This is a genomic window from Bacillus sp. LK2, from assembly GCF_001043575.1.
Taxonomy (GTDB): Bacteria; Bacillota; Bacilli; order Bacillales; family Bacillaceae_G; genus Bacillus_A; species Bacillus_A paramycoides.
The window spans coordinates 1-57671 of the sequence record NZ_LDUK01000004.1 but is presented as its reverse complement, the minus strand read 5'-3'; the positions used below and the strand labels follow the sequence as shown (position 1 = coordinate 57671).

General features: G+C 35.0%; 49 protein-coding genes, 16 tRNA genes, 1 rRNA gene and 2 pseudogenes (1 of these 68 running past the window's edge). 9 read left to right on the top strand and 59 right to left on the bottom strand.

Annotation, left to right across the window (positions count from 1 at the left end; all coding sequences use genetic code 11):
- Positions 1 to 2526 carry the 5' portion of a formate dehydrogenase subunit alpha gene (gene fdhF / locus VK90_RS04275; RefSeq protein WP_048370669.1) on the bottom strand. It extends 417 nt beyond the left edge of the window, so 2526 of the gene's 2943 nt are visible here — the first part of the coding sequence; its start codon is at positions 2524 to 2526; the stop codon falls past the left edge of the window.
- Positions 2527 to 2820: 294 nt separating this feature from the next.
- Here fdhF and fdhD point away from each other — a divergent pair, with 294 nt between their 5' ends.
- Entirely contained in the window at positions 2821 to 3627 is an 807-nt protein-coding gene (fdhD, locus tag VK90_RS04270) for a formate dehydrogenase accessory sulfurtransferase FdhD (RefSeq protein WP_002174809.1), read from the top strand.
- Between the two features lie 256 nt (positions 3628 to 3883).
- Positions 3884 to 4390 carry a GNAT family N-acetyltransferase gene (locus VK90_RS04265; protein ID WP_002174808.1) on the top strand — a complete coding sequence of 169 codons (507 nt, stop codon included), beginning with the start codon at positions 3884 to 3886 and terminating at the stop codon, positions 4388 to 4390.
- Between the two features lie 312 nt (positions 4391 to 4702).
- On the opposite strand, the gene VK90_RS31040 is transcribed toward VK90_RS04265, so the two are convergent.
- Positions 4703 to 4825: a hypothetical protein gene (locus VK90_RS31040; RefSeq protein ID WP_002029704.1), complete on the bottom strand. Its 123-nt coding sequence runs from the start codon at positions 4823 to 4825 to the stop codon at positions 4703 to 4705.
- A gap of 334 nt (positions 4826 to 5159) precedes the next feature.
- On the opposite strand from VK90_RS31040, the gene VK90_RS04260 reads away from it, so the two are divergent.
- The 3 genes from VK90_RS04260 to VK90_RS04250 all read left to right on the top strand — a co-directional run bounded on the left by VK90_RS04260 (position 5160) and on the right by VK90_RS04250 (position 8013).
- On the top strand, positions 5160 to 5831 hold the full coding sequence (locus VK90_RS04260) for a response regulator transcription factor (RefSeq protein WP_048370667.1): 672 nt from the start codon (positions 5160 to 5162) through the stop codon (positions 5829 to 5831).
- A gap of 68 nt (positions 5832 to 5899) precedes the next feature.
- On the top strand, positions 5900 to 7354 hold the full coding sequence (locus tag VK90_RS04255) for a HAMP domain-containing sensor histidine kinase (RefSeq protein WP_048370665.1): 1455 nt from the start codon (positions 5900 to 5902) through the stop codon (positions 7352 to 7354).
- A 146-nt stretch (positions 7355 to 7500) separates the two neighbouring features.
- Positions 7501 to 8013 (top strand): GNAT family N-acetyltransferase, encoded by a 513-nt coding sequence (locus tag VK90_RS04250; RefSeq protein ID WP_000351212.1) that lies wholly within the window; start codon positions 7501 to 7503, stop codon positions 8011 to 8013.
- A gap of 34 nt (positions 8014 to 8047) precedes the next feature.
- On the opposite strand, the gene pdxR is transcribed toward VK90_RS04250, so the two are convergent.
- A complete protein-coding gene (gene pdxR / locus VK90_RS04245) occupies positions 8048 to 9448 on the bottom strand; it encodes a MocR-like pyridoxine biosynthesis transcription factor PdxR (protein WP_048370662.1) in 1401 nt (466 codons plus the stop codon).
- Positions 9449 to 9568: 120 nt separating this feature from the next.
- Here pdxR and VK90_RS04240 point away from each other — a divergent pair, with 120 nt between their 5' ends.
- Together VK90_RS04240 and VK90_RS04235 are read left to right on the top strand one after the other, a co-directional pair.
- Positions 9569 to 10495, top strand: a complete 927-nt coding sequence (locus tag VK90_RS04240) for a DMT family transporter (protein ID WP_002174802.1) — start codon at positions 9569 to 9571, stop codon at positions 10493 to 10495.
- 115 nt (positions 10496 to 10610) lie between these two features.
- Positions 10611 to 11135, top strand: a complete 525-nt coding sequence (locus VK90_RS04235; protein ID WP_048370660.1) for a DUF4871 domain-containing protein — start codon at positions 10611 to 10613, stop codon at positions 11133 to 11135.
- Positions 11136 to 11430: 295 nt separating this feature from the next.
- Here the strand turns inward: VK90_RS04235 and VK90_RS04230 are convergent, their stop codons facing one another.
- From VK90_RS04230 to VK90_RS04135, 21 genes are all read right to left on the bottom strand, one after another.
- The gene (locus VK90_RS04230) at positions 11431 to 12630 is read right to left on the bottom strand and encodes an NAD(P)-dependent malic enzyme (protein ID WP_048370658.1); all 1200 of its coding nucleotides are present in this window, start codon (positions 12628 to 12630) and stop codon (positions 11431 to 11433) included.
- Between the two features lie 59 nt (positions 12631 to 12689).
- Positions 12690 to 14036, bottom strand: coding sequence for a 2-hydroxycarboxylate transporter family protein (locus VK90_RS04225; RefSeq protein WP_048370656.1), 1347 nt, complete (start codon positions 14034 to 14036; stop codon positions 12690 to 12692).
- A 122-nt stretch (positions 14037 to 14158) separates the two neighbouring features.
- A complete protein-coding gene (locus VK90_RS04220; RefSeq protein WP_048370654.1) occupies positions 14159 to 14866 on the bottom strand; it encodes a response regulator in 708 nt (235 codons plus the stop codon).
- Position 14867: 1 nt separating this feature from the next.
- Positions 14868 to 16466, bottom strand: coding sequence for a sensor histidine kinase (locus VK90_RS04215; RefSeq protein WP_048370652.1), 1599 nt, complete (start codon positions 16464 to 16466; stop codon positions 14868 to 14870).
- A gap of 162 nt (positions 16467 to 16628) precedes the next feature.
- Complete coding sequence (locus tag VK90_RS31035; RefSeq protein WP_269431810.1) at positions 16629 to 16760, bottom strand: hypothetical protein; 132 nt, start codon at positions 16758 to 16760, stop codon at positions 16629 to 16631.
- 104 nt (positions 16761 to 16864) lie between these two features.
- Positions 16865 to 17392 (bottom strand): GrpB family protein, encoded by a 528-nt coding sequence (locus VK90_RS04210; protein ID WP_048370651.1) that lies wholly within the window; start codon positions 17390 to 17392, stop codon positions 16865 to 16867.
- Between the two features lie 18 nt (positions 17393 to 17410).
- Positions 17411 to 18175: a C39 family peptidase gene (locus VK90_RS04205; protein ID WP_082147779.1), complete on the bottom strand. Its 765-nt coding sequence runs from the start codon at positions 18173 to 18175 to the stop codon at positions 17411 to 17413.
- Positions 18176 to 18196: 21 nt separating this feature from the next.
- Positions 18197 to 19018, bottom strand: a complete 822-nt coding sequence (locus tag VK90_RS04200) for a hypothetical protein (RefSeq protein ID WP_048370647.1) — start codon at positions 19016 to 19018, stop codon at positions 18197 to 18199.
- Positions 19019 to 19255: 237 nt separating this feature from the next.
- Positions 19256 to 20506, bottom strand: coding sequence for a sensor histidine kinase (locus VK90_RS04195; protein ID WP_053081331.1), 1251 nt, complete (start codon positions 20504 to 20506; stop codon positions 19256 to 19258).
- A complete protein-coding gene (locus VK90_RS04190; RefSeq protein ID WP_048370643.1) occupies positions 20503 to 21174 on the bottom strand; it encodes a response regulator transcription factor in 672 nt (223 codons plus the stop codon). Before VK90_RS04190 ends, VK90_RS04195 begins: the two co-directional genes overlap by 4 nt.
- Before the next feature lie 219 nt (positions 21175 to 21393).
- Positions 21394 to 22098: a metallophosphoesterase family protein gene (locus VK90_RS04185; RefSeq protein WP_048370641.1), complete on the bottom strand. Its 705-nt coding sequence runs from the start codon at positions 22096 to 22098 to the stop codon at positions 21394 to 21396.
- Positions 22099 to 22518: 420 nt separating this feature from the next.
- A complete protein-coding gene (locus VK90_RS04180; protein WP_048370639.1) occupies positions 22519 to 23895 on the bottom strand; it encodes an ABC transporter substrate-binding protein in 1377 nt (458 codons plus the stop codon).
- Between the two features lie 27 nt (positions 23896 to 23922).
- Entirely contained in the window at positions 23923 to 24744 is an 822-nt protein-coding gene (locus tag VK90_RS04175) for a carbohydrate ABC transporter permease (protein WP_002174787.1), read from the bottom strand.
- Complete coding sequence (locus VK90_RS04170; RefSeq protein ID WP_025149746.1) at positions 24741 to 25673, bottom strand: carbohydrate ABC transporter permease; 933 nt, start codon at positions 25671 to 25673, stop codon at positions 24741 to 24743. Before VK90_RS04170 ends, VK90_RS04175 begins: the two co-directional genes overlap by 4 nt.
- Positions 25673 to 26770 carry an ABC transporter ATP-binding protein gene (locus VK90_RS04165; RefSeq protein ID WP_048370637.1) on the bottom strand — a complete coding sequence of 366 codons (1098 nt, stop codon included), beginning with the start codon at positions 26768 to 26770 and terminating at the stop codon, positions 25673 to 25675. The genes VK90_RS04170 and VK90_RS04165 overlap by 1 nt, the downstream gene beginning before the upstream one ends.
- Complete coding sequence (locus VK90_RS04160) at positions 26767 to 27333, bottom strand: glycerol-3-phosphate responsive antiterminator (protein WP_048370635.1); 567 nt, start codon at positions 27331 to 27333, stop codon at positions 26767 to 26769. Before VK90_RS04160 ends, VK90_RS04165 begins: the two co-directional genes overlap by 4 nt.
- A gap of 307 nt (positions 27334 to 27640) precedes the next feature.
- Positions 27641 to 28321, bottom strand: a complete 681-nt coding sequence (locus tag VK90_RS04155; protein ID WP_048370633.1) for a GNAT family N-acetyltransferase — start codon at positions 28319 to 28321, stop codon at positions 27641 to 27643.
- Positions 28322 to 28526: 205 nt separating this feature from the next.
- Positions 28527 to 29357, bottom strand: a complete 831-nt coding sequence (locus tag VK90_RS04150) for an ankyrin repeat domain-containing protein (RefSeq protein WP_116500264.1) — start codon at positions 29355 to 29357, stop codon at positions 28527 to 28529.
- Positions 29330 to 29545 carry a hypothetical protein gene (locus VK90_RS04145; protein WP_025149741.1) on the bottom strand — a complete coding sequence of 72 codons (216 nt, stop codon included), beginning with the start codon at positions 29543 to 29545 and terminating at the stop codon, positions 29330 to 29332. Before VK90_RS04145 ends, VK90_RS04150 begins: the two co-directional genes overlap by 28 nt.
- A gap of 163 nt (positions 29546 to 29708) precedes the next feature.
- A complete protein-coding gene (locus tag VK90_RS04140; protein ID WP_002174781.1) occupies positions 29709 to 30215 on the bottom strand; it encodes a nitrous oxide reductase accessory protein NosL in 507 nt (168 codons plus the stop codon).
- A 185-nt stretch (positions 30216 to 30400) separates the two neighbouring features.
- Entirely contained in the window at positions 30401 to 30655 is a 255-nt protein-coding gene (locus tag VK90_RS04135; RefSeq protein ID WP_025149739.1) for a hypothetical protein, read from the bottom strand.
- Between the two features lie 254 nt (positions 30656 to 30909).
- Between VK90_RS04135 and VK90_RS04130 the strand changes: the two genes are divergently transcribed.
- A complete protein-coding gene (locus VK90_RS04130; protein WP_048370630.1) occupies positions 30910 to 32214 on the top strand; it encodes a CitMHS family transporter in 1305 nt (434 codons plus the stop codon).
- Positions 32215 to 32280: 66 nt separating this feature from the next.
- Here the strand turns inward: VK90_RS04130 and VK90_RS04125 are convergent, their stop codons facing one another.
- The 7 genes and pseudogenes from VK90_RS04125 to colA all read right to left on the bottom strand — a co-directional run bounded on the left by VK90_RS04125 (position 32281) and on the right by colA (position 42417).
- Complete coding sequence (locus VK90_RS04125) at positions 32281 to 32973, bottom strand: response regulator (RefSeq protein WP_048370628.1); 693 nt, start codon at positions 32971 to 32973, stop codon at positions 32281 to 32283.
- On the bottom strand, positions 32973 to 34577 hold the full coding sequence (locus VK90_RS04120; protein ID WP_025149736.1) for an ATP-binding protein: 1605 nt from the start codon (positions 34575 to 34577) through the stop codon (positions 32973 to 32975). Before VK90_RS04120 ends, VK90_RS04125 begins: the two co-directional genes overlap by 1 nt.
- A 323-nt stretch (positions 34578 to 34900) precedes the next feature.
- Positions 34901 to 35719, bottom strand: coding sequence for a methyl-accepting chemotaxis protein (locus VK90_RS31350; protein WP_375141031.1), 819 nt, complete (start codon positions 35717 to 35719; stop codon positions 34901 to 34903).
- A gap of 120 nt (positions 35720 to 35839) precedes the next feature.
- Positions 35840 to 36877: pseudogene (locus VK90_RS31345) on the bottom strand (HAMP domain-containing protein); the annotation flags it as partial.
- A gap of 261 nt (positions 36878 to 37138) precedes the next feature.
- Entirely contained in the window at positions 37139 to 38713 is a 1575-nt protein-coding gene (locus tag VK90_RS04110; RefSeq protein ID WP_048370624.1) for a flotillin family protein, read from the bottom strand.
- A 12-nt stretch (positions 38714 to 38725) separates the two neighbouring features.
- The gene (locus tag VK90_RS04105; RefSeq protein WP_048370623.1) at positions 38726 to 39274 is read right to left on the bottom strand and encodes an NfeD family protein; all 549 of its coding nucleotides are present in this window, start codon (positions 39272 to 39274) and stop codon (positions 38726 to 38728) included.
- A 245-nt stretch (positions 39275 to 39519) separates the two neighbouring features.
- Positions 39520 to 42417 carry a collagenase ColA gene (gene colA / locus VK90_RS04100; protein WP_048370621.1) on the bottom strand — a complete coding sequence of 966 codons (2898 nt, stop codon included), beginning with the start codon at positions 42415 to 42417 and terminating at the stop codon, positions 39520 to 39522.
- 123 nt (positions 42418 to 42540) lie between these two features.
- Here colA and VK90_RS30120 point away from each other — a divergent pair, with 123 nt between their 5' ends.
- Positions 42541 to 42702, top strand: a complete 162-nt coding sequence (locus VK90_RS30120) for a hypothetical protein (RefSeq protein ID WP_231595824.1) — start codon at positions 42541 to 42543, stop codon at positions 42700 to 42702.
- 27 nt (positions 42703 to 42729) lie between these two features.
- Here VK90_RS30120 and VK90_RS28010 read toward each other — a convergent pair.
- The 28 genes and pseudogenes from VK90_RS28010 to rrf form a co-directional block, all read right to left on the bottom strand.
- Positions 42730 to 43059: pseudogene (locus tag VK90_RS28010) on the bottom strand (GNAT family N-acetyltransferase); the annotation flags it as partial.
- Between the two features lie 104 nt (positions 43060 to 43163).
- Positions 43164 to 44339: a sporulation protein YhbH gene (gene yhbH, locus VK90_RS04095; protein WP_002174772.1), complete on the bottom strand. Its 1176-nt coding sequence runs from the start codon at positions 44337 to 44339 to the stop codon at positions 43164 to 43166.
- 449 nt (positions 44340 to 44788) lie between these two features.
- Positions 44789 to 46684: a PrkA family serine protein kinase gene (locus VK90_RS04090; protein WP_025149731.1), complete on the bottom strand. Its 1896-nt coding sequence runs from the start codon at positions 46682 to 46684 to the stop codon at positions 44789 to 44791.
- Positions 46685 to 47085: 401 nt separating this feature from the next.
- Positions 47086 to 49155 (bottom strand): sensor domain-containing protein, encoded by a 2070-nt coding sequence (locus tag VK90_RS04085; RefSeq protein ID WP_048370617.1) that lies wholly within the window; start codon positions 49153 to 49155, stop codon positions 47086 to 47088.
- Positions 49156 to 49281: 126 nt separating this feature from the next.
- Positions 49282 to 49770 carry a tRNA (uridine(34)/cytosine(34)/5-carboxymethylaminomethyluridine(34)-2'-O)-methyltransferase TrmL gene (gene trmL / locus VK90_RS04080; RefSeq protein ID WP_000538147.1) on the bottom strand — a complete coding sequence of 163 codons (489 nt, stop codon included), beginning with the start codon at positions 49768 to 49770 and terminating at the stop codon, positions 49282 to 49284.
- A gap of 58 nt (positions 49771 to 49828) precedes the next feature.
- Positions 49829 to 50716, bottom strand: a complete 888-nt coding sequence (locus tag VK90_RS04075) for an amidase domain-containing protein (protein ID WP_048370614.1) — start codon at positions 50714 to 50716, stop codon at positions 49829 to 49831.
- Between the two features lie 44 nt (positions 50717 to 50760).
- The gene (queG, locus tag VK90_RS04070) at positions 50761 to 51903 is read right to left on the bottom strand and encodes a tRNA epoxyqueuosine(34) reductase QueG (protein WP_048370612.1); all 1143 of its coding nucleotides are present in this window, start codon (positions 51901 to 51903) and stop codon (positions 50761 to 50763) included.
- A gap of 200 nt (positions 51904 to 52103) precedes the next feature.
- Positions 52104 to 52177: transfer RNA gene (locus tag VK90_RS04065), tRNA-Gly, on the bottom strand.
- Between the two features lie 114 nt (positions 52178 to 52291).
- On the bottom strand, positions 52292 to 52945 hold the full coding sequence (locus VK90_RS04060; protein WP_048370610.1) for a DsbA family protein: 654 nt from the start codon (positions 52943 to 52945) through the stop codon (positions 52292 to 52294).
- 187 nt (positions 52946 to 53132) lie between these two features.
- On the bottom strand, positions 53133 to 53909 hold the full coding sequence (locus VK90_RS04055; protein WP_048370608.1) for a transglycosylase domain-containing protein: 777 nt from the start codon (positions 53907 to 53909) through the stop codon (positions 53133 to 53135).
- A gap of 585 nt (positions 53910 to 54494) precedes the next feature.
- Positions 54495 to 54956 (bottom strand): NUDIX hydrolase, encoded by a 462-nt coding sequence (locus VK90_RS04050; RefSeq protein ID WP_048370607.1) that lies wholly within the window; start codon positions 54954 to 54956, stop codon positions 54495 to 54497.
- Between the two features lie 150 nt (positions 54957 to 55106).
- Positions 55107 to 55826, bottom strand: a complete 720-nt coding sequence (locus VK90_RS04045) for a YebC/PmpR family DNA-binding transcriptional regulator (RefSeq protein WP_048370605.1) — start codon at positions 55824 to 55826, stop codon at positions 55107 to 55109.
- A 263-nt stretch (positions 55827 to 56089) separates the two neighbouring features.
- Positions 56090 to 56171, bottom strand: a tRNA-Leu gene (locus tag VK90_RS04040).
- Between the two features lie 10 nt (positions 56172 to 56181).
- A tRNA-Cys gene (locus VK90_RS04035) sits at positions 56182 to 56252 on the bottom strand.
- Between the two features lie 14 nt (positions 56253 to 56266).
- Positions 56267 to 56341 (bottom strand) — tRNA-Gly (locus VK90_RS04030).
- Positions 56342 to 56346: 5 nt separating this feature from the next.
- Positions 56347 to 56421, bottom strand: a tRNA-Gln gene (locus VK90_RS04025).
- A 63-nt stretch (positions 56422 to 56484) separates the two neighbouring features.
- A tRNA-His gene (locus VK90_RS04020) sits at positions 56485 to 56560 on the bottom strand.
- Positions 56561 to 56579: 19 nt separating this feature from the next.
- Positions 56580 to 56653: transfer RNA gene (locus VK90_RS04015), tRNA-Trp, on the bottom strand.
- A 7-nt stretch (positions 56654 to 56660) separates the two neighbouring features.
- Positions 56661 to 56744: transfer RNA gene (locus VK90_RS04010), tRNA-Tyr, on the bottom strand.
- A gap of 10 nt (positions 56745 to 56754) precedes the next feature.
- Positions 56755 to 56830: transfer RNA gene (locus tag VK90_RS04005), tRNA-Thr, on the bottom strand.
- A gap of 14 nt (positions 56831 to 56844) precedes the next feature.
- A tRNA-Phe gene (locus tag VK90_RS04000) sits at positions 56845 to 56920 on the bottom strand.
- A gap of 9 nt (positions 56921 to 56929) precedes the next feature.
- Positions 56930 to 57005: transfer RNA gene (locus VK90_RS03995), tRNA-Asp, on the bottom strand.
- A 3-nt stretch (positions 57006 to 57008) separates the two neighbouring features.
- Positions 57009 to 57085 (bottom strand) — tRNA-Met (locus VK90_RS03990).
- 25 nt (positions 57086 to 57110) lie between these two features.
- Positions 57111 to 57186, bottom strand: a tRNA-Val gene (locus tag VK90_RS03985).
- A gap of 5 nt (positions 57187 to 57191) precedes the next feature.
- Positions 57192 to 57266: transfer RNA gene (locus VK90_RS03980), tRNA-Glu, on the bottom strand.
- 18 nt (positions 57267 to 57284) lie between these two features.
- Positions 57285 to 57376: transfer RNA gene (locus tag VK90_RS03975), tRNA-Ser, on the bottom strand.
- 2 nt (positions 57377 to 57378) lie between these two features.
- A tRNA-Asn gene (locus tag VK90_RS03970) sits at positions 57379 to 57453 on the bottom strand.
- An 8-nt stretch (positions 57454 to 57461) separates the two neighbouring features.
- Positions 57462 to 57577, bottom strand: a 5S ribosomal RNA gene (gene rrf / locus VK90_RS03965).
- Positions 57578 to 57671: the final 94 nt, after the last annotated feature.

Here is a 57671-nt window from a genome sequence, read left to right as displayed (position 1 = left end):
ATTCGTCATATTCCCTTCATGGAAATGCTCTAACATACGGCCATTATTTAATAGTAAATCATACTCATCTGGCGCTACTACTGGCGGTACCCATTCATCTAGTGATAAACGTGCTAGTTTGTCTGGGAAGTTAAATCCGTCTACATATAATAGTGGTGTATCACTACCATCGTGGCTACCCCAGCATAAACTATTCCATCCTTCTAAACGATCATACGTTGCTTGTGAATATAACGGGGCAAGCGATGCAATTTCATCCATAATTTCACTTGGACTTTCATAGTTCCAGTCCCCGCCAAGTGCACGAGCTACTTTTTGTAAAATCCACCAATCCGGCTTAGAATCACCAAGTGGCTTCAATACTTCATACAACCTTTGAATACGGCGCTCTGTATTCGTAAACGTTCCTTCTTTTTCTAAGCTTGGTGCTGCTGGTAAAATAACATCAGCAAAACGAGCTGTTTTCGATAAGAACATATCTTGAACAACGAGGAAGTCTAAGTTCGCTAAAATATGTTGCACATGGTTAGCGTTCGAATCTACTAAAGCCATTTCTTCGCCCATGACATACATACCACGCAATTTTCCTTCTTCAGCTGCAAGTAACATTGCAATATTATTTAACCCTGGTTCTTTCGGAATAGTAGTACCGTATGCTTTTTCAAATTTTGCACGATGCACATCATCTGAAACTGCTTGATAACCTGGCAGCCAGTTCGGTAATGTTGCCATATCACAAGCACCTTGTACGTTATTATGCCCGCGTAATGGATACGCACCTGCACCAGGACGACGATAGTTACCCGTAACGAGAAGTAAATTTGAAATTGCAGCTGAAGTTGTACTTCCTCCTGTATTTTGAGTTACACCCATTCCCCAAAGTACACAAGTACCATCTGCTTCATATACCATACGAGCCATTTCTTTCAGATTCTCTTTAGAAATCCCCGTAATTTCTTCTGTATAATCAATCGTATACTTTTCTAGCATTTTGCTATATTCATCAAAGTTTTTCACATTTTCAGCTAAGAATTTTTTATCATGCCAATCTTGATCAATAATATATTTCGTTATCCCAGCAAGCCATACGTAATCCGTTCCTTGGCGCGGATGAATAAATAAATCCGCACGTTCTGCCATCTCATGTTTACGAAGGTCTGCTACAATTAGTTTTTGTTCATGTAATTTATGAGCACGTTTCACTCTCGTTGCAAGTACAGGATGTCCTTCTGTTGGATTTGCGCCAACAATAATAACAAGACCTGCCTCAGCAATATCTTTCACCGTCCCAGCATCTCCGCCCATACCGACAGTTTTAAATAAACCATCTGTCGCTGGGGACTGACAGTAGCGTGAACAGTTATCTACATTATTTGTTCCATATATTTGACGAGCTAGTTTTTGCATAAGATAGTTTTCTTCATTTGTTACTTTAGAAGAAGAAATAAATCCAAATGCATCGCTACCATATTCTGATTTAATGTGCTGCATGTTAGATGCAACAACTTCAATAGCCTCTTCCCATGAAGCCTCAACAAACATATCCCCTTGGCGAATTAACGGCTTTGTAATACGATCTTCACTGTTTACAAAGTCCCATCCGAATTTACCTTTTACGCATGTAGAAATACCATTTACTGGTGCATCTGATACAGGCTGTACTTTTAAAATTTGGCGGTCTTTCGTCCATACTTCAAACGAACAACCTACGCCACAAAATGTACAAACTGTTTTTGTTTTATTAATTTTCGTCTTACGCATTGCAGACTCTACTTCTGAAACAGCTAAAATACTACTATATCCTGGCTCTACATCTTTAACAAAATCAATCATTGGATCTAGTACATCTGGTTTTAAGCCAGTCATGAACCCAGCTTCTCCTAGCATTGTTTTCTCCATTAATGCATTACATGGACAAACTGTTACACATTGTCCACAGCTCACGCAAGATGAGTCATTTATACTCACGCCATTGTCCCAAATAACACGCGGACGATCTAAACTCCAATCAATTGATAAAGTTTCATTCACTTGTAAGTTTTGGCATACTTCTACGCACTGTCCACAAGCAATACATTGATTGGGATCGTACCGATAAAATGGATGGGACATATCCACTTCGCACGCGCTCACTTTCGGCTCATATGGATACTTTTGTTCTTCAATTCCCATCATATGTACCGTATTATGCACTTTACAGTTACCATTATTGTTATCGCATACTGTGCAGTACAATAAATGATTTTCTAATATACGATCCATTGCTTCAGTTTGTGCTTCTTTCGCACGTGTTGATTGTCTCTCAATATGCATACCATCTTCCAACTTCGTTGAACAAGCACGCATTAAACTTCCATTCACTTCTACAATACATGTATCACAAGTTTGAATAGGATCTACCTCTGGTACATGACAAATTTGAGGATGTTCTAAATTACTTTCGTTAAATAATTGAAGTATCGTCTTTTCACCTGATGCGAAAAATTCTTTACCATCAACGGTTACACGGACTTTCTGTTCTGTCATAGTTTCCCCTCTCCTTACAACTAACTGTACAACACAGTTATGAATCCGTTTTCAAAACTGCGTTGCTGTACATATTTTTGAAACGCCCTGTTGAAATACTTTCCTTTTGAAGTCGATTCTAGATGTTATAAGGTATAACTACGTAAGCTTATAAATGTCACTACTCTACAAATCTATTATATCGTAAATATACAATTATAACCAAAATAATCTGCTACCTTCTAGTGGATGCTTTTATTTTTTCGATGTTTTATGATAAATATGGAGGAAAATACATATAAAGGGGAATTTAATATGGAGCCTACTCAAGAAACGTACACAATTGTACGCTATCAATCTGGTACATTTTCAAAACAAACCGATGAGATTGTTACGGAATCTCCTATTACAATTAAATTAAATAGCGAAGAATACGTAACAGTCGTATGCACTCCTAATTATATTGAAGATATGGTAATCGGTTTTTTAATTTCAGAAGGAATTATTTCTTCTTATAAAGATATTGAAGAGTTATGGATTCAAAAAGAAAGCGGAATTGTCCATGTAAAATCATCAAAAATTAATCCGCTCTATCAAACTTTATATAATAAACGGTACGTAACTTCTTGTTGCGGAAAAAGTAGACAAGGTTTTGTTTTCGTCAATGATGCTGCAAAAGCAAAAAAGTTACATGATATACATATAACTATTACTCCGGAAGAATGTTTTCACCTAATGACTTCCTTACAGCAATCTTCAACTACATTTCGCCAAACGGGTGGTGTGCACAATACCGCTCTATGTGATCGAAAAAACATTCTTTTATCAAGAATGGATATCGGAAGACATAATGCGCTAGATAAAATATACGGTCATTGTTTACGAAACAATATATCTGTTCAAGGGAAAATCATTGCGTTTAGCGGACGCATCTCATCTGAAATTTTGCTAAAGGTTTCAAAAATAGGATGCGAAATTGTTCTATCTAAATCGGCTCCAACTAAACTGGCCCTGCAACTTGCCCATGATTTAGGTATTACCGTAGTAGGATTTATTCGAAATGAATCTTGCAATATTTATACACATCCAGAACGAATTGATGGGTATAAAGCAAAAAATTAAATACGAAATACAAAATGACTCCTTTACATAGGAGTTATTTTAGTTATAAAAATACAATATATTAAACAATTGAATAGTTAACAAAGTTAATATATAATTTCATTACATAAACAGAAATGAAAACATAGTAGCATAATCTTTTCATTCTTTTACAAATTAAGAAAGAATAGTCACAGCGTGCATTTACAAAGTAAAACTATACTCACTCTTATGAAAATAATGAATTAAATTTGGATCAACCAAGGAGGTTACAACTATGGAAATTCGCTTATTAACAACAGAGGACGCAGAAATATATTTAAAAGTTTGTATGGAAGGTTTAACAAAAAACCCTGAAGCTTTTAGCTCTTCTTATGAGGATGTTCTGAAACATGAGGACCCTGTCGCTGCCATGGCAAAACGATTAAGCAATCCGGACAAGTATACTCTAGGTGTCTTCAAAGATAATGATTTAATCGGTATTGCTACTTTAGAAACAAAACCCTTTATTAAACAAGAACATAAAGCAAAAATCGGCTCCGTTTTTGTTTCCCCAAAAGCACGTGGACTCGGAGCAGGACGAGCTTTAATTAAAGCAATTATTGAAAATGCCGATAAATTACACGTAGAACAACTCATGCTCGATGTCGTTGCCAATAACACAGCTGCAAAAAAATTATATGAGTCCCTCGGCTTCCAAACTTACGGTGTGCAGGAACGTTCCTTAAAGCATAACGGACAATATTGGGATGAAGAGCATATGGTTTTATTCTTAAATGATTAATACGTCAACTTTTCAAAAGCATCTTTTTAATAAAGATGCTTTTTTTATTACAATAATGTAATTTTCATGTCACCTTTATCGATCGTTCCAATCCTTTCCATTCGTTATACTAAAAATATAAAGTGAACGAACAGCATTCAATTGGTGTATAGAGGAGAATGTGATATGATATGAAACAAAACAAACAAGCTATCGTTTTAATATTTGCTACAGCAATCGTAACTTCTGGGTTAGCAATTCTACCTTGGTTTATTATATAGAACGCATAAAAAAAGCTTATTGCTTCTTAAGAGGCAATAAGCTTTTTTTCTATTATAAAATCCCGAAAAATTTATTTACGCAACTTATCATAATAAGCATAGATACCGCAACACACATTACAATCGCATTACGATCTTGCTTTTCTTTTTGTAAACGTTCTACTTTTTTACTCATGTGTACAATCCCCTTTATAATAAAAAAAGTGTGAGATAGGAATTTTTTCTTATCCGATGCGAGGTGAATACGAAAACCCTCTCTATCTCACATACACAATAGAATGGAATTGTCATTTTATAAATAAAATGACATGACGTTATGTCGCAACATAGGGTATTTTGTGTCGCTACGTTTTCTATTATAAAAAAGAGTTGTGCAAAACTAGTGCATTTTTTATGTCAATTGCCCTGAAAGAAAAAATCAAACTTCCATTCAATCACATAAAAAGAGTTTTTTATTATTTTCATGTAAACTATACAAGTAGAATGAATAGTTTGGGGTGCACAAGATTATGGTGAAAATTTTATTAGTAGACGATGAAGAACGTATGTTACGATTGCTAGATCTTCTCTTAAGCCCTCGTGGCTATTTTTGTATGAAGGCTACATCTGGCCTTGAAGCGCTAGAATTAATTGAACAAAAGGACTTCGATATTATTTTATTAGATGTTATGATGCCAAATATGGATGGCTGGGATACTTGCTATCAAATTCGTCAACTTTCCAACGTTCCAATTATTATGCTAACGGCTCGCAACCAAAATTATGATATGATTAAAGGCCTGACGATGGGAGCAGATGATTATATTACAAAACCATTTGATGAGCATGTACTGGTTGCACGAATTGAGGCCATATTACGCCGCACAAAGAAAGATGGCTTTGTTAGTTTCAATGGAATTGAGTGGGATAAAACGAAACATACTGTTACAGTTTATGATGAAAAAATCTCCCTAACTCCTATTGAATTTTCATTACTCGGACTGTTTTTACAAAATACAAACCGCGCTTACAGCCGAGACGATTTAATCGAAAAAATCTGGGGCTATCAAACAGACATCGAATACAGAACCATCGATTCACATATTCGTAATATCCGTGATAAATTACGCAAAAAAGGATTTCCAGTTGAAGATTACTTAGAAACCGTCTATAAGGTCGGGTACAAATGGAAAAGTGAATAATTAATTTGGTCAGTGGACAATAATAGTAAACCACTGGCCCTTTATATGAAATAAGGCATGGTGAGAAAATGAGCAAACTTTCCCTTAAAATTGGGACATACTTTTTAATATTAGCTTTATGTATTGAAACAATTGCTTTCGTATCTTTTTATAAAAGCCTTTCAAAAATGCGGGTTGAGGAAGAGACCCTTTCTCTTTTAGAGAAAGGAAATCGCTATCGCGATACGATTGAACGGCGTGCAAAATGGAGCAAATACGACAAATACACTGAGAGAAAAAAATATGCTGAACGTCTCAATCGCCCTGAGCCCCCTGCTTTCGCTATTGAACATGCCGCTGAAGATTTAATGGAAACAGAGGCACTTACTAATTCTGAAATAGTTATTGTTATAACTGATAGTAATGGAAAAATTATGTCTTCCTCAGCGACTGTAACACAAGATATACAAAAACAACTTCATTGCAATACACAACCTGTTGAAAGAGATGGCTTAATAGTAGAGAAGAACTGGAAAAAATCAAAATTCATCTCAACAGTAAGCCCGATTAAAACAGAAGACTTTAATGGTAACTTACACATGTTCTTAAAAACATCCTTCTTAGAAAAGATGTTACTTAGACTTATGAATCAATTCATCATCGTTAGTATTTTAACGCTTATTTTAACAACTATTTCTGTCTTTGTTTTTTCTCGAGTTGTTACAGATCCTCTTATAAAAATGAAAAGAGCAACAGAAAAAATGCCGAAATTGAATAAACCAATTCAATTAGGAATTAAACGTAATGATGAACTCGGAAGTTTAGCTAAGACCATTGAAGATTTATCTAGTGAACTTACGTATATGAAAAAAGAGCGAAATGAATTTCTCGCTAGCGTTGCCCATGAACTATTAACTCCATTGACCTACATGAAAGGCTATGCGAAAGTGGCAAAGAGAGACTCTTTAACGAAGGAAGAACGTGAAGAATATTTACAGATTATCGAAGATGAAACGGATAGTATAACGGATCTCATACAAGATTTATTCATACTTGTACAATTAGAGCAGCACCAATTCGTTATAAAAAAACAAACTATGCTCCTTAGTCCATTCTTAGAGCGAATGGTTGAAAAAACAAAAACAACATTAACAAACAAACAGATGAAAATCCATGTATACTGTAACGATGGCCTAGAAGTTTGTATAGATGAAAGACGTATGGAACAAGTTATGTTAAATTTACTGCATAACGCCTATCAACATTCACCAGAAAACACTTCCATAACAATACGTGTACGAACAAATATGGATACTTTTACAATAAGTGTACAAGATGAAGGAGAAGGTATTCCTGAAGAAGATATCCTACATATTTTCGATCGCTTTTACCGTGTCGATAAATCTAGGACACGAGCTACAGGCGGAAAAGGTATCGGACTAGCTGTTGCAAAAGAAATTGTAGAACTTCATAACGGTTCTATTCTAGTTACAAGTGAATTAAACGTTGGAACAGAATTTATAATTGAGCTACCATTTGAATAATATATGCGTGAAATCACCAGTAGTAGTAAACACTACTGGTGTTATTTTGTTCATAAAACTAGCCATTATAAGCTAAGCTTTTGAAATTATTCTTATTTCAATATAAAATAAAGGTACATTTGTCAAAGATTTGGAGGGTGATATAATTGGATATCCATGTATTAACAAAAGACGAAGCGGAAATTTACTTAGAACTTCGCGTAGAAGGATTAAAGCAAAACCCTGAAGCTTTCAGCTCTTCTTATGAAGATATTATTAATAAAGAGTGTGCTATTGAATATAAAGCGCAAAAATTAGCACAAGATGAAAACTATACACTAGGTGCATTTAAAGATGGAAAATTAATCGGAGTTGCAACATTGGAAACGAAACCATATGTAAAACAAGAACATAAAGCAAAGATTGGTTCAGTATACGTGTCTCCAAAAGCACGCGGACTTGGAGCAGGAAAAGCACTTATTAAAGAATGTCTTGAACTTGCTAAATCTTTAGAAGTAGAACAAGTTATGCTTGATGTTGTTGTTGGCAACGATGGTGCAAAAAAACTTTATGAGTCATTAGGCTTTAAAACTTTTGGTGTGCAAGAACGCTCATTAAAATATAACGGCCAATATTGGGATGAAGAGCATATGGTCTTATTCCTAGATGAAAATAAATAATAAAAAACATCCTCTCATGTATGAGGATGTTTTTTTACTTTCTTGTAAACCATGCCGTATTTAATAATTGAATCGCTTTCGCAATTTCTTCTTCTGATAAAATCGCAAACCCAAGTAAAACTATATTTTCAGGTGCAGTACCGTCTTTATAGTACATAGAAACAGGATATAATTTAATACTATATTTTGCTGCTTCTTTAATTAATTCTTCTTCTCTCATTCCATTATGCACTTTTAATAAAATGTGTAATCCCGAATCTTCCCCTATCACTTCAACACGATTAGAAAAATACTTTTCTATTTCAAAAACAATCCGATCTCTCTTCTTTCGATAGACGACACGCATTTTATGAATATGTTTTTCCCAATGTCCTTCATTTAAAAACCTTCTAATCACTTCTTGGTCCATTCTTGAAACACTTTGTGTATAAAACAAATATTCCTTTTGATACTTTTTAATTAAATTCTTTGGTAATACCATATAGCTCATCCGTAACGATGGCAACAATGCTTTAGATAGTGTACCCATATAAATAACTTTCCCATCCGCATCTAGCCCTTGCAGTGCCGGTATTGGCTTTCCTGAATAGCGAAATTCACTATCGTAATCATCTTCAATAATATACCTACCTTCTTCTTTCTTCGCCCATTGTAAAAGCTGCATCCGTCTCGTGATAGGCATAATCATTCCATACGGGAACTGATGAGAAGGAGTTACAAATACAACATTTGCATCGCTATTTTCTAAATCTGCAATACAAATTCCATCCCTATCTAAAGATAACATTTGAACTCTTTTTTCTCCCTGTTCAAAAACAACCATTTTCCTATGATACCCTGGGTTTTCAACGGCATAATTGCTTCCCTTTAACAATTGAAATAGTAACTTCACTAATATTTGTGTTCCCGCTCCTAATACGATTTGACTAGCTGAACAACGCACACCTCTAGATTCATACAAATAGTTCGTAATTTCTTCTCTTAAGCTCACTTCCCCTTGAGGGTGCCCAAGAAAGAGCAAATCATTATTATGTGGCTGCCATACATCATTTATAAGTTTGCGGTACATAGTGAACGGAAAAGTATTCGTATCGACTCCTGTTTGTGTAAAATCAAATTTATAATTCTTTTCCTGAAATGGTACCTCTCCTATTCTCTCTTCGCTTCCTTCTACAGAAATCATTTGCTCAATTTCACACACAAAGTAACCTTTTCTCGAAATTGACTCAATATAACCTTCTGCAAGTAATTGCTCGTAAGCCGCCTCTACTGTATTTTTACTTACTTGTAAATGTGTTGCTAACTTTCGCTTAGCTGGTAACTTCGTAAAAGCCGGAATCGTTCCATCTTTAATTTCTTTTTTTATATACTCATACAATTGCACGTACAATGCCTTTTTACTATTCATATTTAAATTAGGCGTTAATTCTAACATAATATCTGACCCCTTAATAAAACTAAAATCTGATACTTTTTACAGTACCAGAAGTTATATATAATTCCTTTTATCATGTCACACATAAAAAATCAAATACTAGAGAGGAGATGCATGATAATGAACAATAGTAGACGCATTGGACTTATGATGATTATTACAGGAGCTACTTTATGGGGATTATCTGGTCCCATGATTCAGTGGCTATTTCAACATACTAACGTATCATCAATTGATTTTTTAACAATTCGCCTGTTACTCGCAGGAATATTCATTTTATCCTTCTTGCTTATTAAAAAACAAAACATATTTCACATTTGGAAACAGCCTAAACACTTTATACAGCTTTTAATTTTCTCTATTCTTGGCATGCTTGGTGCCCAGTACGCTTTTATCGAAACAGTTCATATTAGTAATGCCGTCACGGCAACACTATTTCAGTTTCTAGGTCCCGTTCTTATTACAATTTACGTTGCTTTTGAGCAAAAGAAATTACCTGCTTCTATGCAAATACTCGCAATTATAACTGCTCTAACAGGGACATACTTTATTATTACAAACGGCTCAATTGAAAATATTGTTTTATCTAAAGCAGCCATTATTTTTGGCCTATTAACAGCAGTTGGATTTGCATTTTATACCCTTCATCCGGCTTCTCTTATTAAGGAATGTGGAACAACAATAGTAATTGGATGGGGAATGTTAATTGGAGGGATTGCATTGCTTATTTGCAATCATTCGTTTGGATGGAATCAGCTTTCACAAACCTTCACACTCCAAACTTTTTCTATGCTTATTCTTATCATTATAAGCGGCACTCTTTCTTTCCTTCTTTATATCGGTAGTCTTAAATACTTAGCAGCAACCGAAACAAGTATTTTATCTAGCATTGAACCACTTGTAGCTGCCATCGTTTCAATTACTTGGCTTAATGAATCTTTTGGAGCATATCAATTATTAGGCGGTGTATGTATCGTTCTTTCTGTTATTTTTTTAACGATGCCTCAAAAAGAGAGGGAGCAAACCTTTACAACTGAACAAGTATAGATAATGTCAAAAGAGGTCGCACAAAACTTACGACCTCTTTTTATGATTTAAAGGAATTGTCCCGCCTTCTAGCAAATACAATTACACTAACAATAAAAAATAGGAGTGTGGCACCATGAAAAAAATCGGAACTATGCTACTTTTCTCCTTCCTCATTACTGGCTGTGCGCAACCGCAACCCGATTCAAAAGCGCCTAAAAAAGAAGTAATAGCAACGGCATCCTCTCAAATTAACGCACCTTCCTTTTTTCATCTTAGCGTTTTAAAAGATGTAAATTGGGAAGAAGCGCCATCCTTCGTAGATGGAAAAATGCCTTTAAAGGGCATTGAAGGAAAAATCGCAATGGCTGATAGCCCCATCATCGCAAATGAACAAAATGAAATAATGTGGTTCTTTCTAGATCCTGAAATGCCAACCGGAAAACTATCTATTATCGCGTTAAAACAAGGTACTACAATTCCAACACCAATCCTCTTTCAAAAAGAAACTTCCAAACAAACTTGGACTACTTCCAATATAGTCGATACTACAATAAAAGAACTTCCTCTCGTAATGTCATTACCTTCATCTGGATTATGGGTATTAAATATATATGTGAACGAAAAATATTATAATCAGTTTGTAATCAATGCCGAGTAAAGTGACAAAACTGCAACACTTCCTTACAACAATGTAATTTAGACGTCACGTACTTCGATAGTTGAACTCTCTCTCTTCTCTTATACTTAAAGTAAGAAATGAAACGAGGAGAGATGAGAGATGAGAAAAATGATAGAAGTGATCGTAGCAGTAACTGAGGTTTTAGTAAATGGTAAACAAGTTGCAATGGAATTAAATAAATAATGAGGGGACATGAATAACTCTACACTTCTTCTTCATTATTTTGATTTCTTATCTCAAAAAAGCAGTGCCTTAAAGGCACTGCTTTTTACTATTAATAACTTGGCATTTTCGTAATTTGTGCCACTCCTGAATCAATGGCTGCTTTTGCTACTGCTTCTGCAACACTTGGAACAACTCTTTTATCTAATGGATTTGGAATGACATAATTCGCATTACGCTCTTCATCCGTAATAATGTTAGCGATTCCATATGCTGCCGCTAATTTCATCTCTTCTGTAATATCCGTCGCGCGCATATCTAACGCACCACGGAATATACCAGGAAACGCCAATACATTATTTACTTGATTCGAGTAGTCAGAACGCCCAGTTCCTACTACAGCTGCCCCAGCCTCTAGTGCATCCTCAGGGAAGATTTCTGGAATTGGATTCGCCATTGCAAATACAATTGGTTTCTCATTCATCGACTGTACAAGCTCTTTCGTTAATACGTTAGGAGCTGATACACCAATGAAAATATCAGCCTGATGAATCGCTTCCTTTAATGTTCCACGTACATATTCTCGATTTGTCTTTTTCGAAACTTCGATTTGCGCTTCGTTCATCCATGTTTCACCTTCACAAACAATACCTTCTAAACTAACTAACGTAATGTGCTTTGCACCAGCTTTTAACAATAATTTTCCAATTGCAATTCCTGCCGAACCCGCACCGTTAATAACAATTTTCACATTACCCATTTGTTTACTTACAACTTTTAATGCATTAATAACAGCTGCTAAAACGACAATAGCCGTCCCATGTTGATCATCATGAAATACAGGAATATTAGTTTCTTCTTTTAATCGTTTTTCAATTTCAAAGCAACGTGGTGCTGCAATATCTTCTAAATTAATACCTGCAAATGTAGGCTCCAAATTTTTCACAAGGGTAACGATTTCATCCACATCAGTCGTCCCTAAACATAGCGGGAAAGCATCTACATTCGCAAACTTCTTAAATAAAATACTTTTCCCTTCCATAACAGGCATAGCCGCTTTCGGTCCAATATTCCCTAAGCCAAGTACTGCTGTTCCATCTGAAACGACTGCAACCATATTCCCTCTTGCTGTATAGTCATACACTGTTTCTTCATCTGCTGCAATTGCTTTACAAGACTCCGCTACGCCTGGTGTATAAGTCAGGCTTAAATCATCCGCTGAATTCACTTCTACTTTACTTGTAATCTCAATTTTCCCTACTAACTCTTTATGCAATAACAATGATCTTTCATTAATTTGATTTTCTAACATACTTATAATCTCCCCTTAATTTGACAAGCTAGCTATATGAATATAGCTAGCTTGTTTGATCATGAAAACATTTTTAATAAAATTGTCGCTGTTACAACCATTGCTGCCCCGCCTAAACGCGTTGAAATTTGCGCAAACGGCATTAATTCCATACGGTTTGAGGCTGATAAAATAGCAACATCTCCAGTTCCACCTAAACCACTATGACATCCAGTTACAATCGCTGATTCAACTGGATACATTTTCATCACTTTCCCTACAAGAAAACCTGTTGTTACCATTGTAAGAACAACCGATGCACACACAACAACATATCCTACAGAAAGAACTGCTGCTACATCTTTTAACGGAATATATAGCAATCCTAAACCGACCATTAACGGCCAAGTTAAATTCTTTGAAATAAATTTATATAAATGGAATGCACCTTGCTCCATTTTTGCTGGCATTAAATTAAAATACTTCACAATTGCCGCTGAAAAAATCATAATGATTGCCCCAGGAATACCGATAAATTTAGAAGCGAATCCTCCGAAAATAAAGAATGTACATGCAATCAATAACCCTGCTCCCATTAATGAGAAATCAATTGGTTTTTCTGCATTTTGCTCTTTTAATAACTCTGCTTGATTATCTGTTTTTACTAATACACCGTTACCACTAAGCTCAGGTTTCTTCTCACCTAAACGTTTCATATAGCCTGCGCTCACGATCGCAAACATATTTCCGATAATAGCCGCAGGAATAAGCTGTGATACAAATGTTGCTGATGATTCATTTAAAATATCACTGTAAGCTAACGACAATGGTAAAATCCCTTCGCCAATACCACCACTCACAATAGGGACGATAATAAAGAAGAAAGTCTTCTTCATTTCAAACCCAAATAGTGAACCAACTAATAAGCCTACTGCTATAGAAGCTAACGTTCCTACTACTAAAGGAATAAACATGCGAACGAAACCTTGTACTAACACTTTGCGATTCATTCCTAAAATACTTCCTACTACTAAGCAAGAAATATATAAATATAAAAAGTTCGATTTTTTCATTAACATAGTCGCAGCTTCCATTGAAGCTGGATTCATCCAGTTAAAAAATACAAGTAATGATGGAATAAATAATGAAAGAATTGCTGGACCACCGATATTTTTTAAAATTGGAATTCTCATCCCAATGTCTCCTAAGAAAATACCCATAATCATAATAACTGCAAATCCACCAATCATATCTGCTGGCAATTTATTATATACAGATGCTCCATAAATAATAGCAGCCAATACTACATATAACGGTAAAGGTATAACACCGATTTTAACATTCATAATTTTAGAAGCGAAAGATTCACTTTTTAATTCATTCCCCTCAGAAAATGATACCGCTTCCACATTCTTTTGTATTCCCATATGGCACCCCCTTGTTTTCTTAATAACAATATTAAAACGCTTTCAATAGTAAAAATAGTTTTTGTAAGTTTTGTAACTACTTTTGTAATTAAAAAAAGTATAAGCGACTTATAATAAGTCGCTTATACGTAAAAATTTATTTTATTTTGATCAATACATCTTAATTTACTCACCGGTCTTCCCACATTTTGATACACCATTTCATTCTCTAATACTCCAATTTCAGTCAAAAACATTACATATTTTCGAATAGAAACCCTTGAAACTCCTACTAATTGCGCCATTTCATCTGTTGTAAATGCTTGTCCCTTAAGCGATTCGATTTTCTTCCAAATTAGTTGTAGCGTTTGCTTTGTTAATCCTTTTGGAAGCTCTTTATAGTCAAAGGACTCTCTTTTTTCTTTTTGTAAAATTAGCGAATCCAATTCCGATTGACTAATTTTTTGTTGTTCTTTCATAAAAGTAAATTTTTCTCGATACACAGTTAATGCTTCCTTAAAGCGTTCAAATGTAAATGGTTTAATTAGATAGTCCACAACTCCATATTGTAATGCTTTTTTTATACTTCCCATATCATGTACAGCTGAAATCATCATAATATCAATTTCTTTTTCTTGATTCCGAATATACATTAAAAGCTCAAATCCAGTCTCCTCAGGCATAAAGATATCAAGTAATACTAATTCTACTCGTGATTTCTCTAATACTTCTATCGCCTCTTTTACTGATTTAACTGCATGAACAAGTTCAAACCCTCCCACTTGCTCTAAATAATGCGTATTTAACATTGCAACCATCGGATCATCTTCTACAATCAAAACTTTGATCATCTTATCTCTCATCCCTACTTTTAGGTATTTCAATTGTTATCGTTGTTCCCTCTCCTACCAATGAATGAATATGAATTTCCCCATTTATTCGCTGTATGCTTTCCTTTACAAGGTACAAACCATACCCCCGATTATCACCCTTTGTGGAATAACCTTTTATAAATAATGCATCCATTTCATCTTCTTGTATGCCTTTCCCTGTATCTTGTACTGTAATGATTAATGTATCCCCATATTGTATTCCAACTTCAACTTGCTTCTTCTCACAATTCGTCACCGCGTCTAATGCATTATCAATTAAATTTCCGACAATGGTGATTAGTTCATGAATGATACGTTCATCATATATTTCTGGTAAGTAAGAATCTTCTTTTATAATTAACTTTATATTTTTCTCTCTAGCATAGCTAAGCTTACCTAATAAAAAACCAGCAAATACTGGACTTTTAATTCTTTTCATAACCCCACCAATTTCATATTGATGCTCTGATACCATACTACTTACATATTTCTGCAATTCTTCATACTGTTTCATATGTGTAAGCCCTAATACGACATGCATTTTATTCATAAATTCATGAGATTGCGCCCGTAATGCTTCCGCATATAACCTAATACCAGTTAGTTCTTCTGCTAATTTTCTAATTTCTGTTTTATCACGAAATGTTGCAATCGCGCCAACTATTTCTCCTTTTACATATAAAGGGACACGATTAGTAACAATCGTAATTCCATAAATATTTTGTTCTTCGTTTAATTGTACCTCTCCAGTTTGCAATACTTCTTTTATACGTGAATTTGGCATGTACAATTCAACATCTTTACCAATAAAGTCTTCTTCAAGTCCACTTTTCTTAAATAACCGTTTTGCCTCATTATTGATTAAAGTTACGTTCGCCTCTTTATCTACAGCAATAATACCTTCTTTCACCGAAAGCAACATCGTATTTCTTTCTTCAAGAATTTTCGCTATCCTATGCGGCTCAAGACCAAATAAACTTTTCTTTATATGTCTAGCTAGCAATATCGCCCCTATAACACCAACTAATACTCCAACTCCAACACCGATATAAATAATATGTCTACTTTCCTTAACTCGCTCTTTTACATTATCTGCTGAAATTCCAACCGCAACCGCTCCAAGTTGTTCCCCTGTTTCAGAAAAAACTGGCACAAATACTCTCATAGAAATCCCTAAAGTTCCTTCTGCCAATGATACATGTTCATTCCCCTTCAATACGGGCCCTTCATCTCCCCCAATAAAATGATGACCTATTTTTTGAGGATTGGGGTGAGATTTTCGGATTCCATTCATATCCATAACCACAATAAATTGAACATCCGTACTCTTTAATATCTTATTTGTATACACTTGAATCAAGGCGGTATCTACTTTCCCCGCCAACCCATCAATTACAATAGAATCATCCGCCACAATACGTGCAATCGTTTTTGCCTTCTCTGCTTGGCTATCTTCTGTCGTTCGTTCAACATTATGGCTAATCAAAATATCTGTTACGAGCAAAGAAAAAATTACAACTGTACACACTAATAATGTAATCGTTTTCCATAAATTCCATAGTCTTTTTCTTTTTTTCATCCCGTTAATGACTCCCCTAATTGCTGTATAGAAAAATAAGTAAGGTGATATCATTTCCACCTTACTTATTTCCTGTTATTATACTTTAAATTTACTAATCATTTCTTATAATTCTTCTGTCATCTATGGTAAGTTTTGAGTGACTAAACTAACTTATTCCATTTAATTGACTTGTTCTTCTGTAGCTTTTGCAATCTCATCAATGGCATTTGTTACTTCATTTTCATCGCCAGCTAAACCTTTCATTGTTTCTGCTACTCGATTAATTTTGGAAACAAAATATAATAATAACATGTATTTTTTTGTTGATTATGCATTTTTTACATATGTAGTTATTCTTAAAAGTTTAAATTACAAAATAAGAGAACCTCCATACATAGAAGTTCTCTTTCTTCTTATTATTTTTGCTTCTTTAAAACACTGCTCACAAAACCTTCTTTATAATCTGTATACCCTTTTATCCCAACTGAATCCTTCTTGATATAATCTAATTTTAAATCTTTGTACTCGATTTTCGCTTCATCATTGTCATTCAAATAATCTCTAAAGAAAATTAAATTATTCCAAATTTCTTTTTCATACTCTACTAAATGAATATAATGTGTGCGCTTTTGAAAAGTAGAATCAGTAAACTTCGCAAAGACAATTTCGCCAGATCGTACCACCTTCAATCGTAAAAAACCTATAGATTGTAAACCATCTATCACAGATTTTTCTACTGCATTTAAATCATCTATAGCTACTAATATATCTATAATGGGCTTGGATATCATCCCTTCAATAGCCGTACTACCGATATGTTCGATACGATTTGCATCTATGTTTGTACTTTTTTGTATTTCATGTTTCACTTTAGAAAATTCTTTTTTCCATTCATCTGTATAACTCACTAGTTTAATTTCGTCACCCGTTATTCCTAAATCCATACCCCTTTTCCCCCTAATTCATTTTGAACTTTTCACATAACTAATTGCTTGACTTCCCATCTGTACCCACGCCTTTTCAAAGTTTTCTCTCGGCACACTTACATCTGGACTATCATTAAGAGGATCTTGAATATATACGGACTCCTTATCGTATCCAACAAGTACAACACAATGTTCACTATAAGTAATCGAAACATCGCCACTATCTGTTTCCCATGTAGCAAATTCATCCTCACCTAATGGTGCATATGTTGCATTCGTAATCATTACTACCGGTTGCCCTGCTTTTACACTCTTATAAACTTCTTCTATACTTTTTCCCGTTAAATCCACAGCTTCATTCGGTAAATATTTTTTCGCTAATTGAAAGAGCGGTCCGTGATATACACCGTATCCTGATTCAGAAAATGTATAAATATCCCCTACAAACCCTTCATTCGGATTTCCACGTGTACCATTATCCTCAAAATCAACTTTCTTTATTTCATCTGCCAATTTCATCTTCTCTACAGAAACACCTGCGTATTGTAACATCATCGCTAAGCTCGTCACTTCGCACCCTCTCTCTAGCTCTGGTAATTGCTGAATTAAAGGCACATTTGATAAGACGATTTTTTCATCACCTTGATTATTAGTGGATACTGTTTGTTTCTGACTCTTTGTAGTGGATACTGTTACTCTCTTTACTTTCTCGGCATACTTTGTAAACCCATTCGTATATATGCCCCATATTACCGCCCCGAATATAATCACATACATACACATTTTCCACTTTCGTATCATGCTCCTATTCTCACGCCCTCTTTAATTCGTTAAATAAGAATAAAACGCATCAGCATCTGTTTGAATCATCGGTACAAAATTTAGTTCTTTTCCCTTTTCAGGTTGTTCTCGTTTTATTTTTTCTGCTAAATCTTGAATATTCATATTCGTTCTATCCATATTAAGCTCATCCGCCATTTGCACCACTTTTTGTTCATTAATTTCTCTTAATACTTGATATATATCTTTGCCGTATAGATCAATATGATATTTTTTTGCTTCTTCCTGTACTTTTTGTTCATACACTTCTTGTGCTAGATCTCCTATCTCTTTTCCTTTTTTAGAAATACCGAGCTTTTCCGCTTCTTCTCTTACTTTTGTCCCATAAATTTCTTCCGCAATATCTTGCATTTCTTTTCCTTCTATTGAAACGCCTAGTTTATCTGCTTCATTATTAATTTTGATTGTATTAATTTGATTTATTAAATCCACAATCGATGTATTCTCTATTGATATTCCTAGTTTTAATGCTTCCTGCTTCACTTTTGTTTCATAAATTTCTTCTGAAAGAATTCCAACATCTTTTCCTTCTGTTGAGATACCTAATTGTTCCGCTTCTCTTCCTACTTCCGTTTCATGAATTTCTTTTTCTAACGTAATTTGTTCTTTTCCATTCGTTTCAATGCCTAGCTTTTCCGCCTTTTCTTCTGTATGCATCGCATTTATTTTCCCATCGTTTAACTGTTCTTTACTGCGCTGCGTGTAATCTGTCTTTCCTTTTGTCGTTCCAGAAGAAGAGGCGCCTCCTAATATACTTAAACTCATTACTCCAATAGCGCATACCATCATCATCTTCTTTTTCAAGAATTCTTCCTCCTTCTCACGCTTTCTGTTTCCATCTTTCCCATAATTTTTTTAATACTATACATCAACTTCATCACTGTTAGAAATAACAGTATGATTCATCTAATTCATTCAAAAATATCTACTTCAGCGTCTCTTTCTATTACAAGTTTCCATGATGTAATACATGATACAAGTTGTTCCTTAACTTTCCCTTAAAAAAAGACGACCTTGTAAAAAACAAGATCGCCTTCTCACTTATAACCTTTGATTTTTCGGGAAAATCACTTCAAAACAAGTACCTTCTCCCCATTTGCTCTCTACCGATATTTTTCCGTAATGCTTTTCTACAATCCAATTAGCTATTGAAAGACCTAATCCAGCACCTTCTGATGCACTTCTCGCTTTATCACCTTGATAAAAACGATCAAATAATTTTGGACTATCCTCTTCCTTAACTCCTATCCCGTTATCCTTCACCTGTATGCGAATTGAACTACTCGTTTGCGTACAATTAATTTGAATATGTCCACCTTCATTCGTATACTTCATCGCATTATCTAACAGTATGACCATCATTTGATGGATTCTCTCTCTATCGCCAATAAACGATATGTTACGTTCTACTTTTAATATCATCTCTTTTTCTTGATAAGAAGCAATTTCTTTATATGGATCTACTATTTCTTCTAACAATTTATCTAGTTCAAATGTTTTCTTATCCATCTCGATTTGATTAGAATCCGAACGTGCTAACAATAATAAATTAGCAACTAGCTTCGATAACCGTCTACATTCCTTTGAAATTGTAGAAATATCCATCGCCTTTTCTTCTATCGTTGCAGATGGTGACTGGAATAATACATCTGTTTTTGATTGGATAACCGCAAGTGGCGTCCTTAATTCATGCGATGCATCAGAAACGAATTCCTGCTGTTTCTCCCATGACTTTTGAATCGGTATGAGTGCTCTACCCGCTAGGAAAAAGCCGATTCCTATTGCACATAGGCTTCCTATGCTGCAACCTATAACTAGAATTAAAAGCAAAGTATTTAGCATTTCTTTTTCGGCTGTTGTATCGCGTACGATTTGCACAATTTGTCCGTCACCCTGAAACGCTACTGTTCTGAAATAATGCCCCTTTACTTCTATATCTTGAAGAACTCCTAATTTCTTTGGAGCAAAAGCTGGAATATTCTCTGTAAAAATAGAGAAAAATCTAGGGTTTTTCTCATCCATTGAGATTGTATTTCCCTTCCAGAACAACTTCATGACTCTTGGATCCCCAATTTGAATATTTTTCATACCTCCCTTTGGAGGATTCTTAGATTTAACTTCATCTTTATATTCAATCATTTTTTCAATTGATTTATCTACTGCACCATAAATTCGATTATATGTGTATAAATAAATTATACTGCCTAATACCCCAATTAATACGATGAACACTAAAGAATTTAATATAGTCAAACGAATGCGTGTTTTTTGAAACATACTTCCCTTTTTCATTGTTCTTTTAATATATATCCAATACCACGAACAGTTTGAATATCTTTCTGATAACTGAATGGCTCTAATTTTTTACGTAAGTGATGAACATACACTTCTACGATGGCTACTGTTGTATCTGAATCAAATCCCCAAACACGATCAAAAATTTGTTCACGCATTAAAATCTTACCGCTATTTTGAATGAGGTACTCTAAAAGTTCATACTGTTTTAAAGTCAACTTAATTGCTTGTCCATCTACTTGTGCATCTTTATCTTTTCCAAACAGTTCGATCCCTTTATAACGAATTGTCTGCTTTGTTGTTAAGCTACCACTTCGTCGTAATAAAGCACGAATTCTCGCTTTTAATTCCGGTGCTTGAAATGGCTTAACGAGATAATCATCCCCGCCAAAATCTAAACCTTTTACTCGATCCTCCAAAGAATCTTTTGCTGTTAAAAATAAAACTGGCGTTTCAATCTTCTCATCTCGTATTTTTTGAATCACTTCAAATCCATCCATTTCTGGCATCATGACATCGAGTAAAATTGCATCATATATATTTTGTAATGCCAAAAACAAACCATCTTCCCCATTCATTGCCGTGTCCACTTCAAATTCATCACGTAAAATTTGTACTATAGACTCCAATAAAGAAGCATTATCTTCTACTACAAGTAAGCGCATCGGCCTTTCTCACCTTCCACAATATATTTCAATTCGCTTTTCCTTTATTATTACATCACTTCTCTTAATAACGAAAGAAAGTAGTCGCATTAGTTGTCTTTTTAATTATTTCCATCTAAATGTTTAAATTGAATAAAATTTGGAAGATTTATTATAGAATCCATTTCTTAACTTTGTCTTAATAAAAGATTGAAAGAAATAAGGAAGCCCTTATTTCTTTCAATCTTTTACTACATATACCTTTTTACTCGGTAACTCCAAACAATTTAACTGCCCACCATACACAGCCCCGCCATCAATTCCTATAATACGATTACTACCAAAATATACTCCGCAATCATCATTACTATGAAGCGTCTTTGTTTCCGTATGTCCAAATATAACAACCTTTTCGCCACTATACCCACTATGAAATTCATTACGTATCCACATTAACGTGTATGGTTCACATTCAGAAACTCGTTTCATCGGCTCAATACCAGCATGTACAAATATATACTCTTCCGTTTCAATGTAATGATCTAATTCTTGAATGAACTTTACGTGTTCCTCTAATATATGAGAGTGTAAAATTGGCTTTTGGAAGTCTCCCTCATTTACCTCAATATCTTCTTCTACAAATCCATAGCTATATAATGTTTTATCGCCACCATTTCTTTTTACCCAATGATTCCACGAACGTTCTTCATCTGTCGTTAACGCTTTAATCATCATGTCTTCATGATTTCCCTTTAAAACGAAGGCTCCCTCTTCTTTTAACCCTTTTACCTTTTCAATGACAGCACGCGCATTTGGACCACGATCTACATAATCACCTAATAAAATTAGCTGATCCTGTTTCGCATCGTATTGTACTTCTATGAGTAACTTTTCAAATTTATCAATTTCTCCATGAATATCACTGATTACAAGTATTCTATTCATTTTTTCCCCTTCTTTCTAAATACATTTATCTCTAATTATAACTCTTTTTAAAGAATCTTCTGAACATAATTACTAGAAAGCATTATTATTACAAATGAATCTATTATCCTTACAACAATGTAAGTCTCTTGTCATCCAATTCGATAGTTGTAATTACTGCATTTCCTTATACTAAAAGTAAGAAATGAAACAAAAAACAAGGAGAGATGAGATATGAAAAAAGTGATGGAAGTTGTAGTAGCAGTGGCAGAGGTTTTCGTAAATGGCAAACAAGTTGCAATGGAGTTAAATAAATAATGAAAAGGACAAGATTCGTTCTAGACCCTTTGCTCATATAAAAGAGATAAGACTTCATCATTTCTTTGATCCCTTATCTCCCTATAAAGAAAGCCGTATCCTTAAGAAGGACACGGCTTTCTTTTATTTTTGACTCGTACGAGCTGAAATACTAATGGCTCTATCTGTTGCTTTTGCAGCCTCATCTAACGCTTCTTTACTATTTTTCCCGTCATACATTGCTTCTAGTGCTTTCACAACTGCATCTCGTGATTCTGGGAATACACTAATTAATGCCCCTTGCGTTGCTGAAGATTGCTTCGTTGCTTGCAGTTGATCTACCGTTACTTTTAACTGTGGATACTTTTCATATTGTTCTTTTACTAACGGTTCATTATATGCATCTGGATTAATTGAGAAATAACCCGTTGCTGTATGCCATTTTGCTTGTACGTCTGGTTTCGTTAAATATTTCATAAAGTCCCAAGCACCTTGCTGCGTTTCTTCTGAAACCATATTCGTCATCCATAATGACGCTCCGCCAATAACAACACCATTTTGTTTCGTATCTTCTGGATATGGAATATATGCAACACCAACGTTAAACTTAGATGCATCAATTAAATCACGAACACCAGCTGAAGAATCTAAATACATAGCAACTTGTCCAGATTGGAATGCGGCACGAATATCATCCCAACTTGCTCCATACTTTCCTAATGCACCAGCCTTATTCAATTCATCTAACATCCCAAATACTTTTTGCCCTTCTTTTCCGTTAAATACCGCTTTCGTTGCTGCATCTTTTCGCCCATTCTCATTATCCACATATAGACCGCCTTGTGTCGCTAATAATTCTTCAAAGAACCATCCATAGTTCAGCATGGAGAATCCATATTGTTTTACATTTCCGCCTTCTTTAATCGTTAACTTTTTAGCTGCTTCTTTTAATTCCGCATATGTTTTCGGAGCTTTCTCTGGATCTAATCCAGCCTTTGCGAAAGCATCTTTATTATAAATTAATACTGGTGTAGATGAATTAAATGGCATAGAATACATTTTCCCATCAACTGAGTAATAATTCGTAATTGCTTTTTCTAATTTTGATGTATCGTACTTATCTTTTTTAATCCAGGTATCAATAGGCGTAATCTTTTTGCTATCAATCATATATTTCGTTGTAATTTCACTTGATTGAACAAGAGCTGGCGCTTCTTTCGTTGCAGATATCGTTTTAAACTTCGTTAAAGACTCTTCGTATGTTCCTTGGAACTCTGCCTTTATCTCGTATTTATTCTGTGACTTATTATAGTCTGCAACAAGCCCATCTAGCACACCTTGTGTTTTTCCACCCATCGCATGCCAGAAGCGAATTACAGTTTTATCACCATTTTTTTCAACAGGAGCTACTTTTGCCTGTGCTTCAGATTTCCCCTCTGTTTTACTACTTGAACAAGCTGCCCCGGTTAACGCCATTGTGGCTGCCATCAAAAGAGCGGCACTTTTTTTCAATAAACTCATCTCAATCCCACCTTTTCTTATGTATGCTTATTTAATTGCACCTTTTGTTAATCCTTGTTGCAATTGCTTTTGCCCTAAAAATAGTAAAATCAACGTTGGAATGACGATAACAGTAACACCAGCCATTACACTTCCCCAATCAGTTGCAACTTCTTGAGACTGGAGCTGCTTCACACCAATTTGAACTGTTCTTACTTTTTCATCAGTGGTCACTAAGAGCGGCCATAAATACATATTCCATGTTGTTAAAAAGCTATATACTCCAAGCGTAATAAAACTCGTTTTACAATACGGAATTACAACGCTGAATAAAAACCTTAAATTTCCAATCCCTTCAATAAAAGCAGCTTCTTTCAGTTCATTCGGAAGTGTCATAAAATGCTGACGTAGTAAGAAAATACCGAAGGCTGTTGCAAAAAACGGTACTGTCATCCCAGCAAAGCTATTGATCCATCCGAAATTTTGAATCGTTAAAAAGTTTGGTACCATCGTTGCTTCCCACGGAATAAGCATCGTTGAAATAAACAGGAAAAAAATAAAGTTTCTTCCTTTAAATTGAAGAAAGACAAAAGCATAAGCAGCTAAGCTTGATACGATAAGTTGTCCAATCATAACAACTGTCGATACAATTAAACTGTTATATAAGTACGTAAAAAGCGGTACTTTTTGAAAGATATTAATGAAATTATCAAAAGTAAATTGAGTCGGAAATAACCTTCTCATTTGAATATCATCTGGTGTCATAAAGCTTATTAAAAACGCATAGAGTACAGGAAAAAACACCATCACTGCACTAATAATGAGCAGTATGTATAATAGGAAGTTTTGTTTCCACTGTTTAACAATCATTTATAATGCACCTTTCTCTCTGCAAACTTGAATTGAAGTAATGTAGCAATGAAAATGAAAACAAATAATACCATCGCTTGTGCACTTGCTGTTCCAAATTGATGATTCACAAATGCTTCTTTATAAATCGAGTACACAATTAAATTCGTTGCATCGTTCGGTCCACCGTGCGTCAAAATATCGATTTGTCCAAAGCTTTGAAATGCACTAATTAAAGTTACTGTTACAATAAAAAATAACGTTGGTGATAACATCGGTAATGTAACACGGCGAAGCTTATATAAATAGCTCGCACCATCTATAGATGCACTCTCATATAAAGACGTATCAACATTTTGTAAACCACCTAATATAACTAAAAATGCAAATCCTGTATTCACCCAAACCGTTGTAACCGATACAGAAAACAATGCCCAGTCCGGACTCGTTAACCATGCAATCGCAGGGAGATTCATAGAGGCTAATATGTTATTAAATAACCCTACACTTGGATGAAATAAAAATAGCCAAATCACTGCACTCGCAGCTACTGATATGCCCATCGTTGAGGAAAAGAGCACCCGAAATAATCCAATACCTCTAACTTTCTCATTTGCAATTAATGCAAGAAATAAAGCGAATATAATACTAGTAGGTACTGTATATAAAACAAATAATAAAGTTGACTTTATACTTTTGTAGAAAGCAGGATCAGAAAATAAATATTGATAATTTTCCAAGCCAACAAAAAGATTAGCTTCTCCGTGTATATCTGTTAAATAAAAACTATAGTAAATCGTCCTAAACAATGGATAGAAAAGAAAAATAGAAAACAATAAAATAGATGGTGCTAAAAATAATAATCCTATTCTTAAATCTTTCGTTCTCCCCCATAATGCCTTCTTTTTTGACACTTTTGTTTGAGCTGGTAATTTCCCTACCTCAATCATTATTTCGCCACCACTTTCAGCTCTTCTTCAGCTACCACTTTTAATCGTTCATTCGTTTTCTGTTGAAAGAAGCATAGTTTTTCTTGCGAGAATAATAATTTTACTTTGTCACCTTTGTTCAAGAGTAACTGTCCGATGACTTTTGCACTCCAAGTTGCCCCATTTACCGAAAAGTTTAAAATAGATTCATTCCCTAATACTTCTACAGATTGCAGCGTAACTTCTTGTCCTTCCTCAGACAATGCAATATGCTCAGGACGCATGCCTATTCGAATAATTCCTTCTGATAATTGCTTTAACTGTCCAATAGATAACGGAATTTGCAATTGGCCTATATGCAATACACCTTTTTCTTTATCCACTTCCCCATCATTCATATTCATAGAAGGAGAACCTATAAAACTTGCAACAAATTCATTTGCTGGTTCGTTATATATATCAAGCGGTGTTCCAATTTGCTGTATACTTCCTTTATTTAAAACCATGATGCGATCTCCCATAGTCATTGCTTCAATTTGATCGTGAGTAACGTAAATCATCGTAATTCCTAATCGTTGCTGAATTTCTCTAATTTCAATCCTCATTTGCGCACGCAATTTCGCATCTAAATTCGAAAGCGGCTCATCCATTAAGCAAATCGGTGCTTGACTCACAATCGCCCTAGCAAGCGCAACACGCTGTCTTTGTCCACCTGATAATTGGCCTGGTTTCATTTTCACATACTCTTTTAGTCCTACCATTTCAACAGCTTCCATTAATCGTTTTTGCCGCTCTTCTTTCTGTACTTTTCTTACCTTAAGGCCAAATAAAATATTTTCTTCTACAGATAAGTGTGGATATAACGCATAGTTTTGAAATACCATTGATAGATTACGATCTTTCGGCTCTAAATCATTTGCAACACGCTCATTAATAATTAAATCTCCCGAAGAAATTCCTTCTAAGCCAGCAATCATTCGTAATAATGTACTTTTCCCACATCCCGAAGGTCCAACTAAAACAAAAAATTCTCCCTTCTTAATGTGAACCGATACATCTTTAACCGCTGTCTCTTCCGCGTTTTTATATATCTTTAATACATTTTTCAATTCAATCACAAGATTGCACTCCTTTTTTCGTCTTGTATCCATACTTCATAATGACTTGTTGAAATCGCACTTGCTCCTGCACGAATTGCAATTTCTGCATCTTCTCGAGTTTGAATCAGTCCGCCTGCAATAATAGGAAATTCTATTTCCTCTGCTAGCTGTTTAATAATAGAAGGCATAATACCAGGCATAATCTCTACTGCATTCGGTTTAGTCGTTTTACAATTTTCAATTGATTTTGTAAGAGATAAAGTATCAACAATAAAAATACGTTGAATCGTTTTCAATCCAATCTTATTGGCATTTCGAATTGTCGACCCCTTTGTCGAAATAATACCTTGTGCACCAATAACATCTTGTATATACAAAAGTGCTTCCTCTGTATTCGTATTTAGCCCTTGTATAAAATCACAATGAAGAAATACATCATGTCCATTTTTCTGTAATTCATATACACGCTCTGGTAACTCCAACATTGAACCAGTCATAAGGAAAACTGTTTTCGGTAATTTTTTGTATGTTTTATACCCTTTCCAATCCTTTATCATCGCTATATAAGGTTCTTTAAACATTGACTTCACCTAGCTTTTCTATTTTTATCCAAACTAAAAACACCTACTTACATAGAACACCTTTCTCCTTATTTGAACTCTAGGGAATAGAGCACACTTAAGAAAGTGGCACGTTATATGTAAGCGGGTGTTCTCAAATGTTCTCTACCCTAGTTATTTTGTTACCTTTACTATATTACGTATTTATTAAGTCAGTTTTGATAGATTGTTAATTAGGTGTTAATCGAATGTTAATATTCACCATATTACTTTTACAATAATCAAGATATACGAATAAACTCCAACAGAAAACAACTTTGTTTAGAATTTAAGTGATATGTAAATTCATACCATAGTTACTCAGTTTTAGTTTTCTTGCCACTGCTTGCGAAGCAAAATTATCCCAAGCCGTGCTGCAAAGTGGAATGCGTTTTTCTTCTTGTATTGATATCGCCCAGGCCGTAACAACATCTGAACCATATCCTTTTCCTTGAAACTCAGATAACGTTTCTACACTCGCTTCAGAAGCTATTGGTGTACTTCTTGCACTACAGCATATAGAAACCACCTTTTCATTTTCAACAATTGCAAAATAAGGTTTCCTCCACTCCATCTGTTCTATTAGATTAGGAAAACTTTCTCGCAGGAGTTCTTTATTCTTCTCTGTTATTCGTATCGTCCTAGTCGGCTTATTTAAATTATTTGGAAACATGAAAGCAGGCCCCATCCAAATATTCTCCACCGCTCTTTCCTCATTTAATATTTTAATGATTTTTGCTATCTCTATGTGATTTGAACGTTCTGAAATTAATTTCCCAATCTCATTCACCGTTTCACTATGAAGGTTATAATGATATCTCGTTATATTCCCCTCCCGAGTTCGGCCAAGAAAAAAACGTGGCGCTTTCAGATTTCCATGCTCATTTACGCTCTTTATTCTTCCTACTTGATTATGAACAAATAGAACCTCTGCCTGAATTGCTATTAATTCAAGTTCTGAAAGTTTCATCTATATCCTCCTTTGTTACTGCATATACAAAATTCCTATAACAAGCCTTCATAGAGTAAATACAAAAGAACTCCTCCTCAAAACAAAAATCCCATTTAAATAAACATCAATGAGTCCATCTTGCCGGATGATCTCCTTGTTCTGTCTATTTAAATGGGATAATTTCATGACTGTTATTTTCCTAGCCTCTTATCTCACTCTTATATTACTCTGTAGGTTGCTGCTGTATAACTTCATTTGCCCCAGCTACTCTCAACATATTTGCAATATCTTTAAACCCTCTTTTTTCAGCATATTGCAGCGGCGTAGTTCCTTCACTGTTAGCCATATTTACATCCGCTCCATGCTCAATAAGCATTTGAATTACCTTTTTATGATTTTCGCTACCATTTCCCAATACAATCGCTTCTAATAATGCCGTTCCACCACGATTATTTTTGTAATTCACATCAATATCTGTGTGCTCTAATAATTCTTTTACGACCTCTACATGACCACGCTCAGATGCAGAAGTTAATGCTGTTCCACCTGACCGAGTAGTTTCTTTCGTATTAGCTCCTGCATTAATTAATAATTTTACGATATCCTTATAACCTTCTCTACTAGCATAAAGAAATGGACTGCTTTGTTTCTCATCTTGAATTTCAATATCAGCTCCCGCATCAATTAACGCTTTAACTGTCTCTACATGATTCTGATACGTTGCTGCAAGGACAGGCGTTTCTCCGTTATCACCTTCTACGTTAATATTCGCTCCGTCTTTAATCAACTTCATAGCCGTTTCGGTATCACCTAGAGTCGCAGAAAGTAATAATTGCTTATCCATTAAATTTATACCTGTTTCTTTTTTTGCTTCTTCCTTTTCTTTATGGTTTTCCTTCTTTTTTTCATTTTTCACCTGAACCGGTTTTGATTCAGGATCTTCTTGCTTATCACAAGCCACTGTCATCATTAAAAGTCCTAATAACATGCATAATAATATTTTTTGTTTTCTCACAACTACAGCTCCTATGAAAGATAATGTTTTCTTAACCATTCCTCCATCACATGCAATAACTCTTCTTCAATAGATTTATCCATAAGCACCTTATATTCCTTCTTAAATTGAATCATCGAACGCTTATGCCCATGTTTTCTCAACAAATAATTCATGTTTGGAATGATATGCCGCCCGGCTTCATCATTAACATATGAAGCAATTAGTTTAGCATGTTTCGGTGACACTTGTACATCTTTCTTATCCTTAATTCCCCTAAAGATGTCACTATTTTATATTGTAACTGTTCTTCTAACTATTTTACACCTTTTATCTTTCTATTTTCATCTCACTGGCAATAGAAAAAGACAACCTTGGGGTGGTTGTCCTTGCTCTAGCTACTTCTTCGTATTAATGAGAATGTCCTCCGCTATTCCCTTTTTTCGGTTTCCCCATCATCTCTTTGTTCATTTCCCACTTATGCTCTGATAATTCTTTGTCGGAAAGGACCTTCCCCTTATATTTAGATACAAAACTTTCCGCATCTTTTTTATCTTTAAACGAGATGACGTTATAAGCCATAGGTGTTGTTATTGTTTTATCATGTACGTAAGTTGCGTCCTGCATTGGAACCCAATCTTTCGTATTATAGTCTCGTACAAACTTTTCTTTCGTCTTCTCATTTTTATTGTTATCCATCCATTTATACATACAGCCAATATCATCAAACTTTAAGGCCTTTCCATTCTCTAAAATAATTTCTGTTGCGAATTGATTATCCATTACCCCTATTTGACAAATATCACACTTATCATTTTTCTCATCAACTGCAATAGCTTCTATGTCCTTTTTCCCACATCCTACTATTGTAAATAAGAAGCATAAACATATAACAAGCACAGCATACTTTACTCTCATCCAGATTTCCTCCCTAAAAAGAACAATATACTCCCCATTAGTAATAATAAATTATTCTTAAAAATCTATTCGTTATACTCAACTAAGAGCATATCAAAAAGTTGTGTGAGGTTTGTGAAAAAACAATGTATCTTTTGTAATATATGGAACAAAAAAGATGTGTAGCTATTTCTACACATCTCTCATCATTCACAACCAGTAATTAACAAATCATCTTCTAGCTTAACTAATAATGTGTCCGTATCAATTTCCTGTCCAACCTCTACATTCACTAACCTTATATTTCCACTGATCCCTACCCCGATTTTTTCAAGCTCACCATCGTGTTTTCGGATCATCATTAATTTTTCCCATTCATATACGTAAGAGGATTCATTAATAAAAATCTCCTCTACTCTTCCTTCACATGAACTATAAATTTCTTCTATTCTTCTTTTCATTCAAAATCTACTCCCTACTCCACACTTCACTATTTTCACCTTATTCTACCATTCTTGTACGAAGTAAATTATCTTTTTAAAAATTCAAAATTACCCTCGTGAACAAAATGATCAAAATAAAGATTATGCTTCTAATGATGTTATTTTTTTAATTATTTACCATTTGAATTGAAACTTTTATTATAAATAAAAAACCTTTTATCTGAATTTTTACTTTATTTTGAAAGCGCAATCATTTTTGAGGGGGAGATTACATGTTAGCATTACTCGGATTTGTAATGGTATTTGTCTTTATGTTTTTGATTATGACTAAACGTATGTCAGCATTAGTAGCATTAATATTAATTCCAATTATTTTTGCATTAATTGGTGGCTTTTATGCAAATATGGGCCCTATGATGCTAGAGGGGATTAAAAAGCTAGCACCTACTGGTATTATGCTTATGTTCGCCATTTTATATTTCGGAATTATGATTGATAGTGGTTTATTCGATCCTGTCATTAGTAGAATCTTAAAATTTGTAAAAGGGGATCCGTTAAAAATTGTTGTTGGTACGGCTATCCTTACTATTATCGTTTCATTAGATGGGGACGGAACAACAACATATATGATTACTGTTTCCGCAATGTATCCACTGTATAAACGTCTTGGAATGAATCCGCTTATATTAGCTGGCGTTGTTATGTTAGGAGCAGGTGTGACAAACCTTACACCTTGGGGTGGACCAACTGCTCGGGTTATGAGTGCACTTGGTCTTGATGCATCAGAGCTCTTCACACCACTTATACCAGGAATGATCGCTGGTGCAATTTGGGTAGTTTTCGTTGCCTACTATCTTGGAAAAAAAGAAAGAAAACGTTTAGGAATTATGGATGTACAGTATTTAAAACAAATGCAAACAATGGATGAGCAAGCTGCAACAGTCGAAGCTGAAGTACATAAACGCCCTAAGCTGCTATGGATTAACTTTTTATTAACTGTTGCCTTACTCGTCTGTCTCATACTAGAAGTTATGCCGTTACCTGTTTTATTTACAGTCGCTTTTGCAATTGCTGTTATGATTAACTATCCAAACTTAGAACAACAGAAAGAACGTATTGCGTCTCATGCTGGAAACGTATTAGCAGTTGTTTCTCTCGTATTTGCTGCTGGAATCTTCACAGGTATTCTATCTGGAACAAAAATGGTAGATGCAATGGCTCAAAGTGTAGTTACTCTCATACCAGATGCACTTGGACCCCAGCTGCCAATTATTACAGCTCTTCTAAGTATGCCGTTTACATTTTTCATGTCCAACGATGCATTTTACTTCGGGGTATTACCTATTTTAACAAAAGCCGCAGCTGCTTATGGAGTTAGCGCAGCTGAAATGGGACGCGCTTCGTTACTCGGGCAACCTGTTCACTTACTAAGCCCTCTCGTCGCTTCCACTTATTTATTAGTCGGAATGGCCAAAGTTGATTTTGGTGAACACCAACGCTTTACTTTACTTTGGGCTGTTGGAACGACAATGGTTATGTTGATTACTGGAATTGTAATTGGGATTATTCCAATATAAGATGACACTAGAAAAAACAGTAGAGGAAATGTAATCCTCTACTGTTTTTATTGTTATGAAAGTCTCCTATGAAGAAATACGGAAATACCTTCTTTCTGGCCTCCCCACACTCCCATATATAAGCTCTGCATGCACTTTCTTTCCAGAAATCAAATACTCTAAATAGCGCCTCGCTGTGGATCGACTTACACCTACCATTGAGCTTAGCATCTCTGCAGTAATTCCCTCTTCATTAACAGTTAGCATATGCTTTTTTATTTTTGCTAACGTCAATGGATCTATCCCTTTTGGGGCATATTCTATTTGATTTGCCTGCACTCCTCTTTGAGACCATAGATGTTCAATTTGTTCTGGAGATAATTGAGCACTTTCCTTTAAATTCATGATCTTCTTTTGGTAATTTTCTAAACTTGTTTTAAATCGATCAAACGTAAGTGGCTTTACGATATAATCTGTTACCCCGCCTCGTAAAGCATGCCGCACTACATCTGTTTCTGATGCGGCTGTAATCATAATAATGTCTGTATCATGCAAATTATGCCTAATATATGTGATGAGTTCAGTTCCTTGCATATCGGGTAAATATACATCTAATAAAACAAGCTGTGGCTTCACAAGCTCTAGCCATTCCTTTGCTTCTTCCCCAGTCGTTGCCGTTCCAATCACTTTAAATCCTTCAATTTTTTCAGCAAAACGACGATGAATCTCCGCAATCCGAATATCATCTTCTACAATCAATACTTCAATCCCCTCAACCATTACAATTCGCCTCTCTCTTTCGGTAATGCAATGATAAATAACGCACCACCTAAATCCCCTTTTTCGATTGCGATGCTCCCATTTAAATCTTCCACTAGCTCTTTCACTTTTGCTAATCCATATCCACGTTTTTCGCCCTCTTTCGTCGAAAAACCTTTATAGAATATGCTTGTTATTATTTCATCATGAATCCCGTGTCCTGAATCTTCCACTTCAATTAATATTTCTTCTCCAATATCCGTTACAAACATTCTAACTTTCTTGTCATACTCTTGATTTTTTTCAATTGCTTCAAATGCATTCGTAATTAAATTTCCCAAAATAGAAACAACATAATTACTATCAATATGCGGACTTAACTTTTCTAAACTACTTTCTCGATCTAACACAAAATCAATTTTCAACTCTCTTGCTCTATTGTAAAATCCAATTAAAATTCCACCTAGCCATGGATTTTGAATTCGTTTCATAATAAATTGAACGAAATCTTGATATACTGCCGTTTCCTTATGAATAAGCTCTAAAGCATCTTCATATGACTCTAATTGGATAAGACCCGAAAGCGTATACAACAAATTATTATATTCATGTGTTTGTGCTCGTAATGCTTCTGTATATTGCCGCGTTTGAGACAACTCTGCTGTTAATTGGTCCATTTCAGATTTCAAACGTAAACTGGATACAACACCAGTTACTTTATTATTAACTTTAATAGGTAAACGGTTAGCAATAACAGCCTTTCCCTTTATATTTAATTGACGATCAAACTGTCCCTCACCAGTTTGAAGTACATCTAGTATCGATGAGTTAGGAATAACATTTAAAATAAATTCTCCAATTATATTTTGCTGTTTTTCTAAAGAAAGAATGTCATATGCCGCTTGATTTACTAAACTAACAATTCCATTTTTATCGATTACTATAATTCCTTCACGTACAGATTGAATAACTGTACTATGTTCTTCATATAAGGATGAAATTTCTTCTGGCTCCATCCCAAACATCATCCTTTTTATGCTTCTTGCTAAATATATAGAGCCGATTATGCCTAACAATAAACCAGCTATAGCAATCCAAAACACACGCGTACCATATACTTCTACAGCTTGATAAACATCGTCCATCGAAAAACCAACAGATACTACTCCAATAATTTCATTATCTTGATTACGTATTGGAACTTTTCCGCGTAATGAAGGTCCTAATGATCCAGTAGCCTTTGAAATATAAGACTTCCCTTCCAATAATACGCCTTTATTATCACCACCAACCATTGCTTCTCCTATTCTATCTCGCTTAGGATGTGCATAACGAATGCCATCTTTATTTCCAACTACAATGAAATCAGCATCTGTTTCGATTCGAATTTTTTCTACAATTGGCTGAATAATAGAACTTGGATTTTCCTTTTGGAAAGCTTCTTGAATTTCTGGTATAGTGGCAACTGTTTTTGCAACATACAATGCTCTTTTGCCAATTTGCTCTTCTACCGTTTCAGATAATATATAGTAAAATAAATAACTCGTTAACAGAAGCACAGCAAGAATAAGCGTGCTAATAGTTAATGTAATTCTCGGTTGTAGTTTTAATTTTTCAAATTTCAAAACCATTCCCCTAACATAGATAAAGTGAAACTTTAATCGGTGGGGGTTTTGTTCATCTCCCACTGATTATTAGTTGAACCAATCGGGCTTTTACGGGCAGTAAGACTCCCAACTAACTCCTTTGCTTTACAGCCGAATTTTGAGGTGGGAGTCTTACTGCCCACAAATAGCGGGATAAAGATAGAATTTAAAGAAAATACTGTCTTTTATTTCCGTATTTAATCATAACACGATTACTATATATTTCTTCAATTTATCTCATGATCGTCGTCACAAAAAAAGAAACGAAGTAAAACTACTACCTCGTTTCTTAATATTTGTTATTATACTTTGAACTTACCAATCATCTCTTGTAATTCTTCAGCCATTTGCGATAGGTGAACTGCTGCTGAATTTATTTCTTCTACTGAGGCTACTTGTTCTTCAGAGGAGCCAGCAATATTTTGAACACTTGCTGCATTTTCTTCAATCGTTGCTGCAATTTCATTAATAGATGCACTTACTTGTTTTGCATCTATCGTCATTCGTTTCGCTACTTCTACCATACTATCAATTTGTACAACTGTATCATTTGTAGATTTCAATATTTCTACAAAGCTTTGTTTCGTTTCATTTGCAACTACAAGCCCTGATTGTACCTCTGTCCCAACTTGATTCATAGAGCTTACAGTTTCTTTTATATCAAATTGTATCTCTTTCACTAGCTTGCCAATTTCCGTAGAAGACTGTCCCGATTGTTCTGCTAATTTCCGCACTTCATCCGCTACAATTGCAAAACCTCTTCCTTGCTCTCCAGCTCTTGCAGCCTCAATTGCAGCATTTAATGCTAATAAGTTTGTCTGCTCTGCAATATGTTGAATCACTTCTAGAATAGCTCCAATTTGCTTCGACTTATCATCTAATAAAGAAATGACTTTGTCTGACTGTGAAACAGATTCATGAATTAATTGCATTTGATTCACAGTTTGTTCAACCAACTTTCCACCATCTTCAGCTTTTTGCTTCGTGTACATAGACGCTGTAGATACTAATGAAGAGCTATCCGCAACACGCTGAATTCCTTCTGTAACTTCTTCTAACAAAGTCGCTCCTTCTTCAACTTCCCGCGTTTGTATTTCTGCTCCACTCGATACTTGTTCCATTGCTTGTGTAATTTGTTCCGTCGCTTCACTTGCTTGCTTCATGCTAGCTGTTAATTCTTCCGAAGAGGCTGCTACATGACCAGCTGAAGTATTAATATTTGAAATTACATCATGTAATGATGCCGCCATCTCATTAAAACTTTCTCCTAACTGTCCAATTTCATCCTTCGAACGAACAGTAATTGATTCCGTTAAGTCACCTTCGCTAATTTTCCTTGCTGATATAACAAGTTGTTTTAACGGTTTAATAATAGAAGCAATTATGAAGTAAATTACAATTCCACCAATTATTAATGAAATTCCAAGAACAGTTATTGTTTTATAGAAAATAGGTTCAGCCGCTTCAATAATTTCTTTTGAAGGCATAATTCCTGCTATTTTCCATCCAGTTATCTTATTCGTTTTAAAAGTGATATTGCGATCCTCACCATCTAATGAAAATTTAAAATCACCTATTTCCTGTTTGTACAGCTCTTTTTCAAGTTTTTCTTCTACCTTATCCCCCGGCTTCAGCGTTGGATGTGCTACCACATTTTTATCTTGATCAAAAATTGCAGCATACCCTTGTTTACCGATATTAACCATTTTTGAAGTGTTTACAATATCATTAATAATTAAATCAATACCGAGGACGCCACTTTTATCCTCATTTTGTTTTGCTATTGTAATAACAATATTTCCTGTCGTTTTTGATTTATATGGAGCTGTGATAATCACTTCTCCGCTTTTTTTCACTGCCTCTTTGTACCACTCTCTTTCTGTAGGATTATATCCTTCTGGCATTTGAATAGCTGGTGATTGAACAAATTGTCCATTACTAGATCCCGTATAGATTGCTTCCATTTCTGGATGTAATTTATTATATTCTTCTAATTTATTCTGTACGTTTTGAAGCTGATCAGCTTGATAACTCGCCCCAGTAAATAGCTTTGTAAAGTATGCTACGTCTACTTTCTTACTATCTAACTCTTTATTAATTACATTATTTAAAATCTTTATGTTATCTTTTGCTGATTGTAAAATTGTTTCATTAAAGTTTGTCTTTGCCTGTTGATAAGACGTCCAACCAATTACAATACTTGGAAGAATTAAAATAATAATAAATGATACAAATAACTTTGTTTTTAAACCACTACTCCTTAATTTTCCTTGAAACATATTTCTATCCCTCCATACCGTTTAAATGCAATTATTTTACTTTTAATCCCTTTATATAAATCATACGATACAATTACATTGATGAGACTCTCTATCTCTTTTCCTCATCTTTCTCTACATTTGAAGAATTTTTGCATACATTTCTCATTCTATAGAAATTAAATAATTAAAACACTATATAAAAATTTTATATTATTCGAAATATTATATTTCACGGAAGAACCTCTAGTATCATATTTACTAGAGGTTCTTCCTATTTTACTATTCTCTATCTTTTTCTACTTCTTTTTTCTCATCTTCTACTACAGATACGACAGGTTTATCATTTGATAGTTGCTGCACAGCACCTTTTCCAGCGAATCCTTCTAGTAATTCTTTTAAATCAATACCAGAAGAGGCTTTTAAAGTTTCTTGCATTGTTGCCATTAAATCTGTCGCATACCCTGCAACTTTCCCGGCGCCGCTATTCTTGCCACCGCCGCCTGTATCAACGACTGTAATTTTATCAATATTGCTAAGTGGACTCGCAACTTCTTTCGCATAACTTGGAAGCATTTTAAGGACCATATCCATAATCGCGGCTTGCCCATATAATTCAAATGCTTCTGCAATTTTTTGTTTCGCTTCTGCTTCTGCTAAACCTTTTAACCTAATAACATCTGCTTCCGCTGTACCTTGTGCCTTTTGTACTTCTGCCTTCGCCTGACCTTGTGCTTTTTCAATTTCTGCTTTTGCTAAACCTTCCACACGAACTTCTTCTGCACGTGCTCTTGCTTCTGCTTCAATTTTATATTGATCCGCATCTGCTTTTTTCATTTGTTTTACTTTTTCCGCTTCAGCTGATTGTTCAACAGCATAGCGATCTGCATCTGCCTTTTTCTTTACTTCTGCATCATATTGCTTTTCACGACGTGCGATCTCTTTTTCTTCTAACTCAATTTGCTTTTCACGCTCAATGATTTTAACTCGCATTTGCTCTTCTGTAACACCTTGTTGCGCTTTCGCCTGTTGCAATTCGTAAGAAAGATCCGCATCTGCACGAGCTTGTTCTTGGTCTCTCTTATAAGACTGTACTTTTAATTCCTTATGTTTTTCAGCTTCAGCGATTTGTGCATCACGTTGATATTCAGCTTCTTTCGCTTCTTTCTCAGCACGAGCTTTTTCAATTCGTGCCTCTTTTTCACGCTCTGCATTCGCAACTGTTGCATCACGCTTAACCATTGCAATTTGTGGCTGACCAAGTGCATCTAAGTACCCGTTTTTATCCATTATTTCTTTAATTGTAAAGGAAACGATGCGAAGACCCATTTTCTTCAAATCAGTCGAAGCTACTTCATGCACCTTTTGAGCAAATTGCTCTCTGTTACTATAAGCATCTTCTACTGTCATAGAAGATAAGATAGCACGTAGATGCCCTTCTAAAACTTCCTTTGCTTCTATTTTTAACTCTTCCGTTTCTTTTCCTAAATATTGTTCAGCTGCTGTAGATACTTCTTCAATTGTCGATCCTACTTTAATAATAGAAACACCGTTTACTGTAATCGGTACACCTTGTTTCGTATACGTATCACGTGTTCCAACTTCTAATTTGTAGTTTAATAAGCTAAGAGGCTCTCCTCTTTGCATAATTGGAACTATGAAAGTACCGCCACCGCGGATAATCTTAATCTTCTTTCCATCATCAGTGGTAACAACATTCTTTCCACCACCAAGCCAGTTCCCTGTTACAATTAATGCTTCGTCTGGGCCAACTGTACGATACTTCGTAATGAACACTAAAATGAGTAGAATTAAAATTGCGAGTAAAACTCCACCGATAATTAATGGAATCGTCATGTAAATTCCCCCTTATAATTTTGGCTTCTTTAAAGAATAAGCTATGTTTTGTACAAGCAAAACACCATCTTGAACTCCCTCGATAATAACTTCAGTTCCTTGTGGAATATCTTTTTTCCCAATTGTTTTAGCTAGAATTGCATTACTTCCAAATTGAGAGGAGATTAATACTTCACCAAACCCTTCTGTAGGAATTGTCGTAATGACTTCTCCCTTACAACCAATGAATTCATCCATACGTTGCACAGTGTTTTGTTCTGCTTCTGCAATCGGCTTTAAAATTAGTATTTTCATTATAAATACACCAATAAAGGATATAGCAAATGAGCCCCCAAAAATAATAATGCTATTAAAGGAAAATAAATATTCTCCTATATAACTAAGTCCACATAACATGGCGAAAAAACTAAGTAATAAAGTAACAACGGATACAGATCCGCCTCCAAAACTAAATATTGATTCAAATATATCTCCAAAGAAGATATAAATAACAGTGAGTATAGTAGCAATTATAAATCCGTATAAATAAATTGTTTCAAGTGGATAACCAAACAAGACCATTTCTTATCCCCCTTTCTTAAACAATCCTTTTTTGTTATGTGTATGCCCCACCTCTTTCAAAGATTATTATTCTTAATTTTCAGTTATTTATCCTTTAAAGAAAAACCTGTAAGACAGGTCTCTAAAAAAGAACAGGAGAAACCTATTGTGACAGGCTCCTCCTAGAAAATAACCGATATATTATATATCTATATAATATATTATTTTCCACAAAAAGTAAAGTGAAACATACATTGGAAGAACACTTATTTTACTGATAATGAGTACGTTCCATCACCATTATCATATTTATATACATACAAGTAATATTTGCCCGGTTTTGCATTGAATTTTGCTTCTATATGATTTCCATTGGCTTGACCGTAAGCTGCGTAATTTTGCATATCTGATTCGTGGTGAAGCACCCATGTCATCCCAATTCCATATTCATTTAGAACAGAAATATCGATATCTTTCGCTGATGCCACATTAAATGTATAAACGTCCGTATGATCCCCACCAATAAGACTACCTTTAATAGTGGTATTTAGTCCGATACGATTTGCTTCATCTGGACGATTGTTTGGTTCGGATTCTATTAAACTCCCATCTTTAATCGTAACCGCTGTTTCACTTTTGCTTTCTTTTCCTTTATCATCTTTCACTGTTAATGTTGCTTTATATGTTCCTGCCTTTTCATATGCATGTAATGGATTAACTTCTGTGCTTGTATTCCCATCTCCAAAGTCCCATAAATAAGAAACGATTTTTCCATCTTCATCGTTTGAACCATCACTCTTAAATTGAATGCCTTCCTTTACAAGCCCATTGTAAGGGCCATTTATATTAACCGTCGGAGCTTTATTTTCTTCTTCATCTTTTGCAATACCATGGAAGACTACATCATATTCAAATTGATTGGAGCTATTCACACGATAATTGACGAAGTATGCTGTAACAGTTTTGTAGCCACTCCATTCTTTTTGCGCCAATTGTTCTAAAGCTTCATTTACTCTTTTACTCATTGCTTTCCAATCTTCTGATTCACCCTTCGTTACATTACCTGTATACGTACCTTCTAATGTAAATGTATTGAAGAATTGAGATGTATGCTTTGTCATTTTTGCATCTTTCATATGCAACGTATCGTTAATTTCTTTCTTTACTGCTGTTAATGCTTTTGGTGCATGTTCAGCTAAATAATCATCTGCTACTTCCGGCACATTGTACTTATCTTGATTATCAATTAACTGCTGCATATACTCTTGATACTCTTTATTTAATTTCGAATCTTTACTCAAAGTCTCACGATACGTATCATAATTTTTCACGTCATTCGCACGAATTAAATCTTGAATTTTATCAAATGTTTCAAATTGATGCGTATATAAGTAAGACTGCAATGCGAACGAGTAGTTATAGAAATCCCAAGAACCATATTTAGCAAATAGTGTACGCTCTGCTGTATAACGGCTTGCAGGATCAGATGATAAGCCACTAATTATGCTCTTTCTCGGTACAACGTTATTCGTACGAGTAGATCCCGCAAAAAATTCCGCATTCCCTTCTTGGAACCAAGTTAATCTTTCATTTTGATACATATCTCCTCTTCCAAATAAACCTGGAACCTCATATCTTCCTTGAAGATAATGAGTAAACTCATGACGGAATAACTCTTCTAAACTATAAATACTTTGTTCTGGCGTACGCTCATATGTAAAGAATGTGCCTGTCTCTTCAATATAAATTCCACCGTTGTTTGTTTCATATCCGTACAGTTGTCTATTTAGCTGATATTCATCTGGAGTGTTATAGATTACTATCGTTAATACATCGTCTGCATTACCTTGTTCTAAAGCTTTATCATTACCGATTACACGATGATATTGCGCCTTTACTTCCTTTGCTGCCCAGTATAACCTCTTAATTTTTTCTTCTGATACTTTATCTCCTGTTTTAAATACAATAGATCCATCGTCGAATGTGTACGTTTTTGGTAAGTACTGCTGTTTTCCTTCTTCACGTATCTTTTCTAAATCTATCGTATTTCCGTTATAATCTTTCCCGTTATAATTAGTTGTAATTTGTTCTACCGCAACAAAATAAGCTTCACTTAGACGTGGATACATATACATTGCTTGTGTTACAACTTCTAAGCCTTTATTTGGATTACTATGAAACTTTCCTAAACGACTAGCAAAATAAATTCCATTATTTATAAGCCACTTATTTTCTGATGTTACTTGATTTAGAAGAGCAATGCGATTAATCTCATTAATAAATCCATCTACTTTCCCATACCACATTGTATCTTTTGCTTCTTTACGAGTTTCAAATAAATAAGATTGCATATCATAATCGATGCCTTGCATAATATCGTATACTGCTTGTCCTTTCATACGATCACTAACATATGCAGCAAAATTATCGTTATACTGCTTTAAAATACTAGTTGCGTATTGAACCGTTTCAACATCACTTGAAGCATTACTAATTAATTTACCGTATGCAGATACTACTGCATCTTGCTCATTTGTTCCAAGCTTAAAATTTGGATTTTTTGCAATAGCTTTTAACGCTGGTAAACATTTGTCCTGAAAGCTTCTTTCATTTAAATCGCTTAATTCTTTATTATAAAATGCAAGGTAAAAAGCCGAACGTAATACTTCAGTAAATGTTTGAATTCCCTTTGAATCATCTTTCGTAAATGTACTACCTCTATGAGCTAATTCATCTATAATTACTTGCATTCTTCCTTTGTCTTGATAGAAAGCTTTTGCGTCTTCATTAAACTGGAATAAATCTGTAATTTGATTCCACTTAATACTCCCTAACGTTTCAATTAACTCTTGATGACTCATTTTGTTTAAATCAGCCATTGAATAGTTTTCTTTAACTTGTTTTCTTACTGAACTTTTCATAATAGGTGCTGGACGTTGTGAAAAGTCTCCTACTTTTAAACGTTCTTGAAACGATAATGTTTCATCAGCTTTCGAAATATGTCCAACTTCATCTACTGGTTTTTCAATTCCGACCGGTTTCGATTTCAACACGTTATATGGTACTTTTTCTTCCGCTGACACATGAGTTTGAATTGCTCCTAACGATAGAGCCATTGTACTAATACTAAGCATCACTTTATTGAACTTTGATTTCTTGTTCACACTATTTCCTCCTATTTAAATATTCCATTCAAGAAGTTAACATATTATCCAGATAAAATAATGTAAAATGCAATATTTCATATTATTTCTTTATACATTTTGACCATATAGTGAACGAACTTTTTGCATGATTGGGTAAATAAAGAGCTTGAAAAACTAGGTAAAGAAAACTTCCTCCACACGCTATATGACAAGCATTTAAAAGAAGAATTCGTGCCTCAAATTAGTCCTGAATCCGTTATTACTGAAAGTGGAAAAGTAAATTTAAAAAACCCATTCGTATAAAATGTAATTTTCATACGAATGGGTTTTTTACTCTATTATATAGTGCTGTAAACATGACTTCTCTTCAAAACCTACTTTCTTATACAATTTCATAGCACTTTCATTATTCGTATTCAAACATAGTTCTATCTCTTCCATCCCTTGGAAGGAGAAAATATACTGAATTGCAGCTTGTAATAAACACTCTCCAACACCTTTTCTCCTACTATTTACAGCAGTTGCAATAAATTCGATATTCGCTTCATGAAACTGCGGATTTACTTCAACATATACATAACCTTCTAACTTATCATTCTCTTTACTTACAAATAATTTATTTGTATCACTTAACCGTTCAATAATTTCATTTCCTTCATAAATATATAAATCAAAATGTAATCATTTCTCGAATAAATGATAATGTTTCTCATTGTAGGCTAAAAAATAAAAAGTTTACAAAAAAATTAACCCCTTTTAAGGGGTTATGCCATTTTCTCTCCAGATTCTTCTCTAAAAAAGCTTTTCATTGCATGAAATACATCTGCTTTTTGCTTTAAAATATAATATCTGAAATTCTCATCTTTAATATTTTTATATGCCGACATAAGCGTACTGTGGCGGTTGTACTGGTTCACTTCCCCATAACCAAACATATTACACTTCTTCATCAACTCTTCCACAAGCTTTACGCATCTAGCATTATCCGAAGTTAAATTATCACCGTCTGAAAAATGGAATGGATAAATATTATAGCGATCTGGTGAATATTTATTATCGATTAACTCAAGTGCTTTTTTATATACAGAAGAACATATTGTTCCGCCGCTCTCACCTTTTGAGAAAAACTCTTCTTCTGTGACGACTTTCGCTTCCGTATGATGTGCAATAAACTCAATATCAACTGTTTCATATTTTGTGCGTAAAAATCTTGTCATCCAAAAGAAGAAGCTACGTGCCATATACTTCTCCCATATTCCCATCGATCCACTCGTATCCATCATCGCTAATACAACAGCTTTCGAATCTGGCTTTAACACTTCATTCCAAGTACGGAACTTTAAATCTTCTTGGTGAATCGGATGGAAAGATGCTTTACCGCGCATTGCATTTCGTTTATATGCGGATATCATCGTTCGCTTCTTATCAATATTTCCCCATAATCCTGTTTTTCTAATATCATTAAATTCAATGTGCTCAATTCGGTTTTCATCCATTTCTTTTCGCTTTAAATTAGGTAGCTCTAACTCTTTGAAAAACGCTTGCTCTAATTCTAAAATTGAAACTTCCGCTTCATAATAATCTTCCCCAGCTGCATCTCCCGCTCCTTGCCCTTTTCCTGGTCCTTTCTGCTTTTGACCACCTGATCCATCTCTCGCAACGACATCCCCAACTTTGCTATCACCGTTTCCTTGCCCTACATGTTTATTTTTATCATAATTATATCTAATCTTATATTCATCTAAAGAACGAATCGGTATTTTCACAACATCCCTACCATTAGACATAACAATATTTTCTTCTGTTACAAGGTCTGGTAAATTATTTTTAATTGCTTCTTGTACTTTTTCCTGATGGCGTTGTTGGTCGTCATATCCTTTGCGATGGAGGGACCAGTTTTCCTGTGAAATCGTATAGTTTGGTTGATTTTCTTCGCCCATGCCTTTCCCTCCTTACTGTATTTTTCTTTCATATGAACAGCAATCTATAATTTTGTTTTCTAGTGTGCATAACTAGAATATTTGAAAAGTAACTGTTCATCGAAACTTATCCCATAAACATATCAATTATTTTTCGCACAATACTCCGAGCATCTTAAACAAAATTTTGCCACTCACATAATAGAAAGAAACATTCAGCCGTTGATAAGAAAGAAACACAACGCATTGTTGCACACATCTCCGCTTTGCAACATATTGTATTGTGTTGGCTTTTTTCGTATGAATGGTTGGTTACTCTATCATATGCATATTGTAAAAATAATTGACAATAAATTCATGAAATTGCATCTTAATTTATTATATTTGGACAAGCTATGACACTTTTTACAAATATCAGTGGATAAAAAAACGCTGTCCCGAGAACAAGAGACAGCGTTTTTATTATCAGACTATCGATTTAACAAACTACCTACATAGCGTAACAGTTCATTTGCAGATGAAGAATTATAGCCATGCTCATCAATTAAGCGTGCAACAACATCATTGATTTTCTTAAGCTGATTTTCGTCCGGTGTTTTCGTTGATGTTGTAATTTTCACTATATCTTTTAAATCAGCAAATAGTTTTTTCTGAATCGCTTCACGAAGACGTTCGTGTGAATTATAATCAAAGCGTTTTCCTTTACGTGCATAAGCAGAAATACGAATTAAAATTTCTTCACGGAATGCTTTCTTAGCATTTTCTGAAATTCCAATTTGCTCTTCAATCGAACGCATAAGTTTTTCATCCGGGCTCATTTCTTCACCCGTTAACGGATCACGTAATTTTGATTTATTGCAGTACGCCTCGACGTTATCTAAGTAATTATCCATAAGTGTCTTAGCTGATTCTTCGTATGAATAAACAAACGCTTTTTGTACTTCTTTCTTAGCAATTTCATCGTATTCTTTTCTCGCTAATGAGATGAAATTCATATAACGCTCTCGATCTTCATTACTAATCGATGGATGCTGATCCAACCCATCTTTTAAAGATCTAAGTACATCTAACGCGTTAATAGATGGTACCTCTTTTCGAATAATTGTAGAAGAAATTCGGTTAATGACATATCGAGGATCAATACCCTTCATACCTTCATCTTGATATTCGCGTTGCAGCTCCTCTACATCAATCGCATTATAACCTTCTACCGTTTCTCCATCATATAAACGCATCTTTTTAATTAAATCAATATCCGGACGCTTCGGATCTTTTAAACGAGTTAAAATAGTGAACATTGCTGCAACTCGAAGTGTATGTGGTGCAATGTGGACATTGGATACATCACTTTCACGAATCATTTTTTCATAAATATGTTCCTCTTCACTCACCCGTAAATTATATGGAACTGGCATTACAATAATTCGTGAATGCAATGCTTCATTTTTCTTGTTTGCTATGAAGGAACGATACTCTGTTTCATTCGTATGCGCTACAATTAATTCATCTGCTGAAATAAGCGCAAATCTTCCTGCTTTGAAATTTCCTTCTTGCGTAAGCGATAATAAATGCCATAAAAATTTCTCATCACATTTTAACATTTCTTGGAATTCCATCATACCTCGGTTCGCCTTATTTAATTCTCCATCAAATCGATACGCACGTGGATCTGATTCTGAACCATATTCTGCAATTGTTGAAAAGTCTAGACTACCTGTTAAATCGGCAATATCTTGTGATTTTGGATCAGACGGACTAAATGTACCAATCCCTGTACGACGATCTTCAGAGAAGAAAATACGCTCTACAACTACATCCTCAATTCTCAATCCGTATTCTTGCTCTAGACGCATAACATTTAATGGTGATAAATTCCCTTCAATTCTTACTCCATACTCATCAAAGAAATCATCCCGTAAATGATGCGGAATTAAATGAAGTGGATCTTCATGCATCGGGCAGCCTTTTATTGCAAAAATCGCTCCACGATCTGTTCGTGAATATGTTTCTAATCCTCGTTTCAACATCGTAACTAGTGTTGATTTCCCTCCACTAACAGGACCCATTAATAATAAAATACGTTTTCTAACATCTAATCGTTTTGCAGATGGATGAAAATATTCTTCCACAAGGCGTTCTAAGGCATCCTCTAATCCAAATAGTTGATTACTAAAGAAGTTATATTTTCTTCTACCATCAACTTCTTCAATACCAGCATCTTTTATCATATTGTAAATGCGAGAGTGTGCTGTTTGAGCCACCCATGGTCTTTCTTTCACAAGCTCCAAATACTCCGCAAACGTACCTTCCCATTGTAAACGTTCTTCTGCTTCTCGATGCTGTTCAATTTTCTTTAGAATATCCATTATAGCTCCTCCCCCATCTCCTTGTTCAATCGGATTATTATAAAAGGTATGCTAGGATGTCCTTAAACATTCTTTAAATCAAAACGAAATATATAATAGCGCTATAAAATTCTCTCCAAAATTCAAAGAAAATTCTGTATAATAAAGGTATTAACGTTTTTAACTTGCTATTCATTTTTATTAAATTCTTTTCTTCTAAGAACCTTACATACATTTCGATTAATAAATAGAATTCGTCAACCGAAAAAGTAAGGAGGAAATTAGTATGAAGTTATTATTAATTTTAGGTGTATCAATTACATTTCTTACAGCTATTTTCACATCCGGTTATAACGATAAACCAGGTACACATAAAAAGTGATGTGCTTTTTAGCACATCACTTTTTTCTCGTTTTTTTAAATTATTTAAAATAAATATTTTCCACATCGCATATCGATAAAGGGCGATTATAATAATAACCCTGTACGAGTTTCACATTCTTCTCCTTTAAAAATTGTATTTGTTCCGCTTTCTCCACTCCTTCTGCAATTACATTTAATCCTAGAGTATGTGCTAAATGAATAATTGCAGCCGTAATATTCGTATCTCTTTCATCTATATATATACCTTCCATAAAAGAACGATCAATTTTTAACGTATCAATTGGATACGTTTTTAAATAACTTAAAGATGAATATCCCGTTCCAAAATCATCCAAATGAATCTTTAAATTTTGTTCTTTTAACTGTAATAACACTCTTTTCGATAAATCTTTATGTATAAGGGCCCCTTCTGTAACTTCTATTGATAATAAATGAGGTGGCACATTGTACTTTTTTAAAGCTCGTGTAATCATCTCTATTAATGTAATAGAACGAAAATGTCTGGCCGAAATATTAACTGCAATCGGTACAACTTCATATCCTTTATTTAACCATTCACGTATTTGCTTACAAACTTGATGTACTACCCATTCATCAAGTTTAATAATAAACCCTGTTCTTTCAGCAAGTGGAATAAATTGATTTGGTGGGACGAGACCCAGCCCCTTATTCTCCCACCTTATTAGAGCTTCCATACTCGCTATCGTTTCTGTTTCAATATTGATTTGAGGTTGATAATATAGGAAAAATTCCTTTTTCTCTATAGCACGATGCAACTGGTTTTCTATTACAAACCTTTGTTCACGTTCACAATCTAATCCATTACAATAAAAATAATAATGCCCTTTTCCTTTTTCTTTTGCTTTCTCCAAAGCTGCGTCGACTCTTTGGAAAAGCATTTTTTCATCCACTCCATCTTTTGGGGCCATTACAATCCCAATTGATGCACTTAAATAAACATCCTCTTCCTCTATTACAAAATGCTCACTAATTTTCTTTAATATAGTTTGTGCAACTTCCTCTACGCATTCTTTCGTTATATTTTCTATTAACATAACAAATTGATCATCGTGTTCTCTAAATAAGTGCATACCTTCTATTTGTTGGTTTCGTAAGCATTCCGTGACTTTTTTTAATACTTGATCTCCTTCTTTATGACCAAATGTATCATTAATTAGGTGAAATTCATCCAAATCTATAAAAACAAGAGCAAACTCTTTATAATCATTTAAAAGAACATTTAATTTATTTGTACATGAAATTCTATTCATTAGCCCTGTTAACTGATCATAGTAAGCCAAATATTCTGTTTTCATTTCATTTAATACTTGCATTGTAACGTCTCTCGTAACAATATATACCCCAACAATTTCACCATTCACAATAATCGGGATAGTTCTCACAGAAATATAAAGCTCATATCCTTCTTTATGAACATATTTCTTTGCAACGACTTGTTTTGCCCTTCCCTGTAAAGCCCCCTTAAATATAGTTTGAAAAGCTTCTTCATATTCCTTATTTATAAACTGAAAAACAAATTGATTACTTAGCTCTTCATATCTATATCCAAATATTTCATACGTTGCTGGATTTGCATATGTAATTCTCCCAATAGAGTCTACAGATATAATGGAATCATTATTATATTCTAGTAATGACTTAAATAACATTTGTTTTTCCTCTATTTCCACCTTTTCCTCAACCTGTGCTGTAATATCCCTAGTAATACAAATAATAAACTGGCATATTCCATCCACATCGTATACTGGATTAAGTGAAGATTCATAATGGATATCACCAGTTGGTAAACTGATTACATCACAAAAAGTATGCGCTCTCGCTTCTCTCATTACTTTTACATATTGCCCTTGTAATATTCTCGCCGTACCTTCTGGCAATACTTCTGCAAAAGTTTTTCCGTAACACTCTTCGCTTAGCCTAGCGTGATCCATCCCTATTTTATTCATATATATATATTTAAAAGTTTCATCATCAATAACTTTCACAATGAATACTAAATCTTGAATAGCATGTAACAATCCTTGTCTTATTAAATCCATATCTATCATACTTAAAAAGGTATTTTGACTGTTATATTTTTCTTTCATATTTATCTCAACCCGTCTTCTCTATTTTTATTCATATATCTCATTCTATATGAATATGTACCTTTTTTAAAATGTATGATTACATATTATTTTTATTTAAATAAAAAAGTCGCCAAATGGCGACTTTTAATAAACGATTTCTAAATCTAATCCTGGATAATTTTGTTGACGGAACGCTTCATAAATTAAAATTGCTGCTGTATTAGATAAATTTAATGAACGTACTTTATCCGTCATTGGAATACGTAAACAATGATCGAAGTTTTCTTCAATTACATTAGCTGGTAATCCATTTGTTTCTCTTCCAAACACGAAATAGTAATCCTTCTCACGTTTGCTATAATCAAATGCTGTATGAGCTTTCTCGCCATACTTTGTTAAATAGAAGAATTCACCATCTTTATTTTTCTCATAAAACTCTTCGATTGAATCATAATACGTAATTTTTACGTGCTGCCAATAATCTAATCCTGCACGCTTTAACATTTTGTCATCCGTTGAAAATCCAAGCGGTCTAATCAAATGTAATTCTGTTCCAGTTGCTGCACAAGTACGTGCAATATTTCCTGTATTTGCTGGAATTTCTGGTTGATATAAAACAACATGTACTCCCACGCGATATTCACCTCTATTTTTTGTCTACTACGTATTATACCACTTGAACGAAAAATCTCTACCCATTAATAATATGAAAGAATTTATATTTCATTTGTGGTGTGTATTTACTAGAGTCTTCATAATTCCAATAACGCCGACGGCTATTCGCTGAATGTGCATTTACAAGCGGCATCCCATCTGCATCTTTCGCTACTACAATCGTCGTATGATTCCACCTACCATCATCCTCGAAATCATAAACAATTACATCACCAAGAATAAGGTCTTCTGGCTTTTCTACTGCTTCTGCTCGAAGACCAGTTGTAGCGCCTGACAAATACCAATAAAAAGAGTGTGCTACAGCCCAACTCCAACTCCACTGGTTTTCTCTTTGCCACCATCCTTTACGGATATTAGGATACCCGTTCATTGGTACTTCTCCAGTATGAAGACATTGCGAAATATAATTCGTACAATTATCAGGGAAATTACGATACGCAGGATTTCGATCATCCCACCAGCGCTCTGCATATTTTACTGCTTCTAAACGATTATATTGATATGAACCGTATTTTTCTTTCGTGACTTCCCGCTCTAACGTCTCACCTATTCCACTCTCTTCTTGCACTTCAATAGCATAATCATCTATTATACGGCTATTGCTTAAACAGACTCGTCGTTTTAATTGTTCCTCTTCGATATAAAATAATTCTTTATGCTTAATTAAATATTTCAAGTGTATTTGATAATCAATTTCTTGATGCTCACTACTATTTAATTGTCTAATGAAAGAAATATCCGCAGTCGCTTTCACTATATCTGCACTACGTTTTTGAAACAATTGTTTCTTTCTCTGTACCATTTGTAATAAATCTTCTGCAATACCGTCCACATCGGTTCGTTTCTCTGTTATATATGCTAAAAACTGTTGCACTTGCTTTTCAATACTCGCTTTTACAACCATTCAGTCTCCCTCCCATATTACAATATGAAAAAGGGAGATATTATCTACTCTTTTTTCTGCGCTAACAATTCAAGCCCACGATTCATTTCATGAAGAACCTCTTCGTCCTTCTCGCGTCCCATCGCTTTTTCAATGGCTTCGCCTACTCCATCTCCACCAATTTTTCCAAGTGCCCATGCTGCTGTTCCGCGAAGTACTGGCCTTGGGTCATCTTTCATAACACCAATTAAATCAGGAATTGCTGCTGTTTCTTTAAAATGTGCAAGTGCTAAAATGGCATTTCGTTGCAATGGCTTTTTACCTCTCCATGAACCAGACATAATTCCATACTTCTCTTTAAAATCACGATTACTAATTGTTAAAAGCGGTGTTAATAACGGTTTAACTACCTCAGGATCTGGCTCCATTTCAGGATGGTTATGAAAATCCATTCCTTTATTTTTCGGACAAACAGTCTGACATGTATCACACCCATATATACGATTTCCTATTTTATCGCGATATTCTTCAGGCAGAAATCCTTTTGTCTGTGTTAAAAAGGCAATACATTTCTTCGAGTCTAACTGTCCACCTTGTATTAAAGCACCTGTAGGACAAATATCAATACATTTCGTACAACTTCCACACTGATCTTCTATTGGCTGATCAGGAGGAAATGGAACATTCGTAATCATTTCTCCTAAGTATACATACGAACCAAATTCAGGCGTAATAATAGCGCAGTTCTTACCACTCCACCCAATACCTGCACGCTCTGAAACAGCTCGATCACTTAGCTCACCTGTATCAACCATTGATTTCACTTCTATATCCGGAAGTTTTTCGATTAAATATGCCTCTAACTTTTGCAAACGATCTCGTAAAACAAGATGATAATCTTGTCCCCAAGAAGCGCGACAAAAAATTCCACGTCGTTCTCCCCGCTTACTTAACGGTGCATTTTTTAATTTTGAAGGATATGCTAAAGCAATCGCAATAATCGATTTCGCACCAGGTAACAATAGCTGTGGATTAGTTCTCTTCTCTATGTCAGGCTCTTCGAATCCGGACTGATAATTTAATTGTTGTTGCTGGATTAGCCGCTGCTTTAATTCCTCAAATGGTGACGCACTGGCAAACCCTATTTTATCTATACCAATCGTTTTACTATACGCAATTACTTCTTGCTTTAATTGTTCAAAATCCATTCTTAATCGCCTCCTCCGATGAATCCATCCCTTATGTAACGACTATATTGGTTAGCAATTCACTTTCGGAATAATATTCTTTACTTCTATTTTCGCATACAATTATGATTTTCAAACATTAAAAAACGCAATGCCTCGTTTATCTTGGAAACGAAACACTGCGTTGATCACAATTTATTAGAAAAACATTAAATAAAATTTGGAGCGGGTGAAGAGAATCGAACTCTCGACCAGAGCTTGGAAGGCTCTTGTTTTACCACTAAACTACACCCGCAAATATGAGATAAATATAAGATATTGAAATAACTTATGTAAAGTAGTATAGCATGTAAAAAAATGCGAAGCAAGAATTTTATCGAAAAAAGTCGAAAAAGTGATGAGATACTCATCACTTTTTCAATTCTTTATCAATTGCCTTCTTCATACTATCGAAATCAGGGTTTGCAAGATTTCCATTTATATATACTGAAGGAGCACCTTGAACATTTAATTTTTTAGCACGATCTGAATCTTTACGTACTTTGTCTTTAATTTCTTTACTGTGTAAATCTTTTTTAAATTGTTCTACATTAATTTTTGGAAGCTTGTCTTGCACAATCTTAAGAAGTAATTCTTCTGTAATCCATTCTTCCGTATCTTTCTTTTGACTTTGATAAATCTCATCATAGAAAATCCAGAATGAATCTTTATCTTGTTTATAAATTGCTTCACCAGCAGCTGCACCTAAATCAGAATCTTTTCCGATAAATGGGAAGTTAATGAAATATAACTGTACTTTGCCTTTATCAATATATTCTTCTTTTAATCGTGGTAATACTGTTGCATCCCACGTACGACAAGCTGGGCATTTAAAGTCGCCAAATTCAACTACCTTAACTGGAGCATCATCTTTCCCTAAAGATTGTTGCGTAGAATAAGCAAACATCTCATTCCCTTTATCTTTTTTGTCATTTATGATGCTATACACAATCGTCCCGATTACAATCAATACTGCGATAGAAAAAACTATACCAAGAGCTATGAGTTTGTTTGATGATTTCATATACATTCCTCTTTAAATTCATATTCTGTATACATCATTGTACACAATACACATAATATCAATACTTTTATAGGTCACGCAATGAACACGCTCACATAAATTACAAAAACACAACAATTGTGACAATATTGTGTCGCCATTTGTCACATTTTATTCAAAAAAAGAAGCTCCTCTATAGGAACTTCTTTTAACTTACTGCTTTTTCACGGGCATTTTTTAACACGGACTGCTCTGTTTTTATATCATGACGAATTACCAATTTCTCACTAACTGCTTGCACATATTCATCATGATTTATATATCCTTCTTTCTCCATTAGTCTTAAAACTACATTTCGTCTCTCTACTGCTTTATCATAATTTTGTGCAGGTGAGTAATAAGCTGGCGCTTTTACTACAGCAGCCATCATTGCACTCTCAGCCAACGTTAATTGATCCACCTTTTTACCGAAGTAAAGGTTTGCTGCTTTTTCAATTCCCCATGCCCCTTCTCCGTAGTAAATATTACTCACATATAATTTTAAAATCTCATCTTTCGTGAATGTACGTTCAATTTTTTTCGTATAAAAAATCTCTTTCCACTTACGAGAAAATGTACGTTCATTAGATAAGAAAGCATTTTTAGATAACTGCTGTGTAATCGTGCTTCCTCCTTGCACAACACCACCAGCTTTTATATTTTCAATAGACGCTCGAACAATTGCTATATAGTCTAAACCATTATGATGATAAAATCTTTTATCTTCCGTCGCAATAAATGCGTGTGTTAATGATTCTGGCACCTCTAACTTAGCGGGTACTTGCAGTTTACTAATATCACTTCGCTCAATCATTACATTTCCAATGAATAATAATGTACAACTTAACAATAATAATAAAATGATGGCTTTATAAAGAAATTTAGTTATTGGATTCAATGCAACTTTTTGATGATAGTTCACTCTAGATAATACTCGTTCTTTCATCTTGAACACCTCTTTTCCACACAGCATACATAACTCTTAACTTAAGAATACCTTGTTGTAAAAGAATATCCCATCGATTTCTCTTACACCTACCTTACAACATTGTAAGGTATAAAAATGTATTGTATCACAGTCCTTTTTTATCTACTACTCATATGAAATGTTGAATATACATTATTTCCCTCACTATTAGCAGGCGTAGTGTTTCCCTTAATAACCAGTCAAAGTAAAGAGCTTAAGAAGCACTAAATCCCTTATAAAAGCCTCTTAATATATACTTTATTCTTTTATTATATCAGCTATAAATTTTTACTTTTAAACATCTAGCAATCTAATTATATACGATATATCACCATTATACAGAACAAACGTTCCTCAAATCAAGACTATCCTTCGTATTATTCCGCTATTTGCGGGCAGTAGGACTCCTCCTAAAAGCCCGATTGGTACGGGCTAATAATCAGTGGGGGATGAACACCCTCTACTGATTAAAGTTTCACTTTATCATTTTGACCTTTTTCTGAAACAGTATACATAAAGAAAAGGTTAGCAATTTGAGATGTCCTCAAATACCTAACCTAAACTTTACATTCTTCCTATAAGATTATACGGCTGAACTTCCCATGTTTCGTATGGAATGAAATGCGTTGCTTTCATCGCATCAAGTGTCCTTGATTTCATATGAGGACGCGTTATATACTCATCGATGTTCTCTTCGTTTAAAGCAACAAATTTTGCTTCTTTTATTTCTTCAGATTGAATTTTTATTTCACCACTAACATATGCCACTTTAAAAACAACAGCTAAAATATGCATAGAAGCGTTATAATAAACCCCTGTAACTCCGATAGGCTTCACAGTTAAGCCCGTTTCCTCCATTATCTCCCTACAAACAGCTTGATCGAGTGCTTCTCCTTCTTCTACCTGTCCTCCAGGCATTTCCCACGTATCGGCTCGCCAGTGCACTTTCGTTAAAAGTACCTCATTCTTCTCATTTGTCAAATAACCTGCTACGGCAACAATATGCTTTGGTGTTTTATGCTCCACATAAATACCTCCTAGAAATACGATTATTTCATATACAATCTATAACCATATTCCCTAACTACAACAAAACACCTTTAAAACTTTATCATCTTAATTAATTCAATAAAAAAGAGACCCATTTCGTTAAACGAAAGGGTCTTCTGTCTTATATTATTCTCCTAAGTCTACGTTGTGGTAAACTTGCTGAACATCTTCTAAATCTTCTAATGCATCAATCATTTTTTCAAATTGTACTTGAGCATCTTCAGGAAGTGCTACATCATTTTGTGCAAGCATTGTTAATTCTGCAACTGTAAATTCTTCAACACCAGCATCTTTAAGTGCAGATTGTACTGAATGGAATTGATCAGGTTCAGCATAAACGATGACAGCATCTTCTTCTTCTAGAATGTCACGCGCATCTACATCTGCTTCCATTAAAATTTCAAGAACTTCATCTGATGTTTTACCTTCAAGACCGATAACAGCTGTCGCATCAAACATGTAAGCTACAGAACCGTTTACGCCCATGTTACCACTGTTTTTGCTAAATGCAGCTCGTACATCTGCTGCAGTACGGTTTACGTTATTTGTAAGTGTATCCACAATTACCATAGATCCATTTGGTCCAAACCCTTCGTAACGAAGCTCATCGTAGTTTTCTTCTGAACCACCTTTTGCTTTTTCAATCGCACGATCAATAATGGTTCTTGGTACATTGTATGTTTTCGCACGCTCTAATACAACTCTTAGCGTTTGGTTTGATTCTGGATCTGGTTCGCCTTGTTTTGCTGCCACATAAATTTCACGTCCAAATTTCGCGTATATACGGCTTGTATTTGCATCTTTTGATGCTTTCTTGTCTTTAATATTGTTCCATTTACGGCCCATACTTTCCACTCTCTTTCCCGTTTTAAATCTACATAAAAATATTAATATGAAATATAATGTTTATTCAACACTTTTTTAAAATAAATGTAAAAAGTTCATTATTGATTCATATTACTGACATAATATAAATCACTATCCTTTTGCTCATTTAACAAATTATATTATACATGAATTTCTACGTTCATTACGAATTTTAGAATCACATAACATAATTTAACAAAAAAGACTCTAACATTTCTGTTAGAGTCTTTTTACATCGCCGATACCGATGGTCGGGGTCGAACCGACACTCCCGAAGGAACACGATTTTGAGTCGTGCGCGTCTGCCAATTCCGCCACATCGGCACAATAATAAAGGCGGCAACCGGATTCGAACCGGTGGTAAAGGTTTTGCAGACCTCTGCCTTACCACTTGGCTATGCCGCCATATGAAATTTAAATGGAGCGGAAGACGGGATTCGAACCCGCGACCCCAACCTTGGCAAGGTTGTATTCTACCACTGAACTACTTCCGCAAAAATGGCTGGGCTAGCTGGATTCGAACCAGCGCATGACGGAGTCAAAGTCCGTTGCCTTACCGCTTGGCTATAGCCCATCGAATTCTTACTTAATTATATGTAAGTATCCATTAGATTATTTGTAATTTTTAAAATAAAAATGGGGCGACTGATGGGAATCGAACCCACGAATGCCGGAGCCACAATCCGGTGCGTTAACCACTTCGCCACAACCGCCATGTTGTATTTATATATTTGGCAGGGGCAGTAGGAATCGAACCCACACTGGAGGTTTTGGAGACCTCAGTTCTACCTTTAAACTATGCCCCTATGTAAATGGTGGAGGGGGGCAGATTCGAACTGCCGAACCCGAAGGAGCGGATTTACAGTCCGCCGCGTTTAGCCACTTCGCTACCCCTCCGAAACTTACATGGTGCCGGCTAGAGGACTTGAACCCCCAACCTACTGATTACAAGTCAGTTGCTCTACCAATTGAGCTAAGCCGGCATATTTTATTAAAATGGTGGCTCGGGACGGAATCGAACCGCCGACACGAGGATTTTCAGTCCTCTGCTCTACCGACTGAGCTACCGAGCCTTATTAAAATGGCGGTCCCGACCGGGGTCGAACCGGCGATCTCCTGCGTGACAGGCAGGCATGTTAACCACTACACCACGGGACCATTTGGTTGCGGGGACAGGATTTGAACCTGCGACCTTCGGGTTATGAGCCCGACGAGCTACCGTACTGCTCCACCCCGCGACAATATTATTCATATAATTTTATATGGTGGAGGATGACGGGATCGAACCGCCGACCCCCTGCTTGTAAGGCAGGTGCTCTCCCAGCTGAGCTAATCCTCCAAAAGTGGTGACCCGTACGGGATTCGAACCCGTGTTACCGCCGTGAAAGGGCGGTGTCTTAACCACTTGACCAACGGGCCAAATATTATAAATCCTTATGGCGGAGAGCAAGGGATTCGAACCCTTGATACGCTTGTGACGTATACACGATTTCCAATCGTGCTCCTTCGGCCAACTCGGACAGCTCTCCAATGGCTCCGCAGGTAGGAATCGAACCTACGACCGATCGGTTAACAGCCGATAGCTCTACCGCTGAGCTACTGCGGAATAATATTGCCTGGCAACGTCCTACTCTCACAGGGACAAGGTCCCAACTACCATCGGCGCTAGAGAGCTTAACTTCCGTGTTCGGTATGGGAACGGGTGTGGCCTCTCTGCCATCATTACCAGACATTATTCTTTTGAGACAATCATTATTATAACTCATTTACTTTAAAAGTCAACAAGTTTTTTATGTTCTCTCAAAACTAGATAACATTGCTACA

Excerpts from the sequence above, each read along its gene's own strand:
- fdhD (WP_002174809.1), top strand. The coding sequence starts at position 2,821 with ATGGAGCCTACTCAAGAAACGTACACAATTGTACGCTATCAATCTGGT.
- VK90_RS04265 (WP_002174808.1), top strand. The coding sequence starts at position 3,884 with ATGGAAATTCGCTTATTAACAACAGAGGACGCAGAAATATATTTAAAA.
- VK90_RS31040 (WP_002029704.1), bottom strand. The coding sequence starts at position 4,825 with ATGAGTAAAAAAGTAGAACGTTTACAAAAAGAAAAGCAAGATCGTAAT.
- VK90_RS04260 (WP_048370667.1), top strand. The coding sequence starts at position 5,160 with ATGGTGAAAATTTTATTAGTAGACGATGAAGAACGTATGTTACGATTG.
- VK90_RS04255 (WP_048370665.1), top strand. The coding sequence starts at position 5,900 with ATGAGCAAACTTTCCCTTAAAATTGGGACATACTTTTTAATATTAGCT.
- pdxR (WP_048370662.1), bottom strand. The coding sequence starts at position 9,448 with ATGTTAGAATTAACGCCTAATTTAAATATGAATAGTAAAAAGGCATTG.
- VK90_RS04240 (WP_002174802.1), top strand. The coding sequence starts at position 9,569 with ATGAACAATAGTAGACGCATTGGACTTATGATGATTATTACAGGAGCT.
- VK90_RS04235 (WP_048370660.1), top strand. The coding sequence starts at position 10,611 with ATGAAAAAAATCGGAACTATGCTACTTTTCTCCTTCCTCATTACTGGC.
- VK90_RS04230 (WP_048370658.1), bottom strand. The coding sequence starts at position 12,630 with ATGTTAGAAAATCAAATTAATGAAAGATCATTGTTATTGCATAAAGAG.
- VK90_RS04225 (WP_048370656.1), bottom strand. The coding sequence starts at position 14,036 with ATGGGAATACAAAAGAATGTGGAAGCGGTATCATTTTCTGAGGGGAAT.
- VK90_RS04220 (WP_048370654.1), bottom strand. The coding sequence starts at position 14,866 with ATGATCAAAGTTTTGATTGTAGAAGATGATCCGATGGTTGCAATGTTA.
- VK90_RS04215 (WP_048370652.1), bottom strand. The coding sequence starts at position 16,466 with ATGAAAAAAAGAAAAAGACTATGGAATTTATGGAAAACGATTACATTA.
- VK90_RS31035 (WP_269431810.1), bottom strand. The coding sequence starts at position 16,760 with ATGTTATTATTATATTTTGTTTCCAAAATTAATCGAGTAGCAGAAACA.
- VK90_RS04210 (WP_048370651.1), bottom strand. The coding sequence starts at position 17,392 with ATGGATTTAGGAATAACGGGTGACGAAATTAAACTAGTGAGTTATACA.
- VK90_RS04205 (WP_082147779.1), bottom strand. The coding sequence starts at position 18,175 with ATGATACGAAAGTGGAAAATGTGTATGTATGTGATTATATTCGGGGCG.
- VK90_RS04195 (WP_053081331.1), bottom strand. The coding sequence starts at position 20,506 with ATGAAAAAGGGAAGTATGTTTCAAAAAACACGCATTCGTTTGACTATA.
- VK90_RS04190 (WP_048370643.1), bottom strand. The coding sequence starts at position 21,174 with ATGCGCTTACTTGTAGTAGAAGATAATGCTTCTTTATTGGAGTCTATA.
- VK90_RS04185 (WP_048370641.1), bottom strand. The coding sequence starts at position 22,098 with ATGAATAGAATACTTGTAATCAGTGATATTCATGGAGAAATTGATAAA.
- VK90_RS04180 (WP_048370639.1), bottom strand. The coding sequence starts at position 23,895 with ATGAGTTTATTGAAAAAAAGTGCCGCTCTTTTGATGGCAGCCACAATG.
- VK90_RS04175 (WP_002174787.1), bottom strand. The coding sequence starts at position 24,744 with ATGATTGTTAAACAGTGGAAACAAAACTTCCTATTATACATACTGCTC.
- VK90_RS04170 (WP_025149746.1), bottom strand. The coding sequence starts at position 25,673 with ATGATTGAGGTAGGGAAATTACCAGCTCAAACAAAAGTGTCAAAAAAG.
- VK90_RS04160 (WP_048370635.1), bottom strand. The coding sequence starts at position 27,333 with ATGTTTAAAGAACCTTATATAGCGATGATAAAGGATTGGAAAGGGTAT.
- VK90_RS04155 (WP_048370633.1), bottom strand. The coding sequence starts at position 28,321 with ATGAAACTTTCAGAACTTGAATTAATAGCAATTCAGGCAGAGGTTCTA.
- VK90_RS04150 (WP_116500264.1), bottom strand. The coding sequence starts at position 29,357 with ATGGTTAAGAAAACATTATCTTTCATAGGAGCTGTAGTTGTGAGAAAA.
- VK90_RS04140 (WP_002174781.1), bottom strand. The coding sequence starts at position 30,215 with ATGAGAGTAAAGTATGCTGTGCTTGTTATATGTTTATGCTTCTTATTT.
- VK90_RS04135 (WP_025149739.1), bottom strand. The coding sequence starts at position 30,655 with ATGAAAAGAAGAATAGAAGAAATTTATAGTTCATGTGAAGGAAGAGTA.
- VK90_RS04130 (WP_048370630.1), top strand. The coding sequence starts at position 30,910 with ATGTTAGCATTACTCGGATTTGTAATGGTATTTGTCTTTATGTTTTTG.
- VK90_RS04125 (WP_048370628.1), bottom strand. The coding sequence starts at position 32,973 with ATGGTTGAGGGGATTGAAGTATTGATTGTAGAAGATGATATTCGGATT.
- VK90_RS31350 (WP_375141031.1), bottom strand. The coding sequence starts at position 35,719 with ATGGAACAAGTATCGAGTGGAGCAGAAATACAAACGCGGGAAGTTGAA.
- VK90_RS04110 (WP_048370624.1), bottom strand. The coding sequence starts at position 38,713 with ATGACGATTCCATTAATTATCGGTGGAGTTTTACTCGCAATTTTAATT.
- VK90_RS04105 (WP_048370623.1), bottom strand. The coding sequence starts at position 39,274 with ATGGTCTTGTTTGGTTATCCACTTGAAACAATTTATTTATACGGATTT.
- yhbH (WP_002174772.1), bottom strand. The coding sequence starts at position 44,339 with ATGGGCGAAGAAAATCAACCAAACTATACGATTTCACAGGAAAACTGG.
- VK90_RS04090 (WP_025149731.1), bottom strand. The coding sequence starts at position 46,684 with ATGGATATTCTAAAGAAAATTGAACAGCATCGAGAAGCAGAAGAACGT.
- VK90_RS04085 (WP_048370617.1), bottom strand. The coding sequence starts at position 49,155 with ATGAAAGAAAAATATAACAGTCAAAATACCTTTTTAAGTATGATAGAT.
- VK90_RS04075 (WP_048370614.1), bottom strand. The coding sequence starts at position 50,716 with ATGGTTGTAAAAGCGAGTATTGAAAAGCAAGTGCAACAGTTTTTAGCA.
- queG (WP_048370612.1), bottom strand. The coding sequence starts at position 51,903 with ATGGATTTTGAACAATTAAAGCAAGAAGTAATTGCGTATAGTAAAACG.
- VK90_RS04060 (WP_048370610.1), bottom strand. The coding sequence starts at position 52,945 with ATGAAATCATCAAACAAACTCATAGCTCTTGGTATAGTTTTTTCTATC.
- VK90_RS04055 (WP_048370608.1), bottom strand. The coding sequence starts at position 53,909 with ATGAAAGAACGAGTATTATCTAGAGTGAACTATCATCAAAAAGTTGCA.
- VK90_RS04045 (WP_048370605.1), bottom strand. The coding sequence starts at position 55,826 with ATGGGCCGTAAATGGAACAATATTAAAGACAAGAAAGCATCAAAAGAT.